The organism is Clostridium sp. D33t1_170424_F3 (assembly GCF_015667585.1).
Taxonomy (GTDB): Bacteria; Bacillota; Clostridia; order Oscillospirales; family Acutalibacteraceae; genus Anaeromassilibacillus.
In genome coordinates, this window is sequence record NZ_JADPEG010000009.1 from 57,672 (window position 1) to 115,342 (window position 57,671).

Consider the following 57,671-nt stretch of genomic DNA (forward strand, 5'->3'; position numbering starts at 1 on the left):
GAATATTGAAACAGGAGAACTCACCCTGGACGGCGAGATCGCAAGCCTTTCCTATGCCGAGCCGCAGAGCACCGGAGGCGGACTCTTTTCCAAGCTGTTCAAATGATAGGGAGTGAAGCCTTGTGGAATTGTCGCTTGCGGTGCAGATGCAGGGGTTTCTGCTCGCCATTGGGGTGGGCTTTGCCCTGGCGATCCTGTACGATGTTTTAAAAATTACCCGGACGATGCTGCGCAGTACGCCTTCCCATGTGTTCTGGGGCGATATTGTTTTTATGACCGTGGCGGCGATCGTCACGTTTCTGCTGTCCCTGGCCGCCTGCATGGGGGAAGTGCGGTTCTATATCCTTGCGGGGGAGGGGATCGGCTTTTGCGTCTATTTTCTTACCGTCGGCCTGATCAGTATCCGTATTTTCCGCTTTATTCGTAAGGTGCTGGATATTTGCCTGTTTAACCCGCTGAAAAAGATTGGCGGTGCAATTGGGCGCTGGATTGGAAAGAAAGTTGCCAAGGCAGCGGACAAAGTAAAAAAAAGCCGGGCAAAGCGCAAAAACCGCTTGAAACAACGTAAGGATATAGTGTATAATGGTTCCAAGAAATCCAAAAAGAAGCAGAAGAAACAAAAGCTTCAGAAAGAACAAAAAAAGCGGTCAAAGAGGAGGGCGGATCCAAAGCATGAAAGTTATCAAAACTAAGAAGCAGCGGGGAAGCTTTCTTTTGCGCATTGCTATCATGTCCTTTGCCGTCTATATCGTATTTGCTCTGGTGAATCAGCAGGTGCAGATCAGCGAGAGAAGCCAGGAGCTGGCGGAACTCCAGGAGCAAATTCGAATTCAGGAGATCAAAAACGACGATATCAAACATTCGCTGGAAGCTGGCGATGAGGAAAACAGCGAGTACATTGAACGTGTGGCCCGCGAAGACCTCAATTATGCCCGGCCGGGAGAGCGCGTGTTTGTCAATATCGCAGGGGATTAAACCCGCGGAGCAGGAAACAGCTTTGCTTAAGGAGGAAAACACTTACATATGCAGCTTGAGGTAGGAGCCGTTCTGGAAGGGAAGGTTACAGGGATTACCAATTTTGGCGCGTTTGTAGAGTTGCCGGGCGGCAAGACCGGTATGGTCCATATTTCGGAGATTGCGCCGACTTTTGTCAAGGAGATCCGCGACTATGTCACGGAAAACCAAGTGGTTAAAGTAAAAGTGATGAGCATCAGTGAGGAAGGCAAGGTCAGTCTCTCAATCAAAAAGGCTGTTGCGCCGCCGCCTCCCAGAAGTTCTGCTCCTGTACAGCGTCCTGTACGGCCGGGGAATTACGAATGGCAGGGTCGGAAAAGTGAACCGGCCAGTTTTGAAGACATGATGTCCCGGTTTAAACAGACCAGCGACGAAAAAATGTCTGATTTAAAGCGCTGTATGGATTCCAAGCGCGGCGGGTATTCCCGTCACGGCGGCGGGTCCGGACAGCCAAAATAAAGAAAAAATGAGCGGAGTGCATGCACTCCGCTTTTTTGCAGATTCTATACTTGTGTTCAGTCAAATTGACAGGAGGAAGCGTATGCTGATTATCAATGCGTTTTTGCATACTATGACAGGCCAAAATATTGAAAATGGATATCTGCGCGCCGAAGACGGTGTGATTCGGGAGATGGGGCCAATGCCGGTTAAGCCCAGTGAAGAAGAAATCGTGTACGATGCACAGGGAGCGGGGCTGTACCCCGGCTTTATCGATGCGCATACCCACCTTGGCATGTGGGAGGACGGGCTCACCTTCGAGGGGGACGATGGAAATGAGGAGACAGATCCGGTTACGCCGCAGATGCGGGCGATCGACGCCATTAATCCGGTCGACCGTTGTTTCCGCGAGGCGCTGGCCGCGGGCATCACCACGGTGGTCACAGGACCGGGCAGTGCGAACGCGATCGGCGGCCAGATGGCGGCAATCAAAACGTATGGCTGCTGTATCGACCAGATGATTATTAAAGCGCCGGTCGCGATCAAAATGGCGCTGGGGGAAAATCCAAAGACCGTTTACCACGGCAAGAATCAGGCCCCCTGTACCCGTATGTGTACGGCGGCGCTGATTCGTGAACAGCTCTATAAGGCGAAGCGCTATATGGAAGAAAAGGAACGCGCAGAGCAGGATGAAGAGTTTGACCTGCCGGAATACGATATGAAATGTGAGGCGCTTTTACCGGCCCTGCGGCGGGAAACAGAGGTGCATTTCCATGCCCACCGCGCCGACGATATTTTTACAGCGGTGCGGATTGCCAAAGAGTTTCAATTGGATTACGTAGTCATCCACGGCACCGAAGGGCATCTGGTGGCAGGCGCGCTGCGGGAGGAAGGTGCGCGTGTGCTGTCCGGACCGTTTCTCTGCGACCGCAGTAAACCGGAGTTGCGCAATTTGACGCCGGAAACGCCCGGTGTGCTGGCGGGCAATGGTGTGCCGACCGCGATCATCACGGATCATCCGGTGATCCCGATTCAATACCTGCCCCTTTGTGCGGGGCTTGCCGTTCGGGAAGGCATGCGGCATGAGGACGCCTTGCGCGCCATCACGGTTCATCCGGCTCAAATCTGCGGGATTGACAGCCGTGTAGGCACGCTGGAAATTGGCAAGGATGCGGATATGGTTTTGTTTGATGGAGATCCGCTGACAGTTGCGGCAAAGCCCAGAATGGTATTTGCCCGTGGCGAACAGGTGCAGATGGAAAGGATGGAACGGCCATGAGAGAGATACAGGCAGAACAGATTGTCAACGCCGTAAAACAGCTTTGCATTGACGCAAACCGTGTGCTGCCGCAGGACCTGGAGTCCTGCATCCATCGGGCGGCGGAACAGGAAACGTCTCCGTTGGGGAAGTCCATCCTGTGCGATTTGTGCAGCAATATGGATGCGGCCAGGGAACTGCAAATACCGGTCTGCCAGGATACCGGTATGGCTGTCGTCTTTGCAGAAGTGGGGCAGGAGGTCCACATCAACGGCAACTTTGAGGAAGCTGTCAACGAGGGTGTGCGCCGGGGGTATCTTGACGGGCTGCTGCGTTGCTCTGTCGTGGCGGACCCGATCCGCCGCGGAAATACGGGGGACAACACGCCTGCCATTCTGCATACGCGTCTGGTGGCGGGGGACAAGCTTTCTCTGACGGTTGCGCCAAAGGGCTTTGGCAGCGAAAATATGAGCCGGATCAAAATGTTTACGCCGTCCGCGACAATCGACGACATTGTCGGTTTTGTCGCGGAGACCGCTCAGGCGGCGGGAAGCAATCCCTGCCCGCCGATGGTGCTGGGGGTTGGAATCGGCGGCGATTTCGAGAGGTGCGCGCAGCTTGCAAAAGAGGCGCTCTGCCGCCCCGTGTCCGAGCCGAACGGAGATCCGTTTTACGCGGAGCTGGAGGAAAAAATGCTGGAAGCGGTCAATGCGCTGCAGATTGGGCCGCAGGGGTTCGGCGGAGAAACGACAGCCCTCAGCGTACATATTGCACAGTTTCCAACGCATATTGCGGGGCTTCCGGTTGCGGTCAATGTGGGTTGTCATGTCACGCGTCATAAAAATATTACAATTTAGTCGCAAAAAGCTTTCTTTTATTTAGCAACTATGTTATATTATAGGTAATGGGAGATCTTATCACGGACAGGCGTCCGGAGGATTCCTTTTTCGCCGGTCTGTGAAAGACAAGTTGCCAGATATTACAACGTTGTGCGTCCGAACATGACAGGGGACGCCAGAGCGGCTTTGCTGTGCCGGGTGCGCAAACGGAAGAAGGAGATGTTATTATGAAGATTACCATTACCGGAAGAAAGGTTACTTTAAGGGACAATTTCAAGGAGCTTGCGACAAAAAAGCTTTCCCGTTTTGAGCGAATCTTTGACGAAGATGCGGATGCAAATGTGGTGGTAACTCTTGAAAAAAACCGTCAGACGGTTGAGATAACAATTAAACAGCGCGGCATGATTTATCGCGCGGAGTCCACGGCGATGGAAATGAACGACGCGCTGGATCAGGTGATGAGCGCGCTGGGCAGGCAGATCCGCAAGAACAAGACCAAGCTGGAAAAGAAAATCCACTCCGGCGCGATCGACCAGTATCTGGGCGATTTCACGGAGGAAGAGCCTGTATTGGAACCGGTTGCGGACGCCGATGAGGAATACCACATTGTGCGTGTCAAGCATTTCTTTGTAAAGCCGCTCAGTGTGGAGGAAGCGATCCTGCAGATGAACATGCTGGGCCATCAGTTCTTTATGTTCCGCAATGAGACGAACGGGGAAATCAATGTGGTCTATAAGCGGAAGAACGGCGATTATGGACTTTTGGAGCCGGACGCGGAATAAACGATTTTATGTGTCTTAGACAAAAATGAATGGGCGCGCTGCAACGATTTTTTGGTTGCAGCGCGCCTTTTTGTGGTACAATAGCTTCGTAAAACAGTGCAGAATTTAAATTATGAAGAGAGAGGTAATATACGTTGAAACTGATTTCCTGGAATGTCAACGGGCTGCGAGCCTGCTTGAATAAAGGCTTTATGGATTTTTTTAACCAGATTGACGCGGACGTCGTCTGCCTGCAGGAGACAAAGCTGCAGCCCGGGCAGGTGGAGCTTGATTTGCCGGAATACCGTCAATATTGGCATTCTGCCATTAAAAAGGGATATTCCGGTACCGCTGTTTTTTCCCGCATGGAGCCGCTGCAGGTCCAATATGGGATTGGCGTGGAGGAGCATGAGGGAGAAGGCCGCGTGATCACGCTGGAGTTCCCGGACTGGTATCTGGTTACGGTCTATACCCCAAACGCGCAGCGGGAGCTGGCCCGAATCGACTACCGCATGAGCTGGGAGGATGCGTTCCGCGCGTACCTGAAGAAGCTGGATGCGAAGAAGCCGGTGATTGTTTGTGGCGATATGAACGTCGCGCATCAGGAGATTGACTTGAAAAATCCCAAGACCAACCGGGGAAACGCGGGTTTCTCTGACCAGGAGCGGGAAAAGATGACGGAGCTGCTGACAGGCGGCTTTACAGATACCTTCCGCTTCCTGCATCCGGATGCGGTTGGGGCCTATACCTGGTGGAGCTATATGTTTCATGCACGAGAGAAAAACGCGGGTTGGCGCATCGATTATTTTCTGATTTCCGACCGTCTTCGGGACAAGCTGCAAGCCAGTGAAATTCATCCGGAGGTGATGGGAAGCGATCATTGTCCGGTGGAACTGCAAATCGAACTGTGACTGGAAGATACAGCGAATCTTTTATAAACAAAAGAGCGCCGGGATTGATACATACAATCCCGGCGCAATACACAGTTGTCTTTCACTTTTTATTACATCGAAAAATCATAGATTTTCCGCTTCCGCGTGCAACAATAAACCCTTTTCTACGAGTCAGTCAAAAGTATTTAAAAACCCTTCTCTGCCAGATTAACCAGAAAGACACAACTATTTTTTATCATCCCTGCGGGCAGCCGACAATTCACTGAGAATTCGTTCGGAAGCGGTCCGGCGCGCATTTGCTTCGATGGACAGCTCGATTGCCAAACGGGCAAGAGCGGATTCTCCCTCGGGGACGGCTTCATCCACCCGTTTACACACATTTTGCAGTGCGTCTGCCTGTGCGGAACAAAAACGGTCGTACATGTTTGCGTTGCTCTCTGTGGAAAGAAGATCCTTCATCAACATATCGATGTCCGGAATGGAAAGGACCTGTTTCAGCAGGCAGATGACCGTCAGCATGGCGAGGTGTTCCCTGGAATACTTCTTTTGCTCCGGGCGCGGCAAGACGCCGTCCTTAACGTAATTGTTGATCATGCTGGAGGTAATCAGACTGGAAGCGTCCGACCGCTCAAACGGCGCAAGCTGTTTGTTCATATAAGTCAGCACCTGATCCATATAGAGATAGATTTCCGGCAGGCGGTTCCATTCCACCGGCATGTATTGCTCCGTCTCCCTGGTCCATGCGCATATTTTATCAACTGCCTCGCTCATAAAAGCTCCTTTCAATATAAAACGCGGTCAGAGACGCGCGTGATTTTTTTGATTAAGATAGCGGCTGGGCGGCACGCCCATATGCCGCTTAAAAACCCGCGAGAAGTACAGCTGGTCGGAAAAACCGGTGGAATACGCGACTTCTCCCACAGAAAGATTGCCCGCTTTGAGCAACGCCGCCGCCTTGTTCACACGGTAACGCATCAGGTATTCGTTTGGCGGCATGGAGAGATGCTGCATAAAAATGCGGTATAAATGGCTGCGGCTGATGCCTGCGCTTGCCGCAACGTCCTCAATGTCAATGTCGCGGGAATAATTGTAATCAATGAATTTAATGGCTTTCTGCACATACTCATAGCCGGTCGTATGCTGCGCGGAGATGCTTCCCAAACGGTCAATCAATTCTCCCAGAAAGTAGAACAGCCCGCCCAGCATGCGCGCTTCATTAGCTGGGGAGGAGCCGGAAACATTGCAGATATCGGTCAAGAGGCCTTCCAGCTTTCCGTCGTGTTCGCAATGGAATACAGGCGCGTCCTCACTCAACCCGGTCTGTTCAATCAGCCGCTTTGCATCGCTGCCGTTAAAGCCGACCCAGCAATATTCCCAGGGATCCTGCTCATCAGCGGAGTAGGAAGCGACGCAGGAGGGCAGGACCAGAAAGCCGTCCCCAACAGAAAGTTGGTGTACGTTTCCCTTTGAAGAAAAAACGCCCTTTCCGGAGACGATATAATGGATGAGGTAGTGGTCGCGAATGGCAGGTCCCCAACTGTGTCCGGCGGCGCACCGCTGCACGCCACAGCTGTAAACAGCAAGCCCCAGGTTATTATGGTAAGGGACTTTAAAGGAGCGCCGGAACTCTTCATTCGTCATATTTAACTCCTCCCAAAAGTGCAGATACCAAGCAACTCTATTATAATTCGTCCCAGCCGGTTATGCAATTCCCCTGCGGTAATTAATGAAAAAGAAAACGTATTTTATACGAAAAATTCATTGAAATTGATCTTGTTATCGGTTATAATATGAATTGTTGTTTATTTAACTACTTGGCAGGCCCATAGATCGCAGCACTCTAGAATCTTTAGGAAGAATGGGGTATATCAAATGGATCCACAAAACGAAGTTTTACTCTCGCTCACAGTTTTACTCACAGGTTTGGTCGTTGTCTTTGCAATGCTGGTTTTTCTGACGATCGTCATCAAGGTTTATGGCGGCGCAATTCACAGCATGATGAAGAAAAAGGCCAGTAACAAAACACAGGCTGAAGAAAAACCGGCCCCTGTTGCGGCGCCCGCGCCAAAGCCGGCGATTGCAGTGGAGGAAGGTATTTCCGGCGAAGTGGTGGCAGCTATTGCCGCCGCCGTCTATATGACGTACGGTTCCGCCGCTCCGGCGATCCGTTCCGTCAAGCGTGCCGCCTCCAATCCGCGCTCCATCTGGGGAGAAGCTGGAAGGCTGGAAAATACACGCCCCTTCTAAACCGGGAACCGATTATCCGCATATGCGCGACTCCGCTGTGGACAGGCTGTGCCTCTCCGCGGCAATATGAAAAAGAAAGGGCTGACATTTTCAGTGCAGATCATCAATGAGTTTTTGAGTTCCGTTGTAGACATTTTCCAGACCTCTGGATTTGCGAGCAATGACTGGCGCAATTACATAATGATTGCGATTGCATGCGTACTGTTCTATCTGGCAATTAAAAAGGAGTTTGAACCGCTTCTTCTTTTGCCGATTGCGTTTGGTATGCTGATGGTAAACCTTTATCCGGCGATCATGGCCGCGCCGACCGATACGGCAAACGGCGGTTTATTCTATTACTTATATCAGGGCGTTAAATTGGGTATTTATCCGCCGCTGATCTTCCTTGGGATCGGCGCAATGACGGACTTTGGCCCGCTGATTGCAAACCCCAAAAGCTTCCTGCTTGGTGCTGCGGCTCAGGTTGGTATCTTTATTACGTTTATTGGCGCTATTTTTATCGGAAACCTCAATATCCCCAACCTTGCCTTTACAGCGCAGCAGGCGGGTTCCATTGCCATCATCGGTGGTGCGGACGGCCCGACGGCAATTTATGTAACCTCCAAGCTGGCTCCGGAGTTGTTGGGACCAATTGCGGTCGCGGCGTATTCGTATATGGCGTTGGTTCCGATTATTCAGCCGCCGATTATGAAGGCGCTTACCACTAAGAAAGAGCGTATGATCGTGATGGAGCAGCTGCGCCCGGTTTCCAAACTGGAAAAGCTTCTGTTCCCGATCATTGTTACGATTATTATTTCCCTTTTGCTGCCGGATGCGGCCCCGCTGGTTGGCATGCTGATGCTGGGCAATCTGATGCGTGAAAGCGGCGTAGTGGGACGTATTGCCAATACGGCGCAGAACGAACTGATGAATATCATTACGATTTTCCTGGGCGTTACGGTCGGTGCAACCGCAACGGGAACCGTGTTCCTCAGCCCGCAGACGATCGGTATCATCATTCTTGGCTTGCTGGCGTTCTGCTTTGGCACTGCTGGCGGCGTCCTGTTTGGCAAGCTGATGTGTGTTATCACCCATGGCAAGGTCAACCCGTTGATTGGTTCCGCAGGCGTTTCCGCCGTACCGATGGCGGCGCGTGTCAGCCAGAAGGTCGGTCAGGAGGAAAACCCGAGCAACTTCCTGCTGATGCATGCAATGGGCCCGAATGTGGCGGGTGTGATCGGCTCCGCTGTTGCGGCCGGTGTTCTGATCAGTATTCTTGGATAATACCGTCTTTTTGGTTGCAGCAACTGAATAGTAGAAGAGAAAATACCCGCACACTATCTAGCGTGCGGGTATTTAATTGATGGATTTGTTTTGACGATGTGGTGAGGAGCGAAAACGATGAATGAAATGAGAGCAAATGAGATCCTCAGACTGAGAAAAAAAGTAATGGAGAAAGAGTTTTCCCGTATGAACGACCGCCAAAAGGAGGCTGTGTTCCATACGGATGGCCCGTTGCTGATTCTGGCGGGCGCAGGAAGCGGAAAGACTACCGTGCTGGTCAACCGGATTGCGAATTTGATCCGCTGGGGCGGCGCGTATCACAGCACAGCGGTGCCGGAGGATTTAACGGAGGAAGAATATGCCTTGCTGCAAACTTCCGCGGAATCGGACGCTTCCCTTTCCGGGGAAATACGCCGCAGGTTGGCTTCCTATCCCTGCCGCCCATGGCAGGTTTTGGCGATAACCTTTACGAATAAGGCGGCGGGGGAACTGAAAAATCGTCTGATTGCCATGCTGGGAGAGGATGGCGGCGATATCTGGGCATCCACATTCCATTCGACTTGCGCACGCATGCTGCGTAAGGATGGAGAGCGCATCGGGTACACCAGCCACTTTACCATCTATGACACAGACGATTCGCGCCGGCTGATGAAGGAGTGTCAGAAGGCGCTGGGGATTGACGACAAGATTCTTTCTCATAAGACGATCCTGTCCTCTATCTCGCATGCAAAAGACAGCCTGATTTTACCGGAAGAGTACGCCAAACAGGCAGGGAACGATAATCGCCTGGCCATGATCGCGCAGGCGTACCAGCTTTATCAGAAACGCCTGAAAGAGGCCGACGCAATGGACTTTGACGACCTGATCTGCAACACGGTGCGCCTGTTCCAGGAATGTCCCGAGGTTTTGGAATATTACCAGGAAAAGTTCCGCTATATCATGGTGGACGAGTACCAGGATACCAACCATGCGCAGTATGTTTTTGTCAAACTGCTGGCTGAAAAGCGGCAGAATATTTGTGTAGTGGGCGACGACGATCAGAGTATTTATAAATTCCGCGGCGCAACCATTGAAAACATTATGAGCTTTGAGCAGACGTTCCCCCGCGCAAAGGTGATCCGACTGGAACAAAACTATCGTTCCACACAGAACATCCTGAATGCGGCAAATGCGGTTATCGCCAACAACACGGAGCGAAAAGGGAAGACGCTGTGGACCGACAATCCGGAGGGAAAGAAGATCGGCGTACACACGTCCTTCAGCGAGCAGGACGAGGCCGACTATATTGGAAAAAAGATTCTGGAGGGTGTTGCCGGCGGCCGCAAATACGCCGATTACGCAATTCTTTACCGCATGAACTCTCAGTCCAACATTTTGGAAAAGGTTTTTGTGAAGTCCGGCATTCCGTACCGGATCATCGGCGGCCTGCGGTTCTATGAGCGCAAGGAAATCCGGGATATGATCGCGTATTTGAGCGTGATTAACAATCCGGCGGATGAAATTCGCCTGCGCCGGATCATCAACCAGCCCAAGCGTTCTATTGGCGACAAGACAATCGCACAGGCGACGGAGATTGCCAACACAGTGGGGGAGGACCTGTTCAGTGTCATCTGCCGTGCGGACGAGTATGAGCCGCTCAAGCGGACATCTCCCAAGCTGCTGCAGTTTGCGGAGATCATGCAGTCCTTGATTGAGGCTGCGAACGATGAGACCGTGAGCCTGAATGAGCTGTATCATATGATCCTGACAAAGACAAATTACATTGAGGCGCTGCAGGCGGCGGAAAACGACGACGCGCAGGACCGCATTGACAATATCAACGAATTGGCTTCCAACATCATCAAATATGCGGAGGACAACGGGGAGGAAGCGAGCCTTTCCGGCTTCCTGGAGGAAGTCGCGTTGATGACGGATATTGACAACTTTGACGCGACAGCGGATTCCGTCGTTATGATGACCATGCATTCCGCAAAGGGACTGGAATTCCCGGTGGTTTTCCTGCCGGGCTTTGAAGAGGGCATATTCCCGGGATTGCAGGCCATTTACAACCCGAATGAGATTGAAGAGGAACGCCGCCTGGCGTATGTTGCAATTACCCGCGCACGGGAAGAGCTGAACGTACTCAATGCGGAAAGCCGTATGATCTTCGGCAGCACATCCCGCAACAAGTCGTCCCGCTTTATAGAGGAAATCCCAGCCGAACTGATTGACTACAGCCGTTCCAGAGAGTGGAAGAAGCCGAAGCCCGGTGTTGTTCTGCCGACTTCCTCGTTTGAGGCTCGGACCATTTCCGCCAATGCGGCGCGACACTTTGGCCCGTCCAGCCTGGAGCAGGGCCATGCGCCCGCGGAGCCGCTCCGCGTAGGCGATCAGGTTTCCCACAAGACATTTGGGGAAGGTTCCATATTATCGGCGACGCCGATGGGGAATGATACCCTGCTGGAAATAGCCTTTGACAAGGTAGGCACAAAGAAGTTAATGGCGAATTTTGCGAGATTGACACGACTTTAAGAGAAGAGGAGATCCATGGAAGAGACAACAAAACTGCGGCAAAATAAAATGGGAACCGCACCGGTTTTCCCGTTAATCCTGTCCATGTCCCTGCCGGCGATGTTTTCCATGCTGGTGCAGGCCTTGTACAATGTAGTGGACAGCTATTTCGTCGCCAAAATCAGCGAAAACGCTTTGACGGCGGTTTCGCTTGCATTTCCCATCCAGAACCTGTTGATTGCGGTCGGCGTGGGTACGGCGGTGGGAATTAACTCCCTGATTTCACGGCGCCTGGGAGAAAACCGACGTGCGGACGCGGACAGCGCCGCCACGCACGGCATTGTGCTGGGGGTTTTCAACTGGGTTTTGTTTGCAATTTTTGGCCTGTTCTGCTCCCGTATGTTCTTTGCCGCGTTTACCGGTACGCAGGAAGTCATTGAGATGGGCCAACAGTACATGAGCATCGTCTGCATTTTTTCTTTCGGTATTTTTGTAGAGGTCAATATTGAGAAGACGCTGCAGGCGACGGGCAATATGATTTGGCCGATGATTTTTCAGCTGATCGGCGCGGTAACCAATATCATTTTGGACCCGATTTTTATTTTTGGTATGTTCGGCATGCCGAAGATGGGCGTAGCAGGTGCGGCGATTGCGACGGTAGCCGGACAGATTCTGGCAATGATCGTTTCGATTGTGGTCATTTTTATTAAAGAGCATGAGGTAACGATTCATTTCCGCGGGTTCCATATTGATTGGGGCACCATTAAAAATATTTATTCGGTTGGTTTCCCGGCCATCATCATGCAGTCGATCGGCTCTGTGATGGTTATGGGAATGAATGCGATCCTGATCGCTTTTACGGAGACGGCGGTTGCGTTCTTCGGCGTATATTTTAAACTGCAGTCTTTTGTATTTATGCCGGTGTTTGGCTTGACGCAGGGGATTATGCCGATTATCGGATTCAATTACGGCGCGCGCAAAAAAAGCCGCCTGATGTCCACGATACGGATCGGGTCTATTATTGCGCTGGTCATTATGGGATGCGGTATGCTGCTCTTCTGGGCAATTCCGGGACAGCTTCTGATGATCTTTAATGCGTCGCAGAACATGCTGGAGATCGGAGTACCGGCGTTGCGGACGATCAGCCTGTGCTTTATGCCGGCGGCGATGGGTATCCTGTTCTCCACGGTCTTCCAGGCGGTGGGACGCGGCGTCAGCAGCCTGATTATTTCAGTCCTGCGCCAACTGGTGGTATTGCTTCCGGCGGCGTTTCTGCTGTCTCAAATTGGATTGCGGCCCATCTGGTATGCGTTTCCAATTGCGGAGATTGCCTCTTTGATTGCCAGTATCTTCCTGTTCGTAAGACTGTATCGGAATACGCTGAAAACCTTATAAGACGATCAATCCCCCAACAGGCCTGTGGTAATCCACAGGTCTGTTTTTTATATGGATAACAACCGGAAAAATCAATATGAATCGCTATTTTTTGATATTTACGCTCTAAAACTTAACGCTTATAATGAAATTGTCAGATAGCAAAAGAAACACAGGTTCATTGAATGCTTCCTTTTGTTATCCAATTGAAACAAAAAAAGAAAGAGAGGTGAACCCATCGCACATTCGTAGAGTGTATCAAGAATAAGGAGGAGTTAAAAATGTCAAAAGCAGGTAAAAAACTGGTTGCTTTATTATTAGCGGCCATGCTGCTGACCTCTGCCGGAACGGCCGGAATGGCGGCCCCGGTGCAGAACGGAGCAGACGCAGGAATTAGTGTTTCTCAGGAGGCGGTAACCGTTTCCTTTGACTCACAGGGAGGAACGGCGCTTTCCTCAATTGAGACAACACCGGGCGGTACTATATTACTTCCGGAAAATCCCTCGAAGCCCGGCTATGCCTTTAAGGGCTGGTATACGCAGCTGAATGGCGAAGGTACGCTGTTCTACATTGACACGCCGGTTGAACAGGACATGACGGTCTATGCCTACTGGGTGGAAATCCCAACGGGAATCATCGATGAGCAGCCGTCCGATACCTATTATGAAATCTTTGTGCGCGCTTTCTGCGATTCCGACGGCGACGGTATCGGAGACTTTAATGGGCTTGCCAGCAAAATGGATTACCTGCAGGACCTGGGAATCACCGGAATTTGGCTGATGCCGGTCACAGAATCCGGCAGCTACCACGGTTATGATACGGTGGACTATTACGACGTGGAGCAGGACTACGGCACGATGGAAGATTTTAAAAATATGCTGGATGCGGCGCATGAGCATGGAATCCGGGTCATTATGGATCTGGTGGTCAACCATTCCAGCCGGAACAATCCCTGGTTTGTGGACGCGATTACCAATCCGGAAACCAGCCCATACCGCGACTATTATAAGATTGAAAAAAGTACGGATTACGACGAGGACAAGGACAACAACGCGACAGACGACGCGCATTCCGGCAACAAGCGCGTGTGGCAGAAATCCAATCTTGCGCCGGGATACCGCTATTTGGGATTGTTTGGCGGCGGTATGCCGGACCTGAACTATGACACTCCCGCAGTACACGAAGAGATGATCCGCGCCGGACAGTTCTGGCTGGAGAAGGGCGTGGACGGTTTCCGTCTGGATGCGGCGCGCCACATCTACGGAGACTACCTGGATACCATGTACACCCCGGAAATCGCGGACAAAAACGCCGCGTGGTGGAAGGATTTCCGCACGGGCATGGAAGAGGTCAATCCGGATGTGTTCCTGGTCGGCGAGGTCTGGGAGCAGAATACGGACCGAATGGTGCCGTTTGTGCAGGACGGCGCGCTGGAAAGCACGTTTGATTTCAGCCTGGCTGGCGAGCTTCTGGAAACCGCCAAAAATGAGACCAACGGCGGCTTTGTCTCCGAACTCTGCGAAACCTTTGACAAGTTCGGCTTTGCCTCCAACGGCAAATTTATTGACTGTACATTCCTGACGAACCATGACCAGAACCGTACAATGAGCGTCATGGAGGGGAACAAGGACCATGCAAAAGTGGCGGCGTCTTTGTATCTGACTCTGCCGGGCAACCCCTTTATCTATTACGGGGAGGAAGTCGGTCTGGAAGGCATGAAGCCGGACCAGAATATCCGTGAGCCCATGCCGTGGTATGAGAGCAACGAGGGTCCTGGCCTGACCGATTGGCTGGCGGGTAAGAATCAATACAGCTTGGGCGGTGAAACTTCCGTGGAGGCGCAGGAGGATGATCCGGCTTCCATCTTGTCCCACTATAAAGAGCTGCTTCGTTGGCGCAAAGAAATTCCGGCTCTGGGAGACGGCGACGTAGCGGAATACGACTTTGGGAATGAAAGCGTTGCTTCCTATATCCGCATGACGAACAACAACAGCGTCCTGGTGGCGACAAACCTGACGGGAGAAGCCGTTACGGTAACGGTGAAGGCGGACGGTACCTATGGCTCGTTTGGCAAGCTTGTCAAACAATTGCAGGTGGATACCATTTCAAAGCTGGAGAACGGCAGCCTGACCATCGCGCCGTACAGCACCGTGGTGCTTTCCGGCGACGTGAAGCCCTCCCAGTACAGCGTGACCTATAGCAAAAATGTGAAGCTCACGGTTAATGGGGAAGCGCAGAGGCTTGCCGACCTGATCGGCCGCTTTACCGCGGATGTAACGGATGAAGAAGTAGTGCTGGCCTTTGTACCGGCAGTTGAGGGCAGAGAGCTTGCTGCTGTTTCTGTCAACGGAACTGCATGGAAGGTGAATGATTCAGGTCTCTTTACGTATACGGTGTCTCCAAATGAAGACCGGCATACAATGTTCGCCTTTACCATTGTGAATAAACAGGTTCTGCGTGTGGTGATGAAGGCCGCAGAAGATGCTATGAAAAAGATAGATGAAGAAACCATTCTGCCGGCAGTAAAGGAAGCGATGGAAAAAGCGCTTGCAAGGGCGGCGGAAGTAGAAGAAAACCTGACGTCCACCCAGGAAGAGATCGACGAAGCGTGGAGTACGCTCCTGAAGGCATTGCACTGCATCGACTTTGTAAAGGGCGATAAGAGCCATCTGAAATACCTGATCGATGTTGCGGAAGAGATGGATTTGAACGATTATACAACGTTGTATGTGGAGGAGTTCCGCATCGCCTTGATAGACGGTAAAAAGACAGCGGCGGATGAGAACGCCATGGACGATGAGATTACTGAGGCGGCCGACAGGTTGGAGCAGGCGATGCTGGCCCTGGTTCACCGTGCAGATACTTCCTATCTGGAATTGATGATCTCCACAGCGAAGGGGCTTGATCTGGATGTCTATTTAGACGACGGAAAAGCGGAGCTGGCGGAAGTGCTCGCGGCGGCGGAACAGCTGGCGGACGATCGGGACGCACTCCAAAGCGATGTGAACGAAGCCGTAGATGCGCTGGCGGAAGCATTGTCAAATTTGCGCAAGGCGGCGAACAAGGACGCATTGAAGGGTACCATCCGTACGGCGGAGTCGATTGACCTGAGCGGATACACAGCCAAGAGCGCGGCCAGGCTTCTGGAAGCGCTGGAGAATGCAAAAGCTGCGGAAGGCGACAATACCCTTGGGGAAGAGGACCAGCCGTTTGTGGACGCCCGCACAGAGGAATTGCGGGGAGCAATCGATGGATTGGAAAAGGAAAACAAGACGCACAACAGTTCCGGCGGCAGCTCCGGCAGAAGCCCCCGGCCTTCCGAGAATACGGTTGCCGCAGTCACAATGCCCGCCGTTCCTGCGGAGAAATCCATATCCGTCGTATCGGATACGACCTTGCCGTTCGCAATCAAACGCGGCAGCGCCTATTGCTTTAAAATGACGGTAACAGACGGCAGCGCCGCGGTTCCAGGCTTTACAGTTGGCAACGGAACCGTATTGAAGACGCAGTTTGTCACCAGAATCGGAAACGATTTCTATTACCGCGTATGGGCCGTTGGAGCGCCCGGCCAGCAGACCGGCGTGTACACCACCCTGCCTGGACAGGCGCCGCAGCTGCAGTGCGTTGTGACGATCGGCTGAGACTTTTATTAATGAGCAGTTTTTTTCTCATAACAGGTGTAATTCATATTCTCAAACAAACTCCTTATATCCCAAACAGAGCCCGGAAGTATCTTCCGGGCTCTGTTTCTTTTCCTGATTTAGTCTTTTTAAAACGATTGTGTTATACTAATATAGAAAGAGGAGGGGGAACCGATGGACGCGTTGGATTTGCAGTTTTTATCAGAGGCTTTTCCATTCTGGAAAAAGCTTTCCGAAACGGAGAAAAAATTTCTGGCGGCCAATACGCAAAAGGCGGTCTATACAAAGGGAAAACAGGTGCATGGCGGCCAGGAAAAATGTACCGGTGTGCTGGCGGTCCAAGAGGGCCAGCTCCGCGCCTATCGGATGTCCGAAGAAGGCAAGGAAATCACGCTGTACCGCCTGCTGGACGGCGACGTGTGTTTTCTGTCCGCCTCCTGTATTTTACGGAATATCTCCTTTACCGTATACGTAGAAGCAGAAACAGATTCTGTGCTGTTTTTGACCAACGCGGCGGTTTTTGAGCAAATGAGTAAAAAGAATCTGGCGGTGGAAACCTTTTTGCAGGAAACGATCTCTTCCCGCTTTTCCGACGTCATGTGGGTGATGGAGCAGGTAGTCTTTATGAAATTTGACCGCAGGCTTGCCATATTCCTGCTGGAGCAGTCTGCGTTGGAGGCCTCCGATACTGTCACGCTGACGCATGAGCAAATCGCGCGGCACATGGGAAGCGCCAGGGAGGTGGTCACCCGTATGCTGAAGTATTTCCAGGGGGAAGGGCTGGTTTCCGTTTCCCGAAAAGGCATTGCCATATTAAACCGAAAAGGGCTGACGGCACGTTCCGCAGCAGATTAAATGGGAAGCATCTGTTTGATCTGCTGTTTGGCTTTCAGGCCGACGGACTGGTCCACCACCTTGCCGTCCTGCATGACGATCAGCGTGGGAATACTGACGACGCCGAACAGGGAGGCCAGTTCCGGCTGTGCGTCTACATCGACCTTTGCCACTTTGACGGAATCCGCAAGCTCTTCCGATAATTGGTCGATCAGCGGGGCCAGCATCCGGCATGGGCCGCACCAGGGAGCCCAGAAGTCAATCAGGACGGGTGTGGAAGAGTGCAGGACCTCTTGTGTAAAGTTTTCTTTTGTAATATGCATCACAGACATGAGTACGATCTCCTTTGTTGTTTGATTTGTTATCAGTATATGGAGAATTTGGAATTTGTTCTGTGATTAAATCACCGGAACGGAAAAGCGCCGTGCGGAATGGTATATCCATTGCCCGCACGGCGCTTTATTATTTTACGATCAGCAGGGTAAAATAACCAGCCTGTTCCTCCGCATCTGCCAAAGAGGAATAAATCCGCTCGTCCTCCATGCCGCAGTTCTGTACCATCATGGTTCTGTCCCCTAGCCCTTTATCCCGCAGCACCTGTTTAATCTGCGCGAATTTCCTTCCGCTTTTCATTAAAATCTTGGTGCCGGGACCTTCCAATTCCGATTCTGTGCAGGGGTAAGAAGCGGGCAGAATTCGCAGGGGCTGATCCGCTTCCGTCAGGCTGACGCCGAGCGCTGCCGCAGCGGCGCAGAAGGAAGGGACGCCGGGAACGATTTGCACGGAGCAGCCGGCGTTTTGCACGCGCTCCTGCAAGTACATGCAGGTGGAATAGATGGAGGGATCCCCCAAGGTGAGCAGGGCAACGTCCTGCTTTCGCTCTAGAACCGCGAGGATTTGGTTCGCTGCCCGGTCGTGGCTCTCCTGCAAAAGGGTCTGGTCTTTCGTCATCGGCAGATGCAGATCGAGGCAGCTTTTTTGAGAAAGCTCCGGCACGGCCTGCAAAGCGATTTGATATGCGACGCTTTTTGTTCCACCGGGCGCGGCGGCAACCGGGCAGCTTTGTATCAGGCGCGCTGCCTTTCTGGTTAACAGCTCCGGATCTCCGGGGCCGACGCCAACACAATATAAAATTCCCGCCATAGATTCCATCCTCCCTTTTATGTTTCACAGGGTATCATGGTATCATGGCGGGCAGTAAAATGCAAGGATTAGTTGGCTTTGTCCAGTACGTCGCGCAGGGAGGCGATAAAAGCGCCGACCGGTTCGATGCTCTCTTTGCCATATTGCGCGACCAGTTTGACAACGGCGCTGCCGACGATTGCGCCGTCGCAATAGGCGGCCATCTGCCCGGCTTGCTCCGGCCCGGAGATGCCGAATCCGACCGCACAGGGAACCTTTGCGTGCTGCTTGATCGAACCGAAGAACGCGCCGAAATCTGTCTGGAAACTGCTGCGCGTGCCGGTGACGCCGGTGGAGGAGACACAGTACAAAAAGCCTTTTGCATCTTTGGCGATCATGGCAATGCGGTCGTGAGAGGTGGGGGCGACCAGACTGATGGAGTGGACGCCGTATTGGTCCGCTATATCCTGGATTTCCCCTTTTTCCTCATACGGCATATCGGGGACGATCACGCCGTCCACACCGCATTCCGCGCACAATTGGAAGAAGCGCTCTGTGCCGAATCCAAAAATGCTGTTCAGATACAGCATCATCAACAGAGGAACCTGCGTCTTTTCCCGCAGCCGCTTGACCAGCGCAAAGACGTCCACCAGCTTTGTGCCGTTTTGCAGCGCGCGTACGCTGGCTTCCTGAATGACGGGACCCTCCGCGATGGGATCGGAGAAGGGAATCCCCAGCTCGATTAAGTCTGCGCCGGACGCTTCCAATTGTTCCACCAGCTTTTCCGTTGTTTCCAACCCCGCGTCTCCCGCTGTGATAAAGGGAATCAGCGCCTTGCGGCCCTGTTCCCGGAGCGTTGCAAATTTCGCGTCAATCCTGTTCATTGAGAAGTACCCCCCTGTATCTTGCTACCTGATAAACGTCCTTATCGCCGCGGCCGGAAAGACAGATAATCATCGTTTGATCCCGGCGCATGGCCGGCGCGATCTTCCGTGCCAGCGCGACCGCGTGGGCGGATTCGATGGCGGGGATAATGCCCTCCATCCGGGAAAGGTATTCAAAAGCGCAAATAGCCTCTTCGTCCGTAATGGCGTAGTATTCGCCGCGGCCTGTTTGGGCGAGCCGCGCGTGCTCCGGCCCAATACCGGGATAATCCAGCCCGGCGGAAAGGGAGTAAACCGGTGCGATCTGTCCTTCTTCATCCTGCAAAAAGATGGACTTCATTCCATGGAAAATACCGGCGCGGCCTTTGGTCAGCGTCGCGGCGGTGCGCGCGGTTTCCGCGCCTTCTCCGGCGGCCTCCGCACCCAGCAGGCGAACGGAAGCGTCCGGAATAAAATCATAGAACATGCCCATGGCGTTGGAGCCGCCGCCCACACAGGCACAGACGGCGTCCGGCAGTTTGCCCTCACGCTCCATCAGCTGACGTTTGGCCTCCTCGCCGATGATTTTCTGGAAGTCGCGGACCATCTGCGGGTAGGGGTGCGGCCCCATGACAGAACCGATCAAGTAGTAAGTGTTTTCAATATTCGTCGCCCAGTCGCGCATGGCCTCGTTGATCGCGTCCTTTAAAGTGGCGGTGCCGCTGTGCACAGGCGTCACCTTGGCGCCCAAAAGCTGCATGCGGTACACGTTCAGGGATTGGCGTTCCACGTCCTCCGCGCCCATGTAGACCTCGCATTCCATACCAAAGAGCGCGGCGGCCGTCGCCGTTGCCACGCCGTGCTGGCCCGCGCCGGTTTCGGCGATAATGCGCTGTTTGCCCATGCGCTTTGCCAGCAGAATCTGTCCCAGCACATTGTTAATTTTGTGAGAACCGGTGTGATTCAGGTCTTCCCGCTTGATATAGATTTTAGCGCCGCCCAGATCGTTGGTCATCTTTTCGGCAAAGTATAGCATGGAGGGGCGTCCCGCGTAATCTTTGTAATAGGCGGCCAACTCTGCTTGAAATACCGGATCGTCCTTATATTTGGCGTAAGCCGCCTCAAGCTCATGAACGGCGTTCATGACGGTTTCCGGCACATACTGCCCGCCGTATTCGCCGTATCTCCCTGTTGTATTCATTGGTTCAGTCCCTTTCTGTATTGGTAATCGATCTGTCGAACTCGCTCGACAACCGCCTTGATTTTTTCCCGATCTTTACAGCCGCCGGTCTCAATACCGCCGGAGAGATCCACGCCGTCGGGGCGGACCGACTCAATCGCTTCTTCCAGATTGTCGATCGTCAATCCGCCCGCAAGGAAAAACGGCTTTTGAGGGCGTGCGGTTCGGATAATCGCCCAGTTTGCCGTTTGCCCTGTGCCGCCGTAGGCGGCGGGGGAGAAGCTGTCCAACAGGAGCCGGTCAACGGGGAGGCGATCCGCTCTTTGCAGGCTTTCCGCATCCGTGACCCGTATGGCTTTCCAGACCGGCAGGCCTGTGCGCTGCCGCAGGACGGCAATGTAAGCGTCGTCCTCGTCTCCGTGCAGCTGGAGGACGTTTAACCGGGCGGTTTGTGCAATATGCAGCAAGCTTTCCAGCGGCTCGTTCACAAAGACTCCGACGGTCTGAATGTCCTGCCGCAATTGTTGCGTCAGTGCGGCGGTGGTCTCTGCTGTAACCTGCCGTTTGCTTTTGGCAAATACAAACCCGATGTAGTTCGGAGGGAACGCATTGACATACGAAATATCCTCCGGGCGGCGGATGCCGCAGAGTTTGACTTTCATGCGTCCGCCCTCAGCTCTGTGAGAGAAGCGGCGATGTCTCCGCTTCTCATGAGCGTTTCTCCGATCAGGACAGCGTCCGCGCCGTACTGCCGAACCGCTTTCATATCGGCATTGTTTCGGATGCCGCTTTCAGAAACAAGCGTCAGTTCTGCGGGTACCAGCTGTGCCAGGCGCTGCGTGACGGCCAGGTCGACGGTAAAGGTCTTTAAGTTGCGGTTGTTGATCCCGATGATGTCGCTTTGTGCCGCCAAAGCGGAAGCGAGCTCCTCCTCGTTGTGGACCTCCGTCAGGCAGTGCAGTCCCAGGCCGTGTGCAATGCCGGCGAAATCCCGGAGCGTTTTGGTATCGAGCAGTGCGGCGATCAGCAGAATCGCATCCGCGCCCATTGCATGCGCTTCATAAATTTGATAGGGATCGATGATAAAATCCTTACGCAAGATGGGCAGGTTTACTTCCGTACGAATGGCGCGCAGGTATTGGCTGCTGCCCTGAAAATAGTGTTCCTCCGTCAAAACGGACAGAGCGTTTGCGCCGTTTGCCTCATAGGCTCTGGCAATTTCTACCGGATGGAAGTCTGCGCAGATCAGCCCTTTGGAGGGAGAAGCCTTTTTGACCTCCGCAATGACGGAGAGCCGCTCGCCCCGCAGAGCGGCGGCGAAGTCCCGGATGGGTTCCGTGCGTTCCAACGCCTGTGTTTTTACGCGTTCCAGCGGAAGAGCCGCCTTTTCCCGTTCAAGCTGCAACCGGCGGTTTGCTACAATTTCATCTAAGATCATATGTGTTCCTCTTATTGCATGTTGTTGGTGAATTCTTTGAGGGCGTTCAGCTTGGCAAGCGCTACGCCGGAATCGATGGACTGTGCCGCCAGCGCGATGCCCTGTTCAATGCTTTCCGCGACCTGTGCGGTATATAGCGCGCATCCGGCGTTGAGCAGCACGATGTCGCGGTGTGGGCCAGGTTCGCCATTTAAAATGGAAAGGGTGATGTCCGCATTTTGCTGTGCGGTGCCGCCCACAACGGCAGTTTTATCCGCCAGCGCAAAACCGTAGTCGCGCGGATCCAACGCGTATTTAATCAATTTGCCGTCTTTGATTTCACAGACCTGTGTAGTGTCGGAAATCGTGATTTCATCCAGCCCGTCGCTGCCATGGACTACCATGGCGCCTTTGATGCCGAGGTTCATCAGCACTTTGGCCATGGGTTCCATCAGCTCTTCGTCGTAGACGCCGAGCAGAATGTACTCCGCCAGCGCCGGATTGGAGAGCGGGCCCAAAATGTTAAAGACGGAACGCACGCCGATTTCACGGCGCGGCGCGGCGGCAAACCGCATGGAGCCGTGGAACGACTGCGCGAACAGGAAGGAGAGGCCGCAGGTTTGCAGGCTGGTTGCCGCCTGCTGCGGGCTCATGGCGATCTTTACGCCGAGGGCTTCCAATACGTCCGCCGCGCCGCTTTTGCTGGATACGCTGCGGTTTCCGTGCTTGGCGACGTGCGCGCCGGCTCCGGCCGCCACAAAGGCGGAGGTAGTGGAGATATTAAACGTGCTGGCCATGTCTCCGCCTGTGCCGACAATGTCGATGGAAGCGGAGCAGCCCGGCATCGCCTCGGCCTTTTGGCGCATGACGCGCGCGAAACCGGTAATCTCCGGAATGGTTTCTCCCTTCATGCGCAGAGCGGTAACAAAGGAGGCAATCTGTGCGTCGGTCGCGCCGCCGGACATGATGCAGTCCATCGCTTCGATGGCTTCTTCCTCGGTCAGATCGATGCCCTCAATGGCCTTAAAGATATAAGGCTTCAGGAGATTGCGCTGCGCCGGGGGAATCGAAGCCGCCGTACGCCCGGTGACAGGCAGCCCCGCAATGCGGTCGCAGAAGTTTTCCAGGATTTTAGAACCGCATTCGGTCAGGATGGATTCCGGGTGAAACTGCACGCCGTAAGTGGGATGTTCCCTGTGCGCCACCGCCATCACCTGGCCTTCCGCATCCTCCGCGATCGCCTCCAGGCAGTCCGGCAGGCTTTCCCGTTCCGCAATCAGGGAATGGTAGCGGCCCACAATGGCCTTTTCCGGCAGGCCGAAAAACAGCGGGCTTTTTACAGAGAGTGTAATCTCGCTGTCCTTGCCGTGCATCAGTGTTTTGGCGTGGACAATTTTGCCGCCAAATGCCTGTGCAATCGCCTGGTGACCCAGACATACGCCCAGAATCGGGATTTTGCCGCTGAAGGTCTGGATGACCGGGACGGAAATCCCCGCCTTGTCCGGATACCCGGGCCCGGGAGAGATCACGATCGCCTGGGGCGCGAGCGATTCGATTTCCTCCAGTGTGATTTCATCGTTGCGGCGGACCAGAATGTCCTGATAAAATTTGCCGATCGTTTGATACAGATTATAGGTGAAAGAATCGTAGTTATCGATCAATAAAATCATGGTGATGTCCCTGCCCTTCCGTTATAAATTGCTGGCCTGCTCAATTGCGTTGATGACCGCGCGGGCCTTGTTTTCACTTTCTTCAAACTCGCGCTCCGGATCGGAATCGGCCACAATGCCGCCGCCAGCCTGCACATAGGCTTTGCCGTCTTTAAACAGCACGGTCCGGATGGCGATGCAGGTATCGATGTTGCCGTCGAAGCCGAGGTATCCGACGGTGCCGCCGTACAGGCCGCGCTTGTTGGGTTCCAGCTCGTCAATGATTTCCATTGCGCGAACCTTCGGCGCGCCGGAGAGCGTCCCGGCGGGAAGGACGGAGAGCAGCGCGTCCAGCGCGGTTTTGTCATCCCGCAGCATGCCCTTGACGTCGCTGACGATGTGCATTACCTGGGAGTACCGCTCCACCTTCATGAAGCTGGTGACCTCCACGGTGCCGAATTTGGAGACCTTGCCCACGTCGTTGCGGCCTAGGTCCACCAGCATGGTGTGTTCGGCGCGCTCTTTGGGGTCTTTGAGCAGATCGCGTTCCAGCTCTTTGTCCTGCGCTTCCGTCAGGCCGCGCTTGGCGGTGCCGGCGATCGGTTTGGTGGTGACGATGCCTTTGGTCACATTGACCAGCATCTCCGGGGACGCGCCCACTATGGCGTAGTCCTTTAATTTAAAGTAGTAGAGATAGGGGGAGGGGTTGGCGGAACGCAGGCAGCGGTAGACGTCGAACGGGTCCGGCGGATTCTGTACCTCCAGCCGGCGGGAAAGCACAACCTGGAAAATATCTCCGTCCTTGATGTATTCCTGTGCCCTGCGGATGTTTTCCATGTGCTGTTCTTTTGTGATGTTGGTCTCCACAACCGGCGCGGCATGCTTCTGCGGCTCGCAGGGAGGCGGAGTGAAAGCTTTCAGATATTGACCGAGCGTGATGGCTTCTTCTTCACAGGAAGCGTACTGCAGCGCGGCGTCGGCCTCGCGCGATATGTTTTGAATGATGACAGTTTTGTTATACAGATGATCGAACGCCACCAGACGGTCAAACAGGAAGAGGTGGCAATCCGGCAGGTTCAGGTCGTCTTTGGGCGGATGTACCAGCTTCTTTTCCATGTAGCGGACGGTGTCGTAACCGAAATAGCCAACCAGGCCGCCCGTCAGCTTGGGACGGTTGGGAAAGCTGGGGGAGCGGTGGCGGTTCATGATCTCCGTCAGATAATCGATGGGATTTTCAATTTTTGTAAGTGTTTCCACGCCGCCTTCTTTCAGAGAAGCGGAGCCGTTCTTGATCTTGATTTCCGCTTTTGGCTGGATGCCGATGAAGGAGTAGCGTCCCCACTGCGTGTTATCCACACTTTCCAGAATAAAGCAATTTTCGCTCCGGTCTTTCAGAGCGTTAAAGATTTGAATAGGGGTAATGGAATCGGAAAGCACTTCGTAGAATACCGGAACGACGTCGTATTCTTCCAGGAGTGCCTGAACCTCTGTCAAAGCGGGATACAGCATAGTCATTCTCCTTTTCTGTATGATCCATTTTATATTTGCAAACAAAAAGAGCCTACCGTCCGTATGGGACGATAGACTCGTGGTGCCACCCAAATTCCGGAACCAAACAGGTTCCGCTTAAACAGGTACAGGGCAAAATCGCACAGGTACGCAGCAATTCCGCATCAATACCCTTCCCCGTAACGTGGGGGTACGGCGATGGTTACTCGGAAGTCCCTTTCTCCACGCTCCTCACAAACCCATTCGCCTGTATCGGTTGGTCCGGCGTTCCACCAGCTGCCGGCTCTCTGTGCCACCGTGTTACAAGTTACTTACTTTTGCTCTTCGGATTTCGATGTTTTAAATTTGTCGCTATTATACGCCTGCTCTGCAAAAAATGTCAATAGTTTTTCTGAAAAAATTTATCTGTTTACCGGAGTGAAGCGGCGGATCAACGGTTGACCACACGGATATGCAGGTTTTCCATCACGTCAAACGCCTTCTCCTGCATGGCTTTGTCGTTGCTGGCGACGCAGCCCGCGTCCACCATGATGTCCGCCTCCGGTTGTGCGGCCTTGGCGAGCACAGCGTTGGAAATAACGCAGATGTTGCTGACCACGCCCACCAGCTCGATGGAATCGTATGTCTTGGATTCCAGGAAGTGCAGCAGGTCTGTGCTTCCAAAAGTGTTTTTCTCAAAGTAAGGGCAGTACGCGAGCTGATACCGCAGGCGGCCGTGCAGCTGCCAGCCCTCCGAACCGCACAGGCAGTGTGGGACGGGAAGTTTCTTTCCCTCCTGGGTTTCACTGTAATCCTCGCCGTGCGTGTCCATGGTATAGACCACGTCGCCGCCGCCGTCCAGATACTGCTGGACCTTGTCGTGAATCGCGTCCTCCAGGGCGGCGGCTTCCGGAAAGCCCAGCGCGCCTGTCACAAAATCATTCTGGTAGTCTACAACGATCAAAAGCTTTTTCATTTCGCTGTTTCACTCCTTATCCTGCTTTGTTTTTGGAAGTTTCTTTGGCGTATTTGCAGAAATCTGCCATGCAGCACTGTTCGCACTTGGCGTTGCGCGCCTCGCAGACGGCGCGGCCATGCAGCACCAGCCGGTGGCAGAAATTGTTCGCTTCGTCCATCGGCAGGACTTCCCGCAGCTGTTTTTCCACTTTAAATGGGTCTTTTCCTTCGCTCAGTCCCAAACGTCCGCAGATGCGGATGCAGTGGGTGTCTGTTACCACAGCGGGTTTGTGGTAAATGTCGCCGACCACCAGGTTGGCGGTTTTGCGCCCCACGCCGGGGAGTTTGGTCAGTTCTTCTACTGTGTCCGGTACGATGCCGCCGTATTCATCCCGCAGCTTTTGCGTCATGGCAAAGATGTCACGCGCCTTTGTTTTATATAACCCGCAGGATCGGATGATGTTTTCTATATCTTCCACCGGGCCTTCGCAGAAGGCGTCCAGCGTGGGAAAGCGCTCAAACAGAGCGGGCGTCACCAGATTGACGCGTGCATCGGTACACTGCGCGGAAAGGCGCGTGGCGATTAAAAGCTGCAAGGGGTTGGTATACGTGAGGGAACACAAAGCGTCCGGATATTCTTTCTTTAAAGCCTCTACCGCCAAAACGGCGCGCTGTTTTCTGGTCATAAACGTTGAGCCATCTCCTTGTCCCGGCCTGTTTATCCATTTTTACTTTGACAGGATTCGACCGTAATTCTATTTTATACGAAAATGAAGAAAAGCACAAGTTGACAAAGCTGGCAATTTTACATATGATTGGAACCAATAACAAAGAAGAGGGGGCGGCGGCAGATGACAGGCTTTCAACTGAAGCTTCTGGCAATGCTTACGATGCTGATCGACCATGCCGGTATGGTTCTATTCCCGGAGCTGACATGGATGCGCGTGGTGGGGAGGCTGGCGTTTCCGTTGTATTGTTTTTTGCTGGCGGAGGGCGCCGTACATACGCGCAATATCAAGCGGTATCTGTGTCGACTGCTGGCGTTCGCCGTCCTCTCGGAGATTCCGTATGACCTGGCATGTTCAAGGGTATGGTTTGACCCGTGGGGGCAGAACGTCTTTTTTACGCTGTTTTTCGGCCTTTTGGCCTGTGCCGCTTTGCAGTGGTTCCAGGAAAAACCGGCGCTGGTTCTGTTGCTGGTTGGCGTTCTGATTCTTGCGGCGGAGCTGCTTTTTTTCGATTACGGCGGATTCGGCGTTGCGTTGGTTATGGCGTTCTATCTTTGCAGGGCAAACCGGGTGGGCGGCGCGCTGGCTTTCACAGCGTTAAATACGGGATTTTCCCTGCTGAATGGGATGTGCTTGCAGCTCGCGGCGCCTGCCGCCGCGATTCCGATGCTGCTTTACAACAGAAAAAAGGGGAAAGCGGTCAATAAATGGATCTTCTATGGCTTCTATCCGGGGCATCTGCTTTTGTTGTTTTTCCTGCGGGCGGTTGTCTGACGAAAGGCCCCTTCATGCTAAAAATTTGCGGAGAACCTGTCCGTTTCCCGTGCAAAACGGAGATGCCGGGTGGAAAGTGTTGCCTTTTAGCGGGAGAAAGGATATAATAAAATCAATACAGGCGGAGCCGCGGAGGCGCACGGAGGCACCGGAAGATCCGTATGGCGCAGTTGGCGGCTGGCGGCCAATTTAAACCAAGGAGAGGAACGAGCAAATGTACAATGAGATGATGGATACAATTGGCTTTGTATCTCAGGCGGACCCCGAAGTCGGCGCAGCGATGCAGGACGAACTCAAGCGCCAGCAGCGCAATCTGGAAATGATTGCATCTGAAAACATGGTTTCCCCGGCGGTTCTGGCGGCGATGGGCAGCGTGCTCACCAACAAGTATGCGGAAGGCTACCCGGCAAAGCGTTATTACGGCGGCTGCGAGTATGTGGACGTCGTGGAGAACATCGCGCGGGAGCGCGCCTGCAAGCTGTTTGGGGCGGATCATGCGAATGTGCAGCCGCACGCGGGCGCACAGGCCAACCTGGCGGTTTACTTTGCGCTGATTAAGCCCGGTGATACCGTCATGGGCATGAATCTGGCAGAAGGCGGCCATCTGACCCACGGTTCCCCGGTCAACCTTTCCGGCAGCTACTATAATTTTGTCTCCTACGGCGTCAGCCCGGAGACCGGCCGCATCGACTACGACAAGCTCTATGAGCAGGCCATGCAGGTCAAACCGAAGCTGATTGTTGCGGGTGCGAGCGCGTACCCGAGAGTCATCGATTTTGCAAAGTTCCGTGAAATCTGCGACGCCTGCGGAGCCCTCTTCATGGTGGATATGGCGCACATTGCCGGCCTTGTGGCGGGCGGAGACCATCCGAACCCGGTGCCCTATGCGGATGTTGTGACCACCACCACGCATAAGACGCTGCGCGGCCCGCGCGGCGGCATGATCCTCTGCAAGGAGGCGTATGCCAAGGCGATCGATAAGGCGATTTTCCCGGGCACACAGGGCGGCCCGCTGATGCACATCATCGCCGGTAAGGCGGTTTGCTTCGGTGAGGCGCTGAAGCCGGAATTTAAAGAGTATTCCCACAATATTGTGACGAACGCGGCGGCTCTGGCAGACGGCCTGCTCAAGCGCGGCGTAAAGCTCGTCAGCGGCGGCACGGATAACCACCTGATGCTGGTGGACCTGAGCGGACAGGAGCTGACCGGCAAGGAGCTGGAGCATCGCCTGGACGACGTGTACATCACCGCAAACAAGAACACGGTTCCGAACGAGCAGCGCAGCCCGTTCACAACCAGCGGCCTGCGTCTTGGAACCGCAGCAATCACCACCCGCGGCCTGAACGCCGCCGATATGGACACCATCGCGGAGTGCATCAGCCTGGCAATCAACGACTTTGACGCCAGCAAGGAAAAAATCCGCGCGATGGTCAACGGCATCTGCGAGCGCTATCCGCTCTACGCGTAATTCATACAAAACGAAATTATTGATGAAACCGAGCCGCACTGCGCATGAAAATGTTCAGTGCGGCTTTCTGTAAGGAGGAAAAACTATGCGCCCTTTGGCGGACCGGATACGCCCGCAGACTCTGGAAGACATCGTGGGCCAGCGCCATCTGCTGGGAGAGGGAAAGCCTCTGCGGCGGATTATTGAGTCGGGAGAAATCCCCAATATGGTTTTTTACGGGCCGTCCGGGATCGGAAAGACCACATTGGCGTCCATTATTGCCAGGCAGACCAATAAAAAGCTGTGCAAGCTGAATGGGACCACCGCCTCCACCGCGGATATTCGCGATGTAGTCGCTGGGTTGGGGACGCTGGACGCGCTCAACGGTGTGCTGCTTTATCTGGATGAGATCCAATATTTCAATAAGAAACAACAGCAGACGCTGCTGGAATTCATCGAGAACGGGCAGATTACGCTAATCGCCTCCACAACGGAAAATCCCTATTTCTATGTATATAACGCGATTTTAAGCCGCTCCACTGTTTTTGAATTCAAACCGGTAGGGCAGGAAGAAGTGCGCCACGCGGTGGAGCGTGCCTTCCGCCTGCTGGAGGAAGAGCAGCATTGCACGATTGATGCGGAGGAGGGCGTGGTGGCGCATATCGCGGCGGCCTGCGGCGGCGACGTGCGCAAGGCGATGAACGCGGCGGAGCTGTGCATGCTTTCCGCGCAGGTAGAGGGGCCGGTGCGCCATATTTCCCTGGAAAGCGCGCAGGAGCTGACCCAGCGCAGCGCGATGAAATATGATAAGGAAGGCGACGAGCATTACGACATCGTCTCCGCGTATCAGAAGTCCATGCGCGGGTCCGATCCAAACGCGGCGCTGCACTACCTGGCGCGCCTGCTGGAGGCGGGGGATTTGCCCTCTGCCTGCCGCCGGCTGATGGTATGCGCCTGCGAGGACGTGGGCCTGGCCTACCCGATGATTATCCCAATCGTCAAAGCAGCGGTGGACGCCGCCCTGCAGGTGGGCCTGCCGGAAGCGCGGATTCCGTTGGCGGACGCCGTAATACTGGTTTGCAACGCGCCGAAGTCCAACACCGCTTATGCGGCGATCGATGCGGCAATTGCAGACGTGCGCGCAGGGAGGGCGGGGCCGATTCCGCGCCAGCTCCAGAACAAGCACTACGACGGCGCGGACAACCCAAACAAAGGGCAGTTTTATCAGTATCCGCATGATTTTCCGGGTCGCTGGGTCAAGCAGCAGTATCTGCCGGATACCCTGCGGGACGCACAGTATTACATCTACGGAGAGAATAAAACGGAGCAAGCCTATAAAGCCTACTGGGATGCAGTCAAGGGAAATGGGAATGTTTGACAGAAATATGGAAGGAAAAGGCAGGTTGTATAAGAATCCGCTAAAATAATTTACGAAGAAACGAAAAATTCTCCTTGTAAGTGCCGGCCCGGCGTGGTAACATTAAAGATAATTAGGCGAGGAATGTCGAAAGAATTCCAAACCTGTTTGGAGGTGCGTGGAGCTATGAAAGATGAAACCCTTTTCAATTTATCGTACGGAATGTATGCAATCGGCGTAAAGAACGGCCAAAAGGTCTCTGCGTGTATTGTCAATACGGTATTCCAGGTGACAAATACACCAAATGTGATCGCGCTCAGCATGAATCACGACAATTACAGCCATGAATGTATTGTGAAAGAGGGAATCTTCACGGTCTCCGTGCTCTCGGAAGACACCTCCGGGGCGGCGATCGGCGCGCTGGGCTTTAATTCCGGCCGCGATACGGACAAGCTGAAGAATGTCCACCATAAGATTTTGGTGGAGGGGCTTCCGGTGGTCAAAGAGAATATCTGCTGCTGGTTTCTGTGCAAGGTAATCAACAGTGTGGAGACGCCGACGCACACGATTTTTCTGGCGGAAGTGGTCGCGGGGAGCGATACCTCCAAAGGGAAGCCGATGACGTACGATTATTACCATAAGGTAATTAAAGGGACGGCTCCGAAAAACGCGCCGACCTATCGGGCGACGGAAGCGGCGAACGACAATAACGATGGAGAGAGTTTTATCTGCACAATTTGCAAATATGTATACGACGATCCCGATCTATCCTTTGAAGAATTGCCGGATGATTGGGTTTGTCCCATTTGCGGCGCTCCCAAAAGCGCTTTTAAACGGCAGTAATGGAATAGAAAAGCTCACTCCGAAGCGGCTCAGCCGCTTCGGGCGGGCTTTTTTTTTGGGTAGCGACGGCCTGTGATGGGCTGTATCTATAAAACATAACGGAATGAGGAGAGTAGGTATCATGTCAAGCAAAATTATTCAAGTCAACGAAAGGCCTCCCCTGCGGCAGGCGATCCCGCTCAGTATCCAGCATATGTTTGCCATGTTCGGCGCATCGGTGCTGGTACCGTCTGTCTTTGGCATCGACCCCGCAATTGTACTGTTTATGAATGGTATCGGTACGCTGCTGTTTATTTTGATTACAAAGGGCAGAGCGCCGGCGTATCTGGGCTCCAGCTTTGCCTTCCTTGCGGCGGGCGGCGTGGTTATTTCCAAGTACGGCTTTGAGTATGCGCAGGGCGGCTTTGTGGCGGTCGGTATCTGCGGATGTATTTTGGCGCTGATCGTCTATAAATTTGGGACCAAATGGATCGACTGTGTGCTGCCCGCGGCAGCGATGGGTCCGGTTGTCGCATTGATCGGCCTGGAGCTGGCCTCCACTGCGGCAAGCAATGCGGGGCTGTTGGCGGAAACGATTGATATGAAGAATGTCATTGTATTCCTGGTGACCCTCTGCGTCGCAGTTTTTGGCTCTGTGCTGTTCCGCAAATTCTTCTCGGTAATCCCGATCCTGATTGCGATCATTGCGGGTTATGTTACCGCGTGCATTGTGGGAATTGTGGACTTCACGCCGGTGGCGGAGGCTTCTTTCTTCTCTCTTCCGCATTTCCAGATGGCAAAGTTCGATATTAATGCGATTCTGACCATGCTGCCGGTTTTACTGGTAATTACCTCGGAACATATCGGCCATCAGATCGTTACCAGCAAGGTGATCGACCGCGATCTTTTGAAAGATCCCGGTCTGCACCGTTCGCTGTTTGCAGACAATTTCTCCACTGCAATTTCCGGCCTGATTGGTTCCGTACCGACCACAACCTATGGTGAAAACATTGGCGTAATGGCGATGACCAAGGTGTACAGCGTTTGGGTGATCGGCGGTGCGGCGGTATTCTCTGTAATCTGTGCGTTCATCGGAAAGCTTTCCGCATTGATCAGCAGCATTCCCGGCCCGGTGATCGGCGGTATTTCGTTCCTGCTGTACGGCATGATCGGCGCGTCTGGCCTGCGTATCCTGGTGGACGCCAAGGTGGATTACGGCAAAGCGCGCAATCAGGCGCTGACTGCGGTTGTATTTGTTGTTGGACTGTCCGGTATTGCGCTGAATCTCGGCGGTGTGGAGCTCAAGGGCATGGTGCTGGCCTGTGTGGTCGGTATGGTGATGGGTCTGCTGTTCTACATCTTTGATAAGTTCCATTTGACAAACGATCAGGATGAAGAGATAGAAATAACCGCTGCGGAGGCGGGTAAAGCGTTTGTGGAAGAACCCAATAAGTAATACGAAATAAAGTAATGATAGGAGGTCCAAACTGCTGACAGGAGCGGTTTGGACCTCTTTTTACGTAAAAGATTTGATATTTTCGCCCGATAGAGGTAAAATGTTACAGTATGTTATAGTAAAGGATTTGATTGCATGCTGAAACTGGCGCGCTTTCTGAAAAAGTACCGGCTGCAGGTCATTCTGGGGCCCATTTTTAAGTTGACGGAAGCCATATTTGAGCTGATTGTCCCCCTTGTGACCGCACATATCATTGATAACGGCGTCCGCACCGGCGATGTGCAGTATGTCTGGCGTATGGGCGGCGTAATGCTCCTGCTCGGCGTGGTGGGGCTTGGCTGTGCGCTGGTCTGCCAGAAAATGGCGTCCATTGCGTCGCAGGGCTTTGGAACGGTGCTGCGCGACGAGCTGTACCACCACATCAACGCGTTTTCCCATACGGAAATTGACAAGTTTGGAACGCCGTCCCTGATTACCCGTATCACCAACGATGTGAATCAGTTGCAATACGCAGTCGCCATGCTGATTCGTCTGGTCATCCGTGCGCCCTTCCTGGCGCTGGGCGCGGTAATCATGGCTATGACCATCGATTTGCAGCTCAGTCTGGTGTTCCTGGCAGCGACGCCGTTGATCGCGTTGGTACTTTATGTGATTATGAGCCGTTCGGTCCCGTATTTCAAAGTTATGCAAAAGAAGCTGGATAAAATATCCCTGATCTCCCGGGAGGGTCTCAGCGGCGTCCGTGTGATCCGCGCATTTTCAAAACAGGAGAGCGAAGAGGAACGCTTCCAGATGGCGGCAAACGAGCAGACGGATACGGCGATCCGTGTGGCGAAGCTTTCCGCGCTGCTCAACCCGCTCACGTATCTGATCATGAACTTTGCAGTCATTGCCATCGTGTGGTTCGGCGGCAGCCGTGTCAGCGTGGGCGGCATGACGCAGGGCGAGGTCATTGCATTTGTCAATTATATGTCGCAGATTTTGCTGGCTTTGATCGTGGTGGCAAATCTGGTGGTCACATTTACAAAGGCGGCGGCTTCCGCGGCCCGTGTCAACGAAGTATTGGATACGCAGCCCTCTGTAATGGAAGGAGGCGGCACATCGGAACCGGGAAAACAGGCTCCGAAAATTGCATTTGAACAGGTGAGCTTCTCTTATACGGGACATGCGGGCGAAAACCAGGAGAAATATGCAGTAAAGGATTTGAACTTTACAATTGAAACGGGACAGACCATTGGTATTATTGGGGGCACCGGTTCCGGTAAATCGACGTTAATCGGCTTGATTCCCCGTTTTTATGATGCGACGCAGGGGCAAATCCGTGTGGATGGCATAAATGTAAAGGAGTATACCTTTGCACAGTTGCGCGGCAAGATCGGTATGGTTCCGCAGCATGCGGAGTTGTTTTCCGGCACGATTGAGAGCAATCTCCGGTGGGGAAATGAGGAGGCTACGCCGGAGGAGCTGGATCAAGCGCTGCGGATCGCGCAGGCGAAGGAGTTTGTAGACCGTTTACCGGAGAGGCTGCAGAGCAAGGTCAGCCAGGGCGGCAAAAACTTTTCCGGCGGGCAGAAGCAGCGCTTAACCATTGCGCGCGCCCTGACGGGAAATCCGGAAATTCTGATATTGGACGACAGTGCCAGCGCGCTGGATTTTGCAACAGACGCGGCGCTGCGGCGCGCTTTGAAGACCGAGACAAAGGGGATGACCGTATTAATGGTATCCCAGCGCGCCAGCACCGTAAAAACCGCGGATCAGATCATTGTCATGGACGACGGCAGAATTGCGGGAATGGGCAAACATCAGGAACTGATGGAAGAATGCGAGGTATACAGAGAAATCTGCCTGTCCCAGTTGAGTAAAGAGGAGGCGGAACGCGCATGAAAATGTCGGTCTTAAAGCGTCTTTTGAAGTATGCAAAGCCGCATGCGGCCTTTTTGATGCTGGCTTTGGTCAGCGCGATCATCAGTGTTTCCCTCACACTGTATGGGCCGATCCTGGTGGGGCGCGCCATTGACAATATCATCGGTCCCGGGGATGTGGATCACCGCTCGATGATTCCCATTCTGCTTACTTTGGCGGCGACGATTGTCGTCAGCGCCGCCTTTCAATGGCTGCTTTCTTACTGTACCAACCGTGTCAGTTATAAAACCGTGCGCGATCTGCGGATTCAGACCTATGAGAAGCTCAATACTTTGCCGTTAAAGTACATTGACGGGCATCCGCACGGCGATTTAATCAGCCGCATTGTCAATGATGTGGATCAGGTCTCGGATGGTTTGCTGCAGGGCATTACGCAGCTGTTCACCGGCGTTGTCACTATTTTGGGTACTTTAATCTTTATGCTGACCATCAATCCGGTGATCACAGCGGTGGTGGTGCTGATTACGCCGCTCTCCCTCTTTGTGGCGGCGTTTATTGCCAAGCTGACCCACAAACAGTTTGTGGAGCAGCAGGCGACGCAGGGGGAGCTTTCCGGCTATGTGGAGGAGCTGATCGGCGGGCAGAAGGTCGTAAAAACGTTTCATTACGAAGAGCGGGCAGAACGGGATTTTCAAGAGATCAACCAACGGCTGTACCGCTGCGGCGTCAAGGCGCAGTTCTATTCCTCTTTGAGCAATCCAAGCACGCGGTTTGTGAACGGCGTCGTCACTGCGGCGGTGGCGACCATCGGCTCCGTTTGTGCAATCACAGGCTGGCCGAGCCCCATTACCATTGGCCAGATTTCCAGCTTTTTATCGTATGCCAATCAGTATACCAAGCCGTTCAATGAGGTGACCGGCGTTTTGACGCAGATTCAAACGGCTTTTGCTTCCGCGGAGCGCCTGTTTGCGGTGCTGGATGAGGAAGCTGAGATTCCGGATGCCCCGGACGCTTTGGTCATGGATCACTGTGAGGGCAACGTCGACGTACAGCATCTCTACTTTTCCTATGATCCCAGCCGGAAGCTGATCGAGAATATGAACATTCAGGCGCACAAGGGCGACCGCATTGCCATTGTCGGTCCGACCGGCTGCGGAAAGACCACCATTATCAACCTGTTAATGCGATTTTACGACGCCAATCAGGGCAGTATCCTGGTGGATGGGCACAATGTCCGGGACATCACCCGCGGCAGCCTGCGGGGGCTGTACGGGATGGTTTTGCAGGAAAGCTGGCTCTTTTCCGGAACAGTGCGTGATAACATTGCGTACGGCAGGGAAGACGCCTCCATGGAAGAGATAATCGCAGCGGCAAAGAAAGCGCACGCGCATTCCTTTATTATGCGGCTGCCGAATGGATACGAGACAATCCTCTCTGAGGATGGCGGCAATTTGTCGCAGGGCCAGAGGCAGCTTCTCTGCATCGCGCGCGTGATGCTGGTGGACCCGCCGATGCTGATTCTGGACGAAGCGACCAGCAGCATCGATACCCGTACAGAGTTAAAAATCCAGCAGGCGTTTACGCTGATGATGAAGGGACGCACAAGCTTTATTGTGGCGCATCGTCTGTCCACGATCAAAGAGGCGGATCTGATCCTGGTGATGAACCAGGGCAGTATTATCGAGCAGGGAACGCACGACGAGCTGCTGCAAAAAGGCGGATTTTATGCAAATCTTTACAACAGCCAGTTCGCGGCAAGCTGAGGTTTCAGGTAATATAAAGAAAATATTGTGGAAAATTGCATTTTTTGCGGTTATGCGTTATAATATCTCCGGTTGTTTCTCATATCTTTTCAAGGGAGGACATTATGAATAAAACGGAACAAAAAGACCTGCAAATTGCGGCCTGTAAAATCAGAATGGGCGCTATTGAAGGGGTTTATCATGCAAAATCCGGCCATCCGGGCGGTTCCCTTTCCGCAGCGGACCTGTTTGCGTACCTGTACTTTAAAGAGCTGCATGTAGACCCTGCGAATCCTACGGACGAAAACCGCGACCGCTTTGTACTCTCCAAGGGCCATTGCTGCCCGGGGCTGTATGCCGCGCTTGCACTGAAGGGGTATTTCCCGATGGATGAGCTGAAGAAACTGCGCCATATCGGCGCAATGCTGCAGGGACATCCGAATATGCTGGATACTCCCGGTATTGATATGAGCACGGGTTCTCTTGGCCAGGGCGTTTCCACGGCGTGCGGCATGGCGATGGCCGCCAAGTTGGACAATAAGGGCTACCGGGTCTATTCTGTGCTGGGCGACGGGGAAATCGAAGAGGGCCAGGTTTGGGAAGCGGCCATGTTTGCTTCTCACAATAAGCTGGACAACCTCTGTCTGATTGTCGATAACAACGATTTACAGATCGACGGCAAGCTGGAAGAGGTCTGCAGCCCGTACCCGATCGATGAGAAATTCCGTGCGTTTGGTTTTGACGTGACCGTAATCGATGGTCACGATTTTAATGCGATAGAAGCGGCGTTCGACCACGTAAAGAGCGTGACCGGCAAACCCAGCGTGATTATCGCAAAGACCATCAAGGGAAAAGACGTTTCCTTTATGGAAAACCAGGTGGGCTGGCACGGCGTTGCCCCCAATCAGGAACAGTATGAGACTGCGATGCAGGACCTGCAGAAGGTGCTTGCTGAATTGGAGGCGAAATAAATGGCAGAGAAGATCAAGAAGGCGACAAGAGAAGGCTACGGTGAAGCGCTGGTAGAGCTGGCGGAAGAGTATCCGAATCTGGTGGTGCTGGACGCGGACCTCGCTGCCGCGACAAAGTCCGGCGTCTTTAAAAAGGCGCATCCCGAGCGCTTTATCAACTGCGGTATTGCGGAAAGCAACATGATGGGCGTTGCTGCTGGCCTGGCTGCCTGCGGAAAGATCCCGTTTGCAAGTTCCTTTGCGATGTTTGCGACCGGCCGTGCCTATGAGCAGGTGCGCAATTCCATCGGTTATCCGCACCTGAACGTCAAGATCGGCGGTTCCCACGCCGGTATCTCCGTCGGTGAAGACGGCGCGACACACCAGTGCTGTGAGGATATTGCGCTGATGCGCACCGTTCCCGGTATGGTGGTTTTGAATCCCGCCGACTACTATGAGATGAAGGCGGCTGTAAAGGCGGCGGTTACGTATCAGGGCCCGATGTATATCCGTTTGGGTCGTTTGGCCATTGAAACGGTTAACAACAACGACGATTACAAATTTGAGCTCGGCAAAGGCGTTGCGCTGCGCGACGGCAAGGATATTACCATCGTGGCAACCGGCCTGATGGTAGGCGAATCCCTGAAGGCGGCGGAGCTGCTGGCGGCGGAAGGCGTTGACGCGCGGGTGATCAATATCCACACCATTAAGCCGATTGATGAAGAGCTGCTGATAAAAGCGGCAAAGGAGACCGGTAAGATCGTCACCGCAGAAGAACACAGCATCATCGGCGGTTTAGGCGATGCGGTTTGCAGTGTGCTCAGCCAGCATTGTCCGACTCCGGTTACCAAGATCGGCGTCAATGACTGCTACGGTCATTCCGGCCCGGCAGTAGACCTGTTGGAGGAGTTTGGTCTTTGTGCGTCCAACATTGCAAAGGTTACAAAACAGGCATTGCACAAATAAAGACAAAATGAGGGCCTTTCCGCCGCGATTGCAGTGGGAAGGCCCTTTTTCTATGTTTGAAGCAGCTGTGTGTTATCGGCTTTTGCGTGCGTTTCGGTTGACCCGGCAGAAAAGGATTTTTTGTTATGTTCACTTGATGTCAACTATATCGATAATTTTTTCATGTAATTCTACATAATCACATGAAATGGCGCCGATTTTTAAAAGGGAAGAAAGAGTAATGCTTTTTTGATTTCCTGCTTTTTCATTTAGAATCCTTGTAGATAAAAGATAAAAATTCCACTGTTTTAAATCTAAAGGATTGGCCGTTTTCTGTTCTACATGATTATGAACACAAAATACGTATACATCCGCTTGCCGTTTTTTAATAGAATCAAATTTGTTTGTTTTATTATCCCATCCTAATGTGGGCTGAATTCTAAATAACAGTTTAGAAAGATCTTTTTGCCCCACGTTTGGAGATATCCAGAAGCTTTTACCTCAATAGCAATTCCCTCCGCCGACAATAAATCATATTTATCCCATGCTGTACGTTCTTTCTTCTGTATTCCCATGGCACACGCGACAATATACTCTGCCAAAGCGCCTCTCTCTGTATTTCCAAGTAAATCCGAATATGCCCAACTCCAAAAGTCTTCTAGTTTAGCTATTTCTTTCCCCATGTTATCAGTAAGTGGCATTTCGCCTTTTAGAAAATGGGATGGGATGACAGGGTATCTTATCTTTTCATCCATTTTGTTATCAACTCCTTCTCTCTGTATCAGTAAGAAAAGCGCCGCAGGATTGTCCATGCGGCGCTTCTTTTATACTCAGAAGGGGATACGGTCGCTCTCATCGACATTGTATTCGTCTTCCAAATCGTGTTCATATTTTTCAATGTATAAAGCGGAAGCCTTCTTGATGGTGGGAAGGGACTTCTGCACGGTGTTCATACAGCGCAGCCATTTCCAGATCACCCAGCCGCTGACAGCTGTGATCACCGCCGCCAGCACAACGGTAACGGCCCCGGCAATTCCCAGCCATTTTTTCAGGCATCTTCCTTTGTCAAAGTCAAACATGGTTGTTACCTCTCGCTTTCTTACAGATGGATCAGTCGCCAAAAGAAATACCGATGTCGCGCCCGGTCTGGATCACATCGCTGTCTTTGGGCACGACCTTCAACTTGCCGGCGACTTCCGCGAGTGGTACTGGTACAATGATGTTGTTCTGCAGGCCGACCATATTGCCGTACTGCTTGTTAGCAATCAGCTTTGCCGCCGCCGCGCCGAAGCGGGTGGAAAGCACACGGTCGTACGGGCAGGGGCTGCCGCCGCGCTGAAAGTGTCCGGGGACCGTTACACGAATCTCCTGTCCGGTTTTCTCGCTGATTTCCTGTGCCAGCCGGTAGGAAATAGACGGGAACTTCATGTTGGCGCGGGCTGTTTTCAGATCTTTCTTGGTCATTTTGGCCTCTTCCTGGGAGATGACGCCTTCCGCTACCGCCAGAATGGAAAAGCGTTTGCCGGCCTCATTACGCTGTTTAATGATTCTCACAACGCTTTCAATATCGTAGGGGATTTCCGGAAGGAGAATGACGTCCGCACCGCCGGCGATACCTGCGTACAGGGTAAGCCAGCCGACCTTGTGTCCCATGATTTCCACAATGAAAACGCGGCCGTGGGAGGTTGCGGTGGTGTGGATACAGTCCAGAACATTGGCGGCGATGGACATGGCACTGTGGAAGCCAAACGTCATATCGGTTCCCCAGACGTCATTGTCGATGGTCTTAGGCAGGGAGACGACGTTCAGGCCCTCCTCGCTGAGCAGATTCGCTGTTTTATGCGTTCCATTGCCGCCCAGCACCACAAGACAGTCCAGCTTCATCTTTTTATAGTTTTCCTTCATGTTTTTGACCTTGTCAACACTGTTTTCATCAATGACACGCATCAGCTTGAACGGTTGGCGGGAGGTGCCGAGAATTGTGCCGCCAAGGGTGAGGATGCCGGAAAAGTCCTCAGATTTCATGCGCTTGTAGTTGCCTTCGATTAAACCGCGGTAGCCGTCGTTAATACCATAGATTTCAACATCGTTGCCAAATTCCACATACAGTGCCTTGGCCACGCCGCGGATCGCGGCGTTCAGGCCCTGACAGTCACCGCCGCTCGTTAAGATTCCGATTCTTTTCATAATCCACACTCTTTTCTTCTTTTATTTTCTCCGAAGCTTCTTTGTCGCGCATTCATCCGGCTGAGGGCTCCGGTAAAGAATCTGTTGTTATTCTGCACTGCTGCGGATGGGTTTATAGGGCTTGGAGGCGTCCTGTACGGAAATTTCCATGTCCTTTACCGCTTTCTGTGCCATCAAGGAGAATTCCACATGGGAGTTGTGGGAAACCTTTCCACGGCGGTCGATGTGCTCGTAGGAGGTGTCCGGCTGCAGCACGCGCGCGTTCATATTGTCACTCAGCATGGTGTCTAGGATACCGAACGCACGCTTCTTGAGGTCCTCGTCCTCGATGGGGAAAACCAGTTCCACGCGGCGGTCCAGGTTGCGGGGCATCCAGTCCGCGCTGCCCATATAGATTTTCGGGTTGCCTGCGTTTTCAAATTGAAAGATGCGGCTGTGCTCCAATAGCTGTCCCACGATGCTGATGACCGTGATATTTTCGCTGACGCCCGGCAATCCGGGTACCAGGCAGCAAATGCCGCGTACAATCAGCTGGATGGGTACATTGGCCTGTGAGGCCCGGTACAGCAGCTGGATGATCTCCGCGTCCACAAGGGAGTTGACCTTGGCAACGATGCCGCAGGGGAGGCCGGCCAGAGAGTTGCTGATTTCCTTTTCGATCATGCGGATAAAAAAGCTGCGCAGCCCGTGCGGCGCAACCGCAAATTTGTTGTAATCCGGCGGGAGAGAATATCCGGTCAGCACGTTAAACAGGGAGGACGCGTCCCGGCCATACGGCTCCTTGCAGGTGAATACGCCGACGTCCGTATAAATTTTTGCGGTGGAGTCATTGTAGTTGCCGGTGCCCATGTGCAGGTAACGCCGGATACCATCTGAATCACGCCGCACCACCAGCAGGATTTTGCAATGTGTTTTCAGTCCCGCAAGGCCATAGATTACATGGCAGCCGGCTTCTTCCAACTTTTTGGCCCACAGGATATTATTCTCCTCGTCAAAACGGGCTTTCAACTCGACCAGTACGGTCACCTGTTTGCCGTTTTCCGCCGCACGGATCAGTGCAGCGATGATGGGTGAATGGCCGCTGACACGGTACAGCGTCTGTTTAATTGCCAGCACGTTTTCGTCCTCTGCGGCCTGGCGCACAAAGTCGACGACACATTCAAAACTTTCATAGGGGTGGTGGACCATCCGATCCTTTTCCCGGATGGCCTGGAAGATATCGTCGCTGCCCCAGAAGGCGGCGGGCGGGTAAACCGGCTTGATCGGCTGAAAGCAAAGGGTCTCACAACCGGAAAGGTTTGCGAATTTGGATAGGAAGGTGAGATCCAGCGGACCCGTCACCTCGTAAATGCAGCTCTTGTCAATATCGAGCATTTCAATCAGGAATTCCTTTGTCTCCCGGTCGCTCCGCTGCAAAAGTTCCAAGCGGACCGGCTTGCCGCGTTTGCGCCGTTTGATGGATTTGACGATCTCACTCATGAGGTCTTCAGCCTCTTCGTCGATCTCCAGGTCGGAATTGCGCGTCATACGGAATGGGCAGGTTGCCTGAATATCGTTGAGCTCAAACAAAGCCTCCAGCTTGTAAGTAATGACGTCCTCCAAGAGGACGAAGGTGCGGCCCTCCTTACTGGGAACTTCCAGGAAACGGGAGAGAATGCCGGGCACCTGTACCACGGCAAAATAGGATTCTTCCTTTTTATCGCTCTTTAAACGAACCGCAATGTTCAGGCTTTTGTTTGCCAAAAGCGGGAACGGACGGCTGCGGTCCACTGCCAGCGGCGTCAGGACGGGAAACAGGACCTTGTCAAAATAGCCGGAGATAAAGGCGAGCTGCTCTTCATTCATGTCGTCCGGCGTAACAAAATGAATATTGTTCTTTTTTAAAGCGGGGACGATAGATCGATGCAGGCAGGAGTATTGCCGCTCTACAAACCCATAGATTTTTTCATTCAATAAGGGAAGAAGCTTGGCGGGCGTCAGGCCGGAATCGTCCTCCTGACCGTAGCCGGACTCCACCTGCTCCCGGACGCCGGCGACGCGTACCATAAAGAATTCGTCCAGGTTGGAGGCGGTAATTGATAAAAAGCGGATACGCTCCATCACGGGGTTTTCTTTTTCAAAGGCTTCTTCCAGCACACGGGCGTTGAAGTCCACCCAACTCAGTTCGCGGTTTATATAGGGAAACCGCTGTTTCTCGGTTCGTTCGTTTTTTTCGTTCATAAGAACCACGCAGTCCTTTCTTCGTTTGGCGCCGTCGGTTACAGCATCTTGGATTTAATGGTTAATTCGGGGTTGATGCCGAATACTTCTTTGAAGAAGGGCGCAGTTTGTTCAAACGCCCACTTTTCCAGATAGAGGTTTTGATCGCTTTCCCCGGTGATGATCAAGCGTTCCCGTTCCAGACGGACTTTGATATCGTCCAGCTTTTGCATCTGGGATTTATCCAGCGCGTTTGCCAGCCGGAAGATTGCCACCAGCTTGGAAACGACCAGGCGGTTTGCTTCGCTCAGCCCGACAAAAGCAATATCGTCAAAATTGGGAACGTCATATTCGTTGTACCGGGCGACATACGCGATGATATGCATTTCCTCGTCCGTCATACCGTAAAGGTCGATATTTTTTAACAGGTCAAACGAGCTGGAAAGATGGTCCTTGGCGTTAACGTAATGCCCGCAGTCGTGCATGATAGCAGCCAGCTCCAACAGAAGCCGTTTGCGTTTGTCAAGGCCGTGGGTGCCTTTCATCTTGTCAAAGAGCTTACAGGCAAATTTACGGATGTTTTCCGTATGTTTTTCGTTTGCGTTGTAGGTTCGGGACATGGCCTGTGCGCAGGAGATCGCGTTAACGCGTACATGTTCAAAATATTCACTGCTGCTTTTGGGAATCAGCATCTGCTTCATCAGAGCAAACCAAAGGTCTACCTTCGGCGCGATAACCGTATTGGACTTGACGCACTGGATCAGGCGCACATAGATTGCCAAAGCGGAATAGAGCAGCTCTGCGCTTTCCTCTTCAATGCCGAAGCGGTCGCTGATCTTTTCCCGCGAGAGCGAGCGGACTTCCTTAAACAGGTTTTTGATCTGTTTAGCCTCAATGATATAACGGTCGTTTTCCGGTTCCACACCGCAGATTTTTGCGATCAATTCGATCTCATTGCCGGTCAGGACCAGGCTTTGCAGGCCGCCTTCCACCTGCGGAAGCGGGATGCGGCCCATAATGGATTCCAGATATTCTTCCACGACCACATAAAAGTCTTCTGTTTCCTCCTGTATATTTCCCAGCATGTCATGCAGCTTTAAGGCGCCCATCGGCACATTCTGGGAGAAGATCATATTTTTCCCGTCGAAGACAGAGAGTCCGATGGTGCCCGCACCAATATAGGAAATGAGAGCGTTGCCAATCTTCTTTTGCTCCATGGTTTGCAGGGAGGATAGGATTTCAGAATAGATCAGCGTTTTTTCCTGGTCGTCCTCCAGCACCTCCACCGTCATGTCGTTCTGAATTTTCAGCTGGTCGACGACGTAGGCGCGGTTTTTGGCCTCACGCAGGGCGGTGGTAGCCACAACCTTGTACTGGTCGGTGCCGTACTCCGCCATAATTTCACTGTAACCCTGTAAAATGCCGGAAAGCTCGCGCAGGCTTTCAAAACGTATTTTTTCCTCGGTAAAGACTTCGTGTCCCAGGCACAGGGGATATTGCAGACGGTCCAAGCTGACGATTTCTCCTTTGCGGAGCTGGCAAATCCGCATTTTCAGCAGATTGGAGCCGATGTCGATGACGGCAGCAATTTTCCCGCCTTTCCTCTTATTCATTTGTACACCGTCCGTTCCTGTTATAGTTTGTTGAACCACAAAAGCGTTTTCACGTTGTTTTATAGTTAATTATACCAAATATTTGCAAGTTCAGCAATATTGTAGAGAGACTTTTTCATAGGATATGAGTTTAAAATCAGGTTAATCCTGTTTTTGACAATAAATTATGGTATAATAACCTCACGCCGTTAGCGGAAGCAGAGCTTCCGACGGCTGGGAGAACATTGTACCGTTGTGACGGAGGCTGCGCCTCTTAAGGTATAATAAAACAGAAATGATCGGAAAGGAAGCGAATCAACTTGCGTTTTGGTGATAAAATATTAAAATATCAGGAGCAGATTTTTCAGGATATGGCCCGGCTCATTGCAATTCCGTCCGTCCGCGGCGAGGCGGAGGATGGAAAGCCCTTTGGCAAATACCCTGCGGAAGCGCTTGATTGCATCCTGAAAATAGCGGAGAAGCTGGGACTCCCCGTAAAAAACGTCGGCAATTACGCGGGCCATGCGGAATATGGTGACGGAGAAGAAATAGCCGCCGTGCTGACGCATGTGGATGTGGTGCCCGCGGGCGACGGCTGGGAGACGGACCCTTTTACGATGGTGAAACAGGGAGGCGCTTACTACGGGCGCGGCGTGGCGGACGACAAGGGCGCGGCGGTGGTTTCTCTTTACTGCCTCAAAGTTTTGCAGGAGGAGAACGTGCAGACCAAGCGGCGTATCCGAACGATTTTCGGCGCGGGAGAGGAAACCGGCAGCGATGATTTGGAGCGCTATTTTGAGAAAGAGCCGATGCCCGTCATGGGCTTTACGCCGGATTCCGAATACGGCGTATGCAACCGTGAAAAGGGCATTTTGCGCATGAATTTTTCCGCGCCGAACGATTCTACCGTCCTGCGGGAATTTACGGCGGGCACTGTGGTCAACGCCGTCCCGGCGGGCGCGTTTGCAGACCTTGCATGTACCAAAGAAGAGGTGGAGAGACTCCGCCAGGCGATGGCAAGTGCGGAGGGGCGCTTTACGATTGAAGAGACGGAGGAAGGAGCGCATCTTTCCTCCGCGGGGACCGCTTCTCATGCGATGCAGCCGGAAGAAGGATTTAACGCGGCTTCCCATCTGATTGCCCTTTTGTTTCAGGTTTTTTCAGAGGACCAGATGGGAACGCTGATGTGTTTCCTGCGGCGCCATATTGGCACGGAACTGGATGGTGCTTCTCTGGGGCTGAAGCAGCAGGACGGCGAGTCCGGCCCGCTTACTCTGAATCTGGGGCTGGTGCATGCGGGCGCTTCCCTGTGTACGGCGTCGATCGATATCCGTTATCCTGTGACGGCGGATGGGGAAAAGATCATCGCCGCCATTCAGAGCAAGGCGCGGGAAGAGGATGTGTTCTCAGAAGAGGGCGGACATATGAAGCCGCTGTTCCTGCCGGCGAACAGCCCGTTTATTACACTGCTGCAAAATGCCTATGCGGAATTCATGGGTAAACCCGCCAATCTGTACGCGACCGGCGGCGGGACCTATGCACGTGAGCTGAAAGGCCGTGGTGTGGCGTTCGGGCCGTTTTTCCCGGATGAACCGGACCGCAGGCTGCATAATACGGGGGAGCATATCGACATCGACCGGTTCATGCTTCATGCACAGATATGTCTGGAGGCTATGTACCATATGGCGGTGGATTGAGTTTCATACAGGAGGTATATATGGAGTCCTATCGGACGGTTTCTTTCCAGGAGGTCTGGAAGAGTGAAGAGGTCAATGCATATATTAAAAACGGCAATGAAAATCTGGGTGTCATCGGCTTTACGGAGCACGGCTTTGCACATGCGAAGCGCAGCGCGGACACGGCGCGGGATATATTACATTGTTTGGGCTATAATGAACGTACTTGTGAGCTGGCGGCGATCGCCGGGTACATGCACGACATCGGCAACGTGATCAATCGTGTGGACCATGCCCAGAGCGGCGCGCTGATGGCGTTTCAGATTTTGAATCGAATGGAGATGGATCCGGCGGAGCTTGCGCTGGTTGTGGCTGCCATTGGCAATCACGACGAGGGGACAGCGGCTGCGGTCAACCCAATTGCGGCCGCGTTGATTTTGTCCGACAAAAGCGACGTACGGCGCTCCCGTGTGAGGGATAAAGGAACCGTGGATGCGGATATACATGATCGCGTCAATTATGCAGTCGAGTATTCTTCCATTGATATCGATACGGCCAACCGGACTGCGGCACTGAACATCAAAATTGATACGGAAATCTGCCCTGTGATGGAATACTTTGAAATCTTTTTGACCCGTATGGTGCTCTGCCGGAAGGCGGCGCAATATCTGGGCTTGCTGTTTGAACTGATTATTAACGACACAAGACTGCTTTGACAGAACGAATTTAACATAAAAAGAACGCGTGCTTTTCTACAAAGCACGCGTTCTTTTTATGCACTTTTGTCTCATATACTGGAAGCACAGACCGTTCAAAAAGAAAATCAGTCCTGCGCAAGCGTTGCCAGCTTTTTCAGGCAATTGCTGCAGATGTTTAAGCCCTTGTAAGTGGTAATCTCATTCATGCTGTTGCAAAAAATACAGGCGGGCTGGTACTTTTTGAGGATGATGACAGAGTCCTCCACAAAGATTTCCAGCGGGTCTTTTTCCTGAATATTTAAAGTGCTGCGCAGCTCTTTTGGTAACACAATGCGGCCTAATTCGTCAACTTTTCGTACAATGCCGGTTGATTTCAAGTAAAACATCACCTTTCTTATGAATGTTGTCGCTTTTGTCGCTTTCTGTTGTCATCATAGCATTTTTTACCATTTATGTCAATATAATGAAGGTGAAAAATATACTAAATGTTATTGCTAATGAATACTAATAGGATAATGAAGTTGACGAACGAGGTGGAGAATTTGCTCAATAAAGTGTGGGCGGGAATGATCCTGATCAGCATCTTCTGCGCCCTGGCAACCGGGCGTATGCCGCAGCTTTCCGACGCGGTTTTAGCGGGAGCGGGGAACGCGGCGGAACTGGTTTTGGGCATGCTCGGCATGATGTGTGCGTGGACAGGTTTAATGAAAATTGCCGATGCGGGCGGCTTGACCTCCATATTGGCGCGAGTTTTGTCCCCGGTATTGCGCAGGCTGTTTCCCGCATATCCGCCGGAAAGCCCAGCGGCAAAGGCGGTCTGCATGAATATCACGGCGAATTTACTGGGGCTTGGCAACGCCGCGACGCCGATGGGAATTGCGGCAATGAAGGAGATGCAGAAAAATAATACCGACGAGAGGACCGCAAACAACTCCATGGTGATGTTTGTCGTACTGAATACCGCTTCCCTGCAGCTGATCCCAACCTTTATGGGAACGCTCCGGGCCAACTACGGAGCCGCCGCGCCGTTTGATATCCTGCCTGCTGTTTGGATCACTTCCATGATCTCTTTGGCGGTTGGGCTGTTGGCGGCAAAGCTGATGGAGGGCCGAAAAGTTGGATAAGCTGGGCATTTACGCCGTACCCATTATGATATTGCTCATCCTTCTGTTCGGTATTATCCGACGCGTGCCGGTATTCGATGCGTTTGTGGAGGGGGCGAAGGAAGGGCTGGCTTCCAGCTTTTCCATTCTTCCTACGCTGGTCGGCCTGATTATGGCGGTCACCATGCTGAAAGCTTCCGGCGCGCTGGATATGATTGCTTCCTTTTTGGCTCCTGTGGCGCAGCTGTTGGGGTTGCCGGCTAACGTCATGCCGCTTGCTCTAATCAAACCCATATCCGGAAGCGGCGCCACAGCCTTATTGACGCAGATCTTTGAGAGCAGTGGCCCGGACAGCTTTGCGGGCCGTGTGGCGTCTGTCATGGCGGGATCTACGGAAACGACCTTCTACTGCATCGCTGTCTATTATGGAGCGGTGGGAATCAAAAAAACACGCCATACGATTCCGGCGGCGTTAACAGCCGATTTTGCAGCCTTTGTCATCGCAGCGTTGTCGGTACGGTATTTCTTTGGCGGTTAAAAAGAATTGGGAGAGGGAAGAGGATGCGGGAAGAGAAAAGAAAGGTGTTGCAGATTGCTCTGGCGGGGAATCCGAACTGTGGAAAAACGACGCTGTTCAACCGTCTGACCGGGAGCAGCCAGTATGTGGGCAATTGGCCCGGTGTTACAGTGGAAAAAAAGGGAGGCCGTGCATTTTATGGGGACTGGGAGATCGAGATAACCGACCTGCCCGGCGTGTATTCCCTTTCACCATATTCCCCGGAAGAGGCAATTGCGGAACGTTTTTTACGGGACGAAAAACCGGACGTCATAATTGACGTGGTGGATGCGACAAACCCGGAACGCAACCTGTACCTGACCATGCAGCTACTGGAACGCGGTATGCCGGTCGTAGTGGCGCTGAATATGCTGGATGTTTTGGAAAAACGGGGCGACCGGGCAGACAGCATGCAGTTCCAGAAGGAATTGGGCGTGCCGGTCGTTCCCATTTCCGCCGCGAAAGGGAATGGACTACCGGATTTGCTGCGGGCTGTTGTGCGAATGAGAGATGGGCAGAAGCCTACGGTACGCCGATTACCTTACACGGTGCCGGGAGAGGACATGCCGGACAGGGAGGCAGTATGGGCGGAAAGACGTTACGGTGCCGTAGAGGCCCTTGTAGGACGCTGCATGATGCGTGCGCCGCAGCCGGAGAAAAGTTTGAGCGACCGGATTGATGCGGTTGTAACCAATCGCTTTTTAGCGATCCCGCTCTTTTTTGCCATGGTGTTTTTGATCTTTGTCGTTACATTCGGAAGTATTGGTTCGTTTTTGGCGGACGGAGTCGCCGGATTTTTTGCCGCCTGTTCCGTTTGGATGGAACAGACGCTGCTTGCAGCCGGTGCGTCTGTTTGGGCCAGAAGCCTTGTGGTGGATGGAATCCTGGCTGGTATCGGTTCTGTGGTATCGTTTTTGCCGCAGATTGTCCTGCTGTTTTTTCTGCTTTCCCTGCTGGAGGACAGCGGCTATATGGCGCGCGCGGCGTTTATTATGGACGCGCCCATGCGAAAGCTTGGCCTGTCCGGACGGGCGTTTGTGCCGCTGCTGATGGGTTTTGGATGCACGGTTCCCGCCGTCATGGGAACGCGCATTCTGGAGAATGAAAAGGATAAACGGCTGACCATTTTAATTCTGCCCTTCATGTCCTGCAGCGCAAAGATGCCGGTATATTCGCTGTTCATCGCGGCGTTTTTTCCGGATAAGCGCCCACTGGCCATTTTCTGCTTTTACCTGCTGGGAATTGTACTGGGGATATTGTCTGCCCTGTTTTTTAAGAACACCGTTTTAAAAGGCGATTCGGCGCCCTTTGTGATGGAGCTGCCGCCGTACCGCCTGCCGACGTTAAAAAGCCTGCGTCTGCATGTATGGGAAAGAATCAAAGATTTTTTGCAGCGCGCGGGGACGGTTTTGCTGGGGGCGACGGTTTTGATCTGGCTGCTGCGATCCTTTTCTCCTGATTTCCAATATGTAACGGACAGTGCGCAGAGTATGTTGGCGCAAATCGGCGGCTGGATCGCACCGGTATTCACGCTGTGCGGCTTTGGAGAATGGAAGCCGGCGGTTTCTCTTTTAACCGGGCTGATTGCAAAGGAGAGCGTTGTCAGCTCCATGGGAGTGCTGTACAGCGGGGCGGAAAGCCTTACAACCGCGCTGCAAGGGACATTCACGTCCCTGTCCGCCTGCTCCTTTTTGTTGTTCGTCCTGTTTTATACGCCGTGTGTGGCAGCGCTTTCCGCCATCCGGCGGGAAATGGCAAGCTTGAAATGGACCGTGGTAACCGTAATTTGGCAGCTGGGAGTGGCGTGGTATGCTTCTGCACTGTTTTACCAGGTGGCGTCCCTGCTGCAAAAATGGAGTTAAGGGGGAGAGGTAATGGCGGATATTTTTATTGGATTGTTGGCGGTGGGATGTTTGGCGGCGCCGTTTTTATCCCGTAGAAAGTGCGGCGGATGTATCGGGTGTCCGCATCCATGCGCATGGCAAAAGAAAAAGCGGCCGGGCGGGATTCACGATCCCCCGGCCGCTTTTTTCACAGTTTGCAAATGCCTTAGTCAACGTTTTTTCTGTATTTAACGACGCGTGCCGGATTGCCGGCTGCCACGGCGTAGGGCGGTACATCCCTGGTTACGACGGAACAGGCCCCAACAATGGCGCCTTGTCCAATGGTGACGCCCGGCAGAATGGTGACTCTGCCGCCGATCCAGACGTCGTCCTCAATGGTGACCGGCTTTTCCTCACTCATCCCCTGCAGGCGCATGGGGCGCTCTGTATCGGAAAAATTGTGGTTTTCCGTGTAAATGACGCACCATGGACCCATCATCACATCATTGCCAATGATGGTTTTGCCATAAATGTTGGCTTCAACACCGATTCCGGAATAATCGCCGATTTCCAGGCGGGTGGAGATATTGGCTTTGCGCTCCACATTGACGCCTTTTCCGCATTTGGCGACAAACCGCTTTACCAGAAACCCGCGGATGTGCTTGCCGCCCAGTTTAATCGGCGCAAAGGAATTCGGCAGATAGCGGGCAAAATATTGGTATAAAAACCAGCAGACAGCTTTCTGTATCCATTTCAAAATCTTTTTCACGCGGGTTCCTCCATTACGGCTGCCAGTTCAGGATGGGCCGTCTTCCGATGCTGCGATAGATGACCGGTTCCTTTGCCATTTGTTCCAGTGCATAGCAGTTGCGCCCGTCGATGATGATGGGGCGCTTCATGCGTTTGGCAAAGCTGGAGACGTCCAAACTTTTTACCTGCGGCCACTCGGTGAATATGAAGCACAGGTCGGCTCCGTCCAGGGTCTGCTCGATGGTGTCGCAGTACAGGACGTTGCCGGGCTCCTGCTTTTGAAAGTTTTCAACGCCCACGGGATCCCAGGCTTTTACGGTTGCGCCGTCCTCCAACATAATGGGGATATTGACGAGCGACGGAGCCTCACGCAGGTCATCCGTGCCCGGTTTGAAGGTCAGACCCAGTACGGCGATGGTCAAGCCCTCCAGGCTGTCAAAATATTTACGCGCAATTTTGATCGGCTTCAATTTTTGATTTTCATTGACTTCAATGGCGGCTTTGATGGTCTTGATTTCATAATCGTGAAAATTGGCAAGCCAGTGCAGAGCCTTGGTATCCTTTGGAAAGCAGCTGCCGCCATAGCCGATGCCTGCGTTCAGGAATTTGTTCCCGATGCGGCTGTCGTAGCCCATACCTTTGGCGACGTCGTCGATGTCTGCGCCGATCAGCTCACAGAGCAGAGCGATCTCGTTGATATAAGAGATTTTTAACGCGAGGAAATCGTTGGATGCATACTTGATCATCTCCGCGCTTTTGCGGTTGGTGACCAGGATGGGCGCGTCAAAATCCCTGTACATTTCCCGCATGATTTTCCCTGTTTTTTCGTCCTCGACGCCGATGACGATACGGGATGCGTGCAGGGTGTCCCGTACGGCGGTTCCCTGCGCGAGGAATTCCGGGTTGGATGCGACCGTCAACCGGACGCCCGCACGGCAATTGGCGTTCAGCAGTGCTTCCACTTTGTCGTTGGTTCCAATGGGTACGGTCGATTTGACCACCACAACGCAGTCGCGCGCGGCGCTCTCTGCGATTTGTCTGGCAACGCCGAAGACGTATGTCAAATTGGCGCTTCCGTCCTTCTTTTCCGGCGTGCCCACGCCGATGATGATTACATCGCAGTCCGCGTAGGCGGAGGCATAGTCTGTCGTATAGGACAGGCGGCGGCTGTTTTTCTGCATCAGTTCGGACAGGCCGTCTTCATAAATGGGGGATATGCCGCTTTGCATCAGACGGATTTTTTCTTCGTCCACGTCCACACAAGTGACGGTATGCCCGTGCTCCGCCAGGCAAACGCCTGTTACCAGACCGACATAACCGGTTCCGGCCACTGCAATTTTCATAAGATTCCACCTCTGTTTTCAATCTTCTCCCAGGGCATGACGCCACTGTGCCTGCGAACATGCGTTGGTATAGGTTCTGCCGGCAAGAAGCTGTTTTTTTTGCCGGAGCGCTTCCGGGTTGGAGCAGACCTCTTTCAGCATGCGGCAGATGTCTTCCGCATTGTTTTCACAGACCCATCCCGCTTCATCGTCCAGAATCATCTCCTTGACCGATGTGGTCTGCGTCGCCAGAATCGGCACACCGAGGCATTTGGACTCGCTGAACACAATGGGAGCCGCCTCGTGATAGGAGGTAAGGAAAAACAGGTCCGCGTTTTTTATGTAGCGATAGGGATTCTTTTTTGTACCATAAAAAAATACCTGCTCGGAGATATCCAGCTGCCTGCACATTTCCTGCAGGGGAATGCGCTGCATTCCATCCCCAATGATGTGATAAAGAATCGGAATGCCGCTTTTCAGGCATTTCTGCACGGCCAACAGCGCGCGTTCGATCCCCTTTTCTTCGCTCAGACGTGCAACAGTCACAAGGTTGATCCGATCTTCCGGATAGGGAATGGGGTCCTGATTGCCCATTTGGACGATCTTATCGTACTCGTTAAAGTTGTTGACCACATAGGTTCGGTCTTTAAGGCTGGGATTCGCCTGAATAAAGCGTTCCCGGCATCCGCTGGAACAGGATATAACCTTATCAAATCTTTGATAGAGCTTGCGGATAGCAGGCGTATTGCTGCCGCAGTTTAAAAAGTCGGAATGGACGACGGCGATCTTTTCTTTTGCATCGATCCGTTTCAGGACAATTTCATTTGTGCCGCCATAAAGAAGCTTAGGCGCTTCGCTTTGCATGTAAGAAATCGCAGCGTCGTATCCGCTGAGCTTCGGCTGAAATTGCGCCAAAATACGCAGGGGAACAGAGTTGCCAAACCAGCGGCACAGGACGGCGAAAAAAGAGCGCCAGAAAAACAGCAGCTTATTCTCGTGCAGAACCTCTTTTTGGCTCATACCGAGGACACGCAGCAGGGGAGGGCTGTTCAACACGGCAATGTTTTTGGGGAGCTGCTCCTTGTATTCTCCTTCCGGGTACATAAGAAGAAGCGTAATATCATATTGGTTTTCAATATTGTGCAGCAGATTCAGCAGGCTGCGCTGGATTCCGCCGCTGTGCAGATTGTTGTTGACAAAGAGCAGTTTTTTCTTCAAAGTACTTCGCCTCCTGGATTTTTTCCAAGGTATTCCTGGATCCCCTGCTTCATATACCGATATGCTTTTTTCAGCGGAATTTCTTTGCTGAGAAAATCCGGATGCCGCAACAAAAGCTGCAAGCACAGCGGTTTGGCAAGCCTGGAGGAAAGGTGTGCAAACAACGCGCCCTTATCCCGGAAGAATTTTTCTGAATAACCGTCAAACCAGGTGGATTCCTCATGTGTGACTTCGCCGATAAAAAGGGGACTTGCATAGACACGCAACCCCTTTTTGCGGCATTCGTTGAGAAAGATGACGTCTTCGCCTGACCCATACCGCGCGCCTCCGCCGAATAATAAGCTGAAACAGACGTTGGCCCGGCGGGCCCGTGTAGTCCGTACCGCGATGCGGTAGGTGCCGTAGCGGAGGGAATTATGCCACTGTACCTTGGAAAACTTTGGGATGATGTAATCTTTTCTTCCCTCGTTTTTGCAATCCAGATTGAAGACGATGAGGTCAGCTTCCGGGTGGTGGGCGAATTCCTCTAAAATCAGTTCCGCGTAATGGTCGCGGTAACGCACATCGTCGTCCGCAAAGAGACAGATCTCCGCATTCGCGCGCATCCAGGCGTTATTGCGGTTCAGGCCGACGCCGCGCTCCTGAAAGGAGCAATAGCAGATGGAATGGCCGTTGTAGTCAAAGCATTCCACTTCGTTTCGGTCGCACTGGTTTCCGATAATGGCATCCGACTGGATATTCATGCGTTCCAGCAAACTGTGATCGGTTTGCTGCATGGTTGCAATCAGGACTTGCAGCCGCATATACAATCCTCCATTTTATTTAATTCCCCGGCGCAGTTTGTGAAAGGTCAGCGCGACCGGCCGGATACACGTTTTGCACCGGTTGGGGAGGGTGTTCATTCCCCAATCGTCCAGTTTTTTCAATATGTAACCCGAAAGCCGAAAATTGCATCTGTACTTATCCAGCAGGCTCAGGCTGCGGCTGGTCAGGCCGGAGGAAGTCTGTACATAGTAGTAAAAGACATCGGTAACCAGCAGGGCCGTCTGTGCCCGGGTGTAGGCTTCCAGAGAAAAAACGGCATCTTCCGCCGTTTTCATGTTGCTGACAAAGGACAGGTCCGCGATCATCTCTCTTTTGTAGAGGGTGGCCCACACGGAATTAAAGCGGATTGCAGAGAGAAAATAGGGATAAATATACTTTTGGAAATCCGGTTTTGACACCAGGGAATCTTCTTTAAAGTAATCAATGGGAGGTTCTATACGTCCGTCAGAATATACCAGGCGGTAGGAAAAACGGACAATGTCGGCCTGGCTTTCCTCCTGCTTGCGGACAACCGTTTCCACACAGTCGGGGTCCAGGTAGTCGTCACTGTCCACAAACAGAATAAAGTCGCCTGTCGAACGGTGCAGAGCGGTATTTCGCGCCTCCGCGACGCCGCCGTTTTCCTTGGTGACGACGGTGATGCGGTCCCCGTACTGCTCTAAAATGGAGAGAGTCTGATCGGTCGATCCATCATTCACCACGAGTATTTCCAGAGCGGGATACGTCTGTCCGACGAGGCTGTCTATGCATTTGGTGATATATGCTTCACAGTTGTAAGCGGGAACAATGATCGAAACCTTTTTCATGTTACTCACGGCCTTCCATCTTTCCAAGCCAAATTCAGGCGGATTACCACCACTTCCGGCGTGTTAAAGACACGGGGAAGATTTTCTTCCACACCGACGCCGCTGCTGACCATAATCTGCCGGTCAGACAGTTTATAAAGCCCCTTGACGTATTTGACTTCGCCACCCATATGGGTTTCCAAAATCTTATCCTGAATACCGGGCAGGTTTACGTGTCCGCCGTGCGTATGCCCGGACAGAACCAGATTGCACGGCAGCTCTTCCAGAAGATCTGCCTGATTGGCGCGGTGGAACAGACCGATGGTAAACGTATTCGGGTCCAGTTTTAAAGCCAGCTGATTGACCTTTTCCGTCATATGGTCATCGTAATGATAATCGCCATCCGGATAGGGGAGGTCCCGGATTCCAACGACGTTGATCGTTTCCCCGTCCTTTTCCAGGGAAACAATTTCGTCGTTCAGCACTTGGACGCCTAAACTTCTGGCCAAATCCCCAACGGCGATGGTTCCGTCTTCTTCGTTCTGGCTCCAGATTTCGTGGTTGCCGTAAGCGTAATAGACGGGCGCAATTTCCACAAGGCCCTTCAGTAAGGCTTCTGTATTGTGAAAATCGGTTGTATCCATACTGACCAGATCGCCCGCAATAAAAATATAGGAGGGATTGGCCGCTTTAACGTTTGCAATGACCTTTTGGTAATTTCCACTGTTGTGGAAATCGGTTATTAACGCAATAATGGTGTTGTCAAATGCTTGCGGAAGTCCACGGAAGGTCAGGACCTGCCGGTTGGTAACAACGCGGCTGTTATCCCAGAACACATAGCCGGTCAACGCGGAAAGCAGCAGCACAAGGATTGCAATGAAGATCAACAGGGTCTTTGCAATTTTTATAATGATTTTTCCCATCTTATCTGTCTTCTGCTCCTTCCAAGGGTATTGCAGGGGCGGCGGGATTTGATTCCTGCGGTTCTGTCTCTGAAAGGGAAGCTTCTCCGTCCGATTCGACGGCTCTCAACGCCTTTTCCTGTTCCTCTCGTCTGAGCTTGCGGAAGATTTCATACGAGAGAGCGAATACAGTGCTGCCGCCAAGCCCCAATATGAAGCTGAGCACGGCGTAGAGCAGGAATCCGACATTGGCAACCACCTGTACGCCGGTCAGCTGCGTTACATGGCGGCTGGCCAGATAGGTGTTATAATCCGACATGGTTTTATCCGCGATTTCGTTCAGTTCCTGCAGTTTGTTCTGTACATACGCGATGCGTTCCGTCACGCTTTTCAACAGTTTTCCGGTGTCGACGCCGGACGGTTCCGCGCTGAAAATGCTGATGACTTCCTCACAGTGCGCTGCATCAATTTTATTATTGCTGGCGCCAATGGCGTATTCTACATACGTGTCCATCAGGTCGTCATAGGTGGTGTCGTTAATTGTATCGCCATACTCCAACTGGTCCTTGCTCACCGGCAGGTCGTCGTCGTTACGGCTGTCGTCGGCCTGGTTATAGGCGTTCGGCAGGTCCCGGTTGGCGTCTGCAAATTTCTGAATTACCTGGAGGGTGCTTTCCGCCTGTGTGGCGTTGGTATTGGACTGCATCGTGTAGTTGTTTTTACTGTGCTGGTACTTTTTTAAAAGAATTTCACGGTTTTTGGTGATCTGCCCCTCGTAAATCTCGGAATAGATCAGCGGCATGTCGAACGTTGCCAGCTCGTTATATTTTTTATGCAAGTCGGAAAAATTGTATCCGGTTGATGGGGAACGGTAATTCTGGCTGTTGTCGGACAGGCGATTCAGATTGTTCATCACGTCGTGGATGTTGTTGTCCAGCAGGTCTGCAATTTCGATATAGTCGTAGTTTTCATTTTCAATTGAGTAGTTGTTTTCTGTGATATATGCCTGGTTGATATAGGTTTTGTTATAGTAAAGGATGTAGTTATTAATCAATGCGTCAAGAATATCGTAGAGTTCTCCCTGCGGAGCGCCGCGCCGGTCGTTGTAGGTGATAATAAACTGGTTGGGATAATAGGTGTATTCTTCGCCGTCCTTGGTCTTCGCGGCTTGCAGTTCTTCAATATAATTCGGGGTGATCGACTTGATGGCGAGGCTGGAACGGATTTTATCCACGCTTTCGTTCAAAGAAAGATCTTCCAGCGTCTGCAAAATCAGGGTCGGGGAAGTGATCTCGTTAATGTCGAAGGTGGTTCCATCCGGATTCAAACCTTCAGAGATAGAGGCGTCTTCAAACTGGATGATGATGTTGGCCGAATAGCTCTGTTTTTGCTGTACATAGAGGTAGGAAAGAAGTACGCAGCCTATGATCGAAAAGAGAATAAAAAATTTCCACTTGAAAATATAGTGAAAGATTTCCTTCATAGATACAATCATGATGTTTCCTCCCCCTTCGTCACATGTGCATATCTCCGCTTTTTTTGCCGCCTGGCTTTTTTGGGAGACGTTTCAGAGGGATGAGAGAAGAGCGGTTCATGCTTGATCCACTCATATCCCTTGATCAGGTGCGGCAGGGCGATGGCAGAAAAAACTGCCGCCATGCAGCCGAGGATAAAACCCATAATCCCATAACGGATCAAATTGCGCACAGAAAGCGCGGAGGACAGCGGGTCTTCCGGAATGGAAAAGGAAAGGTAATCGTGCGTTTTGTCGGAAAGATATTCGTCGCAGGTGGTTTTGGCGAGCGCGGCGATTTCCGTCAGCTGCTTGTTGATGCTTTCCGTCATTTCCTGTGCGGTGCGCATTTCCGGAGAAGAGGAGGTCACGGTGGATTGCGAGTAGACGGAGGTCAGGAAATTGTAATGCTCCATGCTAGCACGAATCGATTCCGTTTCAACGCCCTTGGTTTGTGCGCGCTGCGCCAGGTAATCAATGCCGGTCTTCGTTTTGTTCATGTAAAGATTTTGATTCTTGTCAATCGTCGGGATGAACAGGGAACCGGTGAGTTCCGCGTCGTACTGGTCGATTGCGCCAAGAATGATATTTTTGGAGGAACTCGCCTTGTTAAACAGCAGCTCCTGCGAGTTGTGCAGATAGTCGATTTTGTTCAGATAGGTGAATTTATCCTTACTTACACCGGAAGTGGTAATATAGGCTTCCAGTTT

The 57,671-nt window shown here is 52.7% G+C and carries 55 protein-coding genes and 1 other annotated feature (2 of these 56 cut by a window edge); of the genes, 28 read left to right on the forward strand and 27 right to left on the reverse strand.

Annotation, left to right across the window (positions count from 1 at the left end):
• The 8 genes from yabP to I4V53_RS07660 form a co-directional block, all read left to right on the forward strand.
• Positions 1-106, forward strand: partial view of a sporulation protein YabP gene (gene yabP / locus I4V53_RS07625; RefSeq protein WP_195985091.1) — the 3' portion only. The gene continues 179 nt to the left of window position 1, outside the view; 106 of the gene's 285 nt are visible here — the last part of the coding sequence; the start codon falls outside the window, past its left edge; it ends in the stop codon at positions 104-106.
• A 16-nt stretch (positions 107-122) separates the two neighbouring features.
• A complete protein-coding gene (gene yabQ, locus I4V53_RS07630; protein ID WP_195985093.1) occupies positions 123-692 on the forward strand; it encodes a spore cortex biosynthesis protein YabQ in 570 nt (189 codons plus the stop codon).
• Positions 673-975 (forward strand): FtsB family cell division protein, encoded by a 303-nt coding sequence (locus I4V53_RS07635; RefSeq protein WP_195985095.1) that lies wholly within the window; start codon positions 673-675, stop codon positions 973-975. The genes yabQ and I4V53_RS07635 overlap by 20 nt, the downstream gene beginning before the upstream one ends.
• Positions 976-1,023: 48 nt before the next feature.
• Entirely contained in the window at positions 1,024-1,473 is a 450-nt protein-coding gene (locus tag I4V53_RS07640; protein WP_195985097.1) for a S1 RNA-binding domain-containing protein, read from the forward strand.
• An 82-nt stretch (positions 1,474-1,555) separates the two neighbouring features.
• Positions 1,556-2,731: an amidohydrolase gene (locus I4V53_RS07645; RefSeq protein WP_195985098.1), complete on the forward strand. Its 1,176-nt coding sequence runs from the start codon at positions 1,556-1,558 to the stop codon at positions 2,729-2,731.
• A complete protein-coding gene (locus tag I4V53_RS07650) occupies positions 2,728-3,567 on the forward strand; it encodes a fumarate hydratase (RefSeq protein ID WP_195985100.1) in 840 nt (279 codons plus the stop codon). Before I4V53_RS07645 ends, I4V53_RS07650 begins: the two co-directional genes overlap by 4 nt.
• A gap of 209 nt (positions 3,568-3,776) precedes the next feature.
• A complete protein-coding gene (gene hpf / locus I4V53_RS07655) occupies positions 3,777-4,331 on the forward strand; it encodes a ribosome hibernation-promoting factor, HPF/YfiA family (RefSeq protein ID WP_195985102.1) in 555 nt (184 codons plus the stop codon).
• A 134-nt stretch (positions 4,332-4,465) separates the two neighbouring features.
• Positions 4,466-5,221 (forward strand): exodeoxyribonuclease III, encoded by a 756-nt coding sequence (locus I4V53_RS07660; protein ID WP_195985104.1) that lies wholly within the window; start codon positions 4,466-4,468, stop codon positions 5,219-5,221.
• Positions 5,222-5,428: 207 nt separating this feature from the next.
• Here the strand turns inward: I4V53_RS07660 and I4V53_RS07665 are convergent, their stop codons facing one another.
• Both I4V53_RS07665 and I4V53_RS07670 read right to left on the reverse strand, forming a co-directional pair.
• Positions 5,429-5,974, reverse strand: a complete 546-nt coding sequence (locus tag I4V53_RS07665) for a DUF1836 domain-containing protein (RefSeq protein ID WP_195985106.1) — start codon at positions 5,972-5,974, stop codon at positions 5,429-5,431.
• Positions 5,975-6,001: 27 nt separating this feature from the next.
• Positions 6,002-6,844, reverse strand: a complete 843-nt coding sequence (locus tag I4V53_RS07670) for an AraC family transcriptional regulator (RefSeq protein ID WP_195985108.1) — start codon at positions 6,842-6,844, stop codon at positions 6,002-6,004.
• Positions 6,845-7,075: 231 nt separating this feature from the next.
• On the opposite strand from I4V53_RS07670, the gene I4V53_RS07675 reads away from it, so the two are divergent.
• The 6 genes from I4V53_RS07675 (at position 7,076) to I4V53_RS07700 (ending at position 17,073) form a co-directional block, all read left to right on the forward strand.
• Positions 7,076-7,450, forward strand: coding sequence for an OadG family protein (locus I4V53_RS07675; protein WP_195985110.1), 375 nt, complete (start codon positions 7,076-7,078; stop codon positions 7,448-7,450).
• Positions 7,451-7,516: 66 nt separating this feature from the next.
• Positions 7,517-8,713 carry a sodium ion-translocating decarboxylase subunit beta gene (locus I4V53_RS07680; protein WP_195985112.1) on the forward strand — a complete coding sequence of 399 codons (1,197 nt, stop codon included), beginning with the start codon at positions 7,517-7,519 and terminating at the stop codon, positions 8,711-8,713.
• Positions 8,714-8,830: 117 nt separating this feature from the next.
• Positions 8,831-11,224, forward strand: coding sequence for an ATP-dependent helicase (locus I4V53_RS07685; protein ID WP_286167074.1), 2,394 nt, complete (start codon positions 8,831-8,833; stop codon positions 11,222-11,224).
• Positions 11,225-11,239: 15 nt separating this feature from the next.
• Positions 11,240-12,598 (forward strand): MATE family efflux transporter, encoded by a 1,359-nt coding sequence (locus I4V53_RS07690; protein ID WP_195985113.1) that lies wholly within the window; start codon positions 11,240-11,242, stop codon positions 12,596-12,598.
• Between the two features lie 260 nt (positions 12,599-12,858).
• Positions 12,859-16,218 carry an alpha-amylase family glycosyl hydrolase gene (locus I4V53_RS07695; RefSeq protein ID WP_195985114.1) on the forward strand — a complete coding sequence of 1,120 codons (3,360 nt, stop codon included), beginning with the start codon at positions 12,859-12,861 and terminating at the stop codon, positions 16,216-16,218.
• Positions 16,219-16,392: 174 nt separating this feature from the next.
• The gene (locus tag I4V53_RS07700; RefSeq protein WP_195985115.1) at positions 16,393-17,073 is read left to right on the forward strand and encodes a Crp/Fnr family transcriptional regulator; all 681 of its coding nucleotides are present in this window, start codon (positions 16,393-16,395) and stop codon (positions 17,071-17,073) included.
• Here the strand turns inward: I4V53_RS07700 and trxA are convergent.
• The 10 genes from trxA to nth all read right to left on the reverse strand — a co-directional run bounded on the left by trxA (position 17,070) and on the right by nth (position 26,414).
• A complete protein-coding gene (trxA, locus tag I4V53_RS07705; RefSeq protein ID WP_195985116.1) occupies positions 17,070-17,384 on the reverse strand; it encodes a thioredoxin in 315 nt (104 codons plus the stop codon). The two genes, I4V53_RS07700 and trxA, sit on opposite strands and share 4 nt — an antisense overlap.
• 130 nt (positions 17,385-17,514) lie before the next feature.
• Positions 17,515-18,195, reverse strand: a complete 681-nt coding sequence (cobI, locus tag I4V53_RS07710) for a precorrin-2 C(20)-methyltransferase (RefSeq protein WP_195985117.1) — start codon at positions 18,193-18,195, stop codon at positions 17,515-17,517.
• A 68-nt stretch (positions 18,196-18,263) separates the two neighbouring features.
• On the reverse strand, positions 18,264-19,058 hold the full coding sequence (gene trpA / locus I4V53_RS07715; protein WP_195985118.1) for a tryptophan synthase subunit alpha: 795 nt from the start codon (positions 19,056-19,058) through the stop codon (positions 18,264-18,266).
• A complete protein-coding gene (gene trpB / locus I4V53_RS07720; RefSeq protein ID WP_195985119.1) occupies positions 19,045-20,238 on the reverse strand; it encodes a tryptophan synthase subunit beta in 1,194 nt (397 codons plus the stop codon). Before trpB ends, trpA begins: the two co-directional genes overlap by 14 nt.
• Positions 20,235-20,879, reverse strand: a complete 645-nt coding sequence (locus I4V53_RS07725; protein WP_195985120.1) for a phosphoribosylanthranilate isomerase — start codon at positions 20,877-20,879, stop codon at positions 20,235-20,237. Before I4V53_RS07725 ends, trpB begins: the two co-directional genes overlap by 4 nt.
• Positions 20,876-21,655: an indole-3-glycerol phosphate synthase TrpC gene (gene trpC, locus I4V53_RS07730; protein ID WP_195985121.1), complete on the reverse strand. Its 780-nt coding sequence runs from the start codon at positions 21,653-21,655 to the stop codon at positions 20,876-20,878. The genes I4V53_RS07725 and trpC overlap by 4 nt, the downstream gene beginning before the upstream one ends.
• Before the next feature lie 11 nt (positions 21,656-21,666).
• Positions 21,667-23,304 carry a bifunctional anthranilate synthase component II/anthranilate phosphoribosyltransferase gene (locus I4V53_RS07735; RefSeq protein WP_195985122.1) on the reverse strand — a complete coding sequence of 546 codons (1,638 nt, stop codon included), beginning with the start codon at positions 23,302-23,304 and terminating at the stop codon, positions 21,667-21,669.
• A gap of 21 nt (positions 23,305-23,325) precedes the next feature.
• Positions 23,326-24,792 carry an anthranilate synthase component I gene (trpE, locus tag I4V53_RS07740; RefSeq protein WP_195985123.1) on the reverse strand — a complete coding sequence of 489 codons (1,467 nt, stop codon included), beginning with the start codon at positions 24,790-24,792 and terminating at the stop codon, positions 23,326-23,328.
• 61 nt (positions 24,793-24,853) lie between these two features.
• Positions 24,854-25,126 (reverse strand) — a binding site (T-box leader).
• Between the two features lie 96 nt (positions 25,127-25,222).
• Positions 25,223-25,747 (reverse strand): cysteine hydrolase family protein, encoded by a 525-nt coding sequence (locus I4V53_RS07745; RefSeq protein WP_195985124.1) that lies wholly within the window; start codon positions 25,745-25,747, stop codon positions 25,223-25,225.
• Positions 25,748-25,763: 16 nt separating this feature from the next.
• A complete protein-coding gene (gene nth, locus I4V53_RS07750; protein ID WP_195985125.1) occupies positions 25,764-26,414 on the reverse strand; it encodes an endonuclease III in 651 nt (216 codons plus the stop codon).
• Positions 26,415-26,579: 165 nt separating this feature from the next.
• On the opposite strand from nth, the gene I4V53_RS07755 reads away from it, so the two are divergent.
• The 9 genes from I4V53_RS07755 to I4V53_RS07795 all read left to right on the forward strand — a co-directional run bounded on the left by I4V53_RS07755 (position 26,580) and on the right by I4V53_RS07795 (position 37,833).
• Positions 26,580-27,230 (forward strand): TraX family protein, encoded by a 651-nt coding sequence (locus tag I4V53_RS07755; protein WP_195985126.1) that lies wholly within the window; start codon positions 26,580-26,582, stop codon positions 27,228-27,230.
• Between the two features lie 214 nt (positions 27,231-27,444).
• The gene (gene glyA, locus I4V53_RS07760; protein ID WP_195985127.1) at positions 27,445-28,698 is read left to right on the forward strand and encodes a serine hydroxymethyltransferase; all 1,254 of its coding nucleotides are present in this window, start codon (positions 27,445-27,447) and stop codon (positions 28,696-28,698) included.
• Between the two features lie 85 nt (positions 28,699-28,783).
• Positions 28,784-30,055: a replication-associated recombination protein A gene (locus I4V53_RS07765; protein ID WP_195985128.1), complete on the forward strand. Its 1,272-nt coding sequence runs from the start codon at positions 28,784-28,786 to the stop codon at positions 30,053-30,055.
• Positions 30,056-30,220: 165 nt separating this feature from the next.
• On the forward strand, positions 30,221-30,877 hold the full coding sequence (locus I4V53_RS07770) for a flavin reductase (protein WP_195985129.1): 657 nt from the start codon (positions 30,221-30,223) through the stop codon (positions 30,875-30,877).
• Positions 30,878-30,998: 121 nt separating this feature from the next.
• Positions 30,999-32,312, forward strand: a complete 1,314-nt coding sequence (gene uraA, locus I4V53_RS07775) for a uracil permease (RefSeq protein WP_286167075.1) — start codon at positions 30,999-31,001, stop codon at positions 32,310-32,312.
• Between the two features lie 135 nt (positions 32,313-32,447).
• Complete coding sequence (locus I4V53_RS07780; protein ID WP_195985130.1) at positions 32,448-34,196, forward strand: ABC transporter ATP-binding protein; 1,749 nt, start codon at positions 32,448-32,450, stop codon at positions 34,194-34,196.
• Positions 34,193-35,938 carry an ABC transporter ATP-binding protein gene (locus I4V53_RS07785; protein WP_195985131.1) on the forward strand — a complete coding sequence of 582 codons (1,746 nt, stop codon included), beginning with the start codon at positions 34,193-34,195 and terminating at the stop codon, positions 35,936-35,938. The genes I4V53_RS07780 and I4V53_RS07785 overlap by 4 nt, the downstream gene beginning before the upstream one ends.
• A gap of 101 nt (positions 35,939-36,039) precedes the next feature.
• On the forward strand, positions 36,040-36,888 hold the full coding sequence (locus I4V53_RS07790) for a transketolase (protein ID WP_353616498.1): 849 nt from the start codon (positions 36,040-36,042) through the stop codon (positions 36,886-36,888).
• Positions 36,889-37,833, forward strand: coding sequence for a transketolase family protein (locus I4V53_RS07795; RefSeq protein ID WP_195985133.1), 945 nt, complete (start codon positions 36,889-36,891; stop codon positions 37,831-37,833).
• 129 nt (positions 37,834-37,962) lie between these two features.
• Here the strand turns inward: I4V53_RS07795 and I4V53_RS07800 are convergent, their stop codons facing one another.
• From I4V53_RS07800 to I4V53_RS07825, 6 genes are all read right to left on the reverse strand, one after another.
• Positions 37,963-38,286 (reverse strand): hypothetical protein, encoded by a 324-nt coding sequence (locus I4V53_RS07800; protein WP_195985134.1) that lies wholly within the window; start codon positions 38,284-38,286, stop codon positions 37,963-37,965.
• Positions 38,235-38,567 carry a hypothetical protein gene (locus I4V53_RS07805; protein WP_195985135.1) on the reverse strand — a complete coding sequence of 111 codons (333 nt, stop codon included), beginning with the start codon at positions 38,565-38,567 and terminating at the stop codon, positions 38,235-38,237. The genes I4V53_RS07800 and I4V53_RS07805 overlap by 52 nt, the downstream gene beginning before the upstream one ends.
• Positions 38,568-38,642: 75 nt before the next feature.
• Positions 38,643-38,891, reverse strand: coding sequence for a hypothetical protein (locus I4V53_RS07810; RefSeq protein ID WP_195985136.1), 249 nt, complete (start codon positions 38,889-38,891; stop codon positions 38,643-38,645).
• A gap of 31 nt (positions 38,892-38,922) precedes the next feature.
• Entirely contained in the window at positions 38,923-39,999 is a 1,077-nt protein-coding gene (locus tag I4V53_RS07815; RefSeq protein WP_195985137.1) for a 6-phosphofructokinase, read from the reverse strand.
• A gap of 87 nt (positions 40,000-40,086) precedes the next feature.
• On the reverse strand, positions 40,087-42,219 hold the full coding sequence (locus I4V53_RS07820; protein ID WP_195985138.1) for an RNA degradosome polyphosphate kinase: 2,133 nt from the start codon (positions 42,217-42,219) through the stop codon (positions 40,087-40,089).
• Between the two features lie 38 nt (positions 42,220-42,257).
• Positions 42,258-43,811, reverse strand: a complete 1,554-nt coding sequence (locus I4V53_RS07825; RefSeq protein WP_195985139.1) for a Ppx/GppA phosphatase family protein — start codon at positions 43,809-43,811, stop codon at positions 42,258-42,260.
• A gap of 299 nt (positions 43,812-44,110) precedes the next feature.
• Here I4V53_RS07825 and I4V53_RS07830 point away from each other — a divergent pair, with 299 nt between their 5' ends.
• Together I4V53_RS07830 and I4V53_RS07835 are read left to right on the forward strand one after the other, a co-directional pair.
• On the forward strand, positions 44,111-45,487 hold the full coding sequence (locus I4V53_RS07830; RefSeq protein WP_195985140.1) for a Sapep family Mn(2+)-dependent dipeptidase: 1,377 nt from the start codon (positions 44,111-44,113) through the stop codon (positions 45,485-45,487).
• A gap of 20 nt (positions 45,488-45,507) precedes the next feature.
• Positions 45,508-46,182 (forward strand): HD domain-containing protein, encoded by a 675-nt coding sequence (locus I4V53_RS07835; RefSeq protein ID WP_195985141.1) that lies wholly within the window; start codon positions 45,508-45,510, stop codon positions 46,180-46,182.
• A gap of 107 nt (positions 46,183-46,289) precedes the next feature.
• Here I4V53_RS07835 and I4V53_RS07840 read toward each other — a convergent pair whose 3' ends face one another.
• A complete protein-coding gene (locus tag I4V53_RS07840) occupies positions 46,290-46,541 on the reverse strand; it encodes an AbrB/MazE/SpoVT family DNA-binding domain-containing protein (protein ID WP_050698445.1) in 252 nt (83 codons plus the stop codon).
• A gap of 138 nt (positions 46,542-46,679) precedes the next feature.
• Between I4V53_RS07840 and I4V53_RS07845 the strand changes: the two genes are divergently transcribed.
• From I4V53_RS07845 to feoB, 3 genes are read left to right on the forward strand one after another with little or no spacing between them, the layout of a single operon-like run.
• The gene (locus I4V53_RS07845) at positions 46,680-47,288 is read left to right on the forward strand and encodes a nucleoside recognition domain-containing protein (RefSeq protein WP_286167077.1); all 609 of its coding nucleotides are present in this window, start codon (positions 46,680-46,682) and stop codon (positions 47,286-47,288) included.
• On the forward strand, positions 47,281-47,805 hold the full coding sequence (locus I4V53_RS07850) for a spore maturation protein (RefSeq protein WP_286167078.1): 525 nt from the start codon (positions 47,281-47,283) through the stop codon (positions 47,803-47,805). Before I4V53_RS07845 ends, I4V53_RS07850 begins: the two co-directional genes overlap by 8 nt.
• 23 nt (positions 47,806-47,828) lie before the next feature.
• Positions 47,829-49,685 carry a ferrous iron transport protein B gene (feoB, locus tag I4V53_RS07855; RefSeq protein WP_195985142.1) on the forward strand — a complete coding sequence of 619 codons (1,857 nt, stop codon included), beginning with the start codon at positions 47,829-47,831 and terminating at the stop codon, positions 49,683-49,685.
• A gap of 187 nt (positions 49,686-49,872) precedes the next feature.
• Here the strand turns inward: feoB and I4V53_RS07860 are convergent, their stop codons facing one another.
• The 8 genes in view from I4V53_RS07860 to I4V53_RS07895 are tightly spaced (at most 18 nt apart) and all read right to left on the reverse strand, a layout consistent with a single transcriptional unit that may run on beyond the window.
• The gene (locus I4V53_RS07860; protein ID WP_353616496.1) at positions 49,873-50,415 is read right to left on the reverse strand and encodes an acyltransferase; all 543 of its coding nucleotides are present in this window, start codon (positions 50,413-50,415) and stop codon (positions 49,873-49,875) included.
• A gap of 13 nt (positions 50,416-50,428) precedes the next feature.
• Positions 50,429-51,739, reverse strand: coding sequence for a UDP-glucose dehydrogenase family protein (locus tag I4V53_RS07865; RefSeq protein WP_195985143.1), 1,311 nt, complete (start codon positions 51,737-51,739; stop codon positions 50,429-50,431).
• Positions 51,740-51,757: 18 nt separating this feature from the next.
• Entirely contained in the window at positions 51,758-52,936 is a 1,179-nt protein-coding gene (locus tag I4V53_RS07870; protein WP_195985144.1) for a glycosyltransferase, read from the reverse strand.
• Positions 52,933-53,739, reverse strand: coding sequence for a glycosyltransferase family A protein (locus tag I4V53_RS07875; RefSeq protein WP_195985145.1), 807 nt, complete (start codon positions 53,737-53,739; stop codon positions 52,933-52,935). The genes I4V53_RS07870 and I4V53_RS07875 overlap by 4 nt, the downstream gene beginning before the upstream one ends.
• Positions 53,740-53,754: 15 nt before the next feature.
• On the reverse strand, positions 53,755-54,567 hold the full coding sequence (locus I4V53_RS07880; RefSeq protein WP_286167080.1) for a glycosyltransferase family 2 protein: 813 nt from the start codon (positions 54,565-54,567) through the stop codon (positions 53,755-53,757).
• Positions 54,568-54,572: 5 nt separating this feature from the next.
• Positions 54,573-55,469 carry a metallophosphoesterase gene (locus I4V53_RS07885; protein WP_195985147.1) on the reverse strand — a complete coding sequence of 299 codons (897 nt, stop codon included), beginning with the start codon at positions 55,467-55,469 and terminating at the stop codon, positions 54,573-54,575.
• A gap of 1 nt (position 55,470) precedes the next feature.
• Positions 55,471-56,943: a GumC domain-containing protein gene (locus I4V53_RS07890; protein WP_195985148.1), complete on the reverse strand. Its 1,473-nt coding sequence runs from the start codon at positions 56,941-56,943 to the stop codon at positions 55,471-55,473.
• Positions 56,940-57,671: the 3' portion of a hypothetical protein gene (locus I4V53_RS07895; protein WP_195985149.1), read on the reverse strand. It continues 684 nt past the right edge of the window; the window shows 732 of its 1,416 coding nt (coding positions 685-1,416); the start codon falls outside the window, past its right edge; it ends in the stop codon at positions 56,940-56,942. Before I4V53_RS07895 ends, I4V53_RS07890 begins: the two co-directional genes overlap by 4 nt.

Excerpts from the sequence above, each read along its gene's own strand:
- I4V53_RS07635 (WP_195985095.1), top strand. The coding sequence starts at position 673 with ATGAAAGTTATCAAAACTAAGAAGCAGCGGGGAAGCTTTCTTTTGCGC.
- I4V53_RS07640 (WP_195985097.1), top strand. The coding sequence starts at position 1,024 with ATGCAGCTTGAGGTAGGAGCCGTTCTGGAAGGGAAGGTTACAGGGATT.
- I4V53_RS07645 (WP_195985098.1), top strand. The coding sequence starts at position 1,556 with ATGCTGATTATCAATGCGTTTTTGCATACTATGACAGGCCAAAATATT.
- I4V53_RS07650 (WP_195985100.1), top strand. The coding sequence starts at position 2,728 with ATGAGAGAGATACAGGCAGAACAGATTGTCAACGCCGTAAAACAGCTT.
- hpf (WP_195985102.1), top strand. The coding sequence starts at position 3,777 with ATGAAGATTACCATTACCGGAAGAAAGGTTACTTTAAGGGACAATTTC.
- I4V53_RS07665 (WP_195985106.1), bottom strand. The coding sequence starts at position 5,974 with ATGAGCGAGGCAGTTGATAAAATATGCGCATGGACCAGGGAGACGGAG.
- I4V53_RS07670 (WP_195985108.1), bottom strand. The coding sequence starts at position 6,844 with ATGACGAATGAAGAGTTCCGGCGCTCCTTTAAAGTCCCTTACCATAAT.
- I4V53_RS07675 (WP_195985110.1), top strand. The coding sequence starts at position 7,076 with ATGGATCCACAAAACGAAGTTTTACTCTCGCTCACAGTTTTACTCACA.
- I4V53_RS07680 (WP_195985112.1), top strand. The coding sequence starts at position 7,517 with ATGAAAAAGAAAGGGCTGACATTTTCAGTGCAGATCATCAATGAGTTT.
- I4V53_RS07685 (WP_286167074.1), top strand. The coding sequence starts at position 8,831 with ATGAATGAAATGAGAGCAAATGAGATCCTCAGACTGAGAAAAAAAGTA.
- I4V53_RS07690 (WP_195985113.1), top strand. The coding sequence starts at position 11,240 with ATGGAAGAGACAACAAAACTGCGGCAAAATAAAATGGGAACCGCACCG.
- I4V53_RS07695 (WP_195985114.1), top strand. The coding sequence starts at position 12,859 with ATGTCAAAAGCAGGTAAAAAACTGGTTGCTTTATTATTAGCGGCCATG.
- I4V53_RS07700 (WP_195985115.1), top strand. The coding sequence starts at position 16,393 with ATGGACGCGTTGGATTTGCAGTTTTTATCAGAGGCTTTTCCATTCTGG.
- trxA (WP_195985116.1), bottom strand. The coding sequence starts at position 17,384 with ATGTCTGTGATGCATATTACAAAAGAAAACTTTACACAAGAGGTCCTG.
- cobI (WP_195985117.1), bottom strand. The coding sequence starts at position 18,195 with ATGGCGGGAATTTTATATTGTGTTGGCGTCGGCCCCGGAGATCCGGAG.
- trpA (WP_195985118.1), bottom strand. The coding sequence starts at position 19,058 with ATGAACAGGATTGACGCGAAATTTGCAACGCTCCGGGAACAGGGCCGC.
- trpB (WP_195985119.1), bottom strand. The coding sequence starts at position 20,238 with ATGAATACAACAGGGAGATACGGCGAATACGGCGGGCAGTATGTGCCG.
- I4V53_RS07725 (WP_195985120.1), bottom strand. The coding sequence starts at position 20,879 with ATGAAAGTCAAACTCTGCGGCATCCGCCGCCCGGAGGATATTTCGTAT.
- trpC (WP_195985121.1), bottom strand. The coding sequence starts at position 21,655 with ATGATCTTAGATGAAATTGTAGCAAACCGCCGGTTGCAGCTTGAACGG.
- I4V53_RS07735 (WP_195985122.1), bottom strand. The coding sequence starts at position 23,304 with ATGATTTTATTGATCGATAACTACGATTCTTTCACCTATAATCTGTAT.
- trpE (WP_195985123.1), bottom strand. The coding sequence starts at position 24,792 with ATGCTGTATCCCGCTTTGACAGAGGTTCAGGCACTCCTGGAAGAATAC.
- I4V53_RS07745 (WP_195985124.1), bottom strand. The coding sequence starts at position 25,747 with ATGAAAAAGCTTTTGATCGTTGTAGACTACCAGAATGATTTTGTGACA.
- nth (WP_195985125.1), bottom strand. The coding sequence starts at position 26,414 with ATGACCAGAAAACAGCGCGCCGTTTTGGCGGTAGAGGCTTTAAAGAAA.
- I4V53_RS07755 (WP_195985126.1), top strand. The coding sequence starts at position 26,580 with ATGACAGGCTTTCAACTGAAGCTTCTGGCAATGCTTACGATGCTGATC.
- glyA (WP_195985127.1), top strand. The coding sequence starts at position 27,445 with ATGTACAATGAGATGATGGATACAATTGGCTTTGTATCTCAGGCGGAC.
- I4V53_RS07765 (WP_195985128.1), top strand. The coding sequence starts at position 28,784 with ATGCGCCCTTTGGCGGACCGGATACGCCCGCAGACTCTGGAAGACATC.
- I4V53_RS07770 (WP_195985129.1), top strand. The coding sequence starts at position 30,221 with ATGAAAGATGAAACCCTTTTCAATTTATCGTACGGAATGTATGCAATC.
- uraA (WP_286167075.1), top strand. The coding sequence starts at position 30,999 with ATGTCAAGCAAAATTATTCAAGTCAACGAAAGGCCTCCCCTGCGGCAG.
- I4V53_RS07780 (WP_195985130.1), top strand. The coding sequence starts at position 32,448 with ATGCTGAAACTGGCGCGCTTTCTGAAAAAGTACCGGCTGCAGGTCATT.
- I4V53_RS07785 (WP_195985131.1), top strand. The coding sequence starts at position 34,193 with ATGAAAATGTCGGTCTTAAAGCGTCTTTTGAAGTATGCAAAGCCGCAT.
- I4V53_RS07795 (WP_195985133.1), top strand. The coding sequence starts at position 36,889 with ATGGCAGAGAAGATCAAGAAGGCGACAAGAGAAGGCTACGGTGAAGCG.
- I4V53_RS07805 (WP_195985135.1), bottom strand. The coding sequence starts at position 38,567 with ATGGATGAAAAGATAAGATACCCTGTCATCCCATCCCATTTTCTAAAA.
- I4V53_RS07810 (WP_195985136.1), bottom strand. The coding sequence starts at position 38,891 with ATGTTTGACTTTGACAAAGGAAGATGCCTGAAAAAATGGCTGGGAATT.
- I4V53_RS07815 (WP_195985137.1), bottom strand. The coding sequence starts at position 39,999 with ATGAAAAGAATCGGAATCTTAACGAGCGGCGGTGACTGTCAGGGCCTG.
- I4V53_RS07820 (WP_195985138.1), bottom strand. The coding sequence starts at position 42,219 with ATGAACGAAAAAAACGAACGAACCGAGAAACAGCGGTTTCCCTATATA.
- I4V53_RS07825 (WP_195985139.1), bottom strand. The coding sequence starts at position 43,811 with ATGAATAAGAGGAAAGGCGGGAAAATTGCTGCCGTCATCGACATCGGC.
- I4V53_RS07835 (WP_195985141.1), top strand. The coding sequence starts at position 45,508 with ATGGAGTCCTATCGGACGGTTTCTTTCCAGGAGGTCTGGAAGAGTGAA.
- I4V53_RS07845 (WP_286167077.1), top strand. The coding sequence starts at position 46,680 with ATGAAGTTGACGAACGAGGTGGAGAATTTGCTCAATAAAGTGTGGGCG.
- feoB (WP_195985142.1), top strand. The coding sequence starts at position 47,829 with ATGCGGGAAGAGAAAAGAAAGGTGTTGCAGATTGCTCTGGCGGGGAAT.
- I4V53_RS07865 (WP_195985143.1), bottom strand. The coding sequence starts at position 51,739 with ATGAAAATTGCAGTGGCCGGAACCGGTTATGTCGGTCTGGTAACAGGC.
- I4V53_RS07875 (WP_195985145.1), bottom strand. The coding sequence starts at position 53,739 with ATGCGGCTGCAAGTCCTGATTGCAACCATGCAGCAAACCGATCACAGT.
- I4V53_RS07880 (WP_286167080.1), bottom strand. The coding sequence starts at position 54,567 with ATGAAAAAGGTTTCGATCATTGTTCCCGCTTACAACTGTGAAGCATAT.
- I4V53_RS07885 (WP_195985147.1), bottom strand. The coding sequence starts at position 55,469 with ATGGGAAAAATCATTATAAAAATTGCAAAGACCCTGTTGATCTTCATT.
- I4V53_RS07890 (WP_195985148.1), bottom strand. The coding sequence starts at position 56,943 with ATGATTGTATCTATGAAGGAAATCTTTCACTATATTTTCAAGTGGAAA.